Source organism: Streptomyces sp. NPDC058289 (assembly GCF_042880975.1).
Taxonomy (GTDB): Bacteria; Actinomycetota; Actinomycetes; order Streptomycetales; family Streptomycetaceae; genus Streptomyces; species Streptomyces stoeckheimensis.
Genome location: NZ_JBHVYI010000032.1, coordinates 1 through 55,394, shown reverse-complemented (window position 1 = coordinate 55,394; position 55,394 = coordinate 1). Strand labels below are relative to the sequence as shown.

The window sequence follows — 55,394 nt, the reverse complement described above, 5'->3', positions numbered from 1 at the left end:
TGGCCGTCGTTCCAGAACACCGGGCACGAGGACGTGCAGGCGGCGCACAGGATGCACTTGGTGGTGTCGTCGAAGCGCTCGCGGTCCTCGGCGGACTGCAGGCGCTCGCGCGTCGGCTCGTTGCCCTTGGTGACCAGGAACGGCATGACGTCCCGGTACGCCTGGAAGAAGGGCTCCATGTCGACGACGAGGTCCTTCATCACCGTCAGGCCCTTGATGGCCTCGACCGTGATCGGCTTCTCCGGGTTGATGTCCTTGATCAGCGTCTTGCAGGCGAGCCTGTTCTTGCCGTTGATCCGCATCGCGTCGGAGCCGCAGATGCCGTGCGCGCACGAGCGACGGAAGGTCAGCGTGCCGTCGAGGTCCCACTTGATCTTGTGGAGACCGTCGAGCACGCGCTCCTTCGGGTCGATCTCGATCTGGAAGTCCTGCCAGACCGACTCGTCCGAGATCTCCGGGTTGAACCGGCGGATCCGGAACGTGACCGTGATGAACGGCGAGGCGGCGGCCGCCGCCTCCATCTGGTCCGTCTTGCTCAGGGTCGGGGTGCCCATCAGTACTTACGCTCCATCGGCTGGTAGCGGGTGACGACGACGGGCTTGTAGTCCAGCCGGACGGAGTCCTTGCCGTCGTCGCCGACCTCGCGGTACGCCATGGTGTGGCGCATGAAGTTGACGTCGTCGCGGTTCGGGTAGTCCTCGCGGTAGTGGCCGCCGCGGGACTCCTTGCGCGCCAGCGCGGACACGGCCATGACCTCGGCCAGGTCGAGCAGGTTGCCCAGCTCGATGGCTTCCAGCAGGTCCGTGTTGAAGCGCTTGCCCTTGTCCTGGACGGACACGTTCAGGTAGCGCTCGCGCAGCTCCGCGATCTTCTCGACCGCGGTCTTGATCGTCTGCTCGGTGCGGAACACCATCACGCAGGCGTCCATCGTCTCCTGGAGCTCCAGGCGCAGCTCCGCGACCCGCTCGTTGCCCGTGGAGTTGCGCAGCCGCTCGACCTGGTCGATGACCTGCTGCGCCGGGTTCTCGGGCAGCTCGACGTAGTCGTGGGCGTGGGCGTACGCGGCGGCCGCGATGCCCGAGCGCTTGCCGAAGACGTTGATGTCCAGCAGCGAGTTCGTGCCCAGGCGGTTCGCGCCGTGCACGGAGACGCAGGCGACCTCGCCGGCCGCGTACAGGCCCGGGACGACGGTGGTGTTGTCCATGAGGACCTCACCCTCGACGTTCGTCGGGATGCCGCCCATGGCGTAGTGCGCGGTGGGCTGGATCGGGATCGGGTCCGTGTACGGCTCGATGCCCAGGTAGGTGCGCGCGAACTCGGTGATGTCCGGGAGCTTCGCGTCGAGCTGCTCCGGCGGCAGGTGCGTCAGGTCCAGGTACACGTGGTCACCGGCGGGACCGCAGCCGCGGCCCTCACGGATCTCGGTGTAGATGGAGCGCGAGACGACGTCACGGGACGCGAGGTCCTTCATGACCGGCGCGTACTTCTCCATGAAGCGCTCGCCGTCCTTGTTGCGGAGGATGCCGCCCTCACCGCGGGCGCCCTCCGTCAGCAGGATGCCCATGCGCCAGATGCCCGTCGGGTGGAACTGGAAGAACTCCATGTCCTCCAGCGGCAGGCCGCGGCGGTAGCAGGCCGCCTGGCCGTCACCCGTGAGGGTGTGCGCGTTGGAGGTCACCTTGAAGAACTTGCCGGTGCCGCCGGAGGCGTAGATGACGGACTTCGCCTGGAACACGTGGATCTCGCCGGTGGCGAGCTCGTACGCGACCACGCCGGCCGACTTCTTGACGCCGTCCTCCTCGACCAGGAGCTGGTCCAGGACGTAGAACTCGTTGAAGAACTCCACGCCCTCCTTGACGCAGTTCTGGTAGAGCGTCTGGAGGATCATGTGGCCGGTGCGGTCCGCGGCGTAGCAGGACCGGCGGACCGGCGCCTCGCCGTGGTTGCGGGAGTGCCCGCCGAAGCGGCGCTGGTCGATGGTGCCGTCCGGGGTGCGGTTGAACGGCAGGCCCATCTTCTCGAGGTCGAGGACCGCGTCGATGGCCTCCTTCGCCAGGATCTCGGCGGCGTCCTGGTCGACCAGGTAGTCACCGCCCTTGACCGTGTCGAAGGTGTGCCACTCCCAGTTGTCGTCCTCCACGTTGGCGAGCGCGGCGGCCATGCCGCCCTGCGCGGCGCCCGTGTGGGAGCGGGTGGGGTAGAGCTTGGTCAGCACGGCGGTGCGGCTGCGCTTCGTCGACTCGATGGCGGCGCGCATGCCTGCGCCGCCCGCCCCGACGATGACGGTGTCGTACTTGTGGATCTTCATTGGTTTCGCCTCAGCCCCGTTGCCTAGCGGATGTTCGGGTCGAAGGTGAAGATCACCAGCGTGCCCAGAAGAATGGTGAACACCGTGGCGGTGTAGAGCAGGCCCTTGAGCCACAGACGCGTGTTGGCGCGCTCCGCGTAGTCGTTGATGACGGTACGCAGACCGTTCGCGCCGTGCAGCATCGCGAGCCACAGCATCAGCAGGTCCCAGCCCTGCCAGAACGGGGAGGCCCAACGGCCGGCCACGAAGGCGAAGCCGATCTTGGACACCCCGCCGTCCAGCACGAGCTGGATCAGCAGGTGGCCGAGGACCAGGACGACGAGCACGATGCCCGAGAGGCGCATGAAGAGCCACGCGACCATCTCGAAGTTGCCGCGGGTCGAGCGCGGCGTCTTGCCGGTGCGCTTGCGCGGGGCCTCGATGTACGGCGCCGGGTTGTCGACGTCGTAGAGGGACACGCCCTCCACGTCACCGATGCCCTTTTCGATAGAAGTGTCAGAAGACATGCGTGTCACTTCCCGAACAGTTCGAGGTACGCGTGCCCGAGGACGGGGTACAGGGCCCCGACCATCAGCACGACCCAGATGCCCACCACGGTCCAGAGCATCTGCTTCTGGTAGCGGGGACCCTTGGACCAGAAGTCCACGGCGATGACACGGAGACCGTTGAGCGCGTGGAACAGGATTGCGGCGACGAGGCCGTACTCCAGCAGCGCGACGATCGGAGTCTTGTAGGTAGCCACGACATCGTCGTACGCCTCAGGGGAGACGCGGACGAGAGCGGTGTCGAGGACGTGTACGAACAGGAAGAAGAAAATGAGGACGCCGGTGACTCGATGAGCCACCCAGGACCACATTCCTTCCCGGCCGCGGTACAACGTTCCAGCCGGCACGGAAAACCCTCCGGAAGCGGGGCGGGGGCCAGCCGGCTTCTTTGTCGGTCGGGCCCGGCCGGGTACGGTCCTCCGGCCCCGGACATCGTAGCGACGCTTTGTCGGTTCCCTCGCGCGGGGGCCATCGGTGTGATCAAACAGGCACGGACGGACTATCCCACAGGGGCGAATAGCCCGAATTCGGCAGCAGATAGCCCATCGGCCGAGGTCAGCCAGTGTGTCAGGTCGGCGAGTCGGACCTGCGCGACGCGACGGAGCTCGTCCGCGGAGATCGCGCGCTCTTCGTCCACCTCCAGCTCCATCCGCCGCCGGATCGCGGCCAGCAGCTGGTCCGCCTGCTCCTCCGGGGTGGTCCCGTCGAGGCAGATCACGAAGGCGTGGCCGAAGGTCCGCTCGTACTCCCCGTGCGCCGCGTCGAGCGCGAGGACCGCGGCGTACGCGGCCCCGTGCTCCAGCTCCGGCGGGAACTCGCAGGCCAGTGCCTCCGAGAGGTCCGGCTGGGAGAGGTCGTACGAGGCCTCGTCCGCGGCGGCGAGTAGCGCGCCGAAGTCGGGGTAAGGGCGGTGGGCGGCCACCCGGTGGGCCCAGCGCCGGCTGCCGCAGCAGTGCAGCAGGGCGGAGTGGGCGGCCTCGGGGGACAGGGCGTTGAACCGCGCGAGCCCCGGGTCGTGAAAAGGGTCGGCGACGTCAAAAGGGCCTGTGTCGCCCAAAGGGTCGGCGTCGTGGAGGGAGGGGGAGCCGTGGGAAGGGGCGGAGCCTCCGCGGGCCTGTGCCGGAAGGTGGCTGGACAGCGGGGGGCTCCTCGTGGCGTGGCGCGGGTGTCCCGCCACGCTATCGACGCGGAGCCGGGTGTGTCGTACCCATTCCGGGTTTTCACTCGGAAGTGAGCCGAAAGGATGACGGGAGCGCCTGTCGGACCAGGTGCGGGGCCGCTCGGGGGCCCCGCGGGGGACCGGGGCATGATGGCCGTGAGGACGGCGGAGAAGGGGAGGGCGACCGGGGCCGCCACCCCCCACAGGAGAGGCCCCGGCCGCCATCCGTCGCGGACTCGTGCGACAAGCCCGCACCCCTGTCAGCGTCTTCGGTGCGTTTTGTGTCACACCTCGCTCCGCGCAGGGATGGTTGCGCGTTGTACAACTCGTGGACGAAGGTGCTTGAAAGCCGTAACGTGCTGATTTGCGCCACACAAACGGGACTGTGAACGGGTTGGGGATTTTGCTGGGGGACGACGCGGAGCTGACCACCGCGGTGCTCGCGGCACAAGACGGCGACGAGCTCGCGTTCCGTTCTGTGTACCGCGCCGTGCACCCGCGCCTGCTCGGATACGTCCGCACGCTCGTCGGGGACGGCGACGCCGAAGACGTCACATCCGAGGCATGGCTGCAGATCGCCCGCGACCTCGACTCCTTCACCGGCGACGCCGACCGCTTCCGCGGCTGGGCCGCCCGCATCGCCCGCAACCGGGCCCTCGACCACATCCGGATGCGCGGGCGCCGGCCCGCCGTCGGCGGGGACGAGACCGAGCTGACGGGCCACGCCGCCGACTCCGACACCGCCGGCGAGGCCATGGAGTCCCTCTCCACCTGCCGCACGATGGAACTCATAGCCCAGCTCCCGCAGGACCAGGCCGAGGCCGTCGTCCTGCGGGTGGTCGTCGGGCTGGACGCCAAGAGCGCGGCCGAGACCCTGGGCAAGCGCCCCGGCGCGGTGCGCACCGCCGCGCACCGGGGTCTGAAGAAGCTGGCCGAGCTGCTCGACGAGGCCGTCGACGGGGCCTTCGACCCCGAGGCCGACCCCGATTCCGGCATCGGAACCGGCATCGGCTCGGCCGTCGGCGCCGGCGCCGGGCGGGGTCACCGCCTCGGCGATAATGACGGGAGTCGCGCACGGGGCGCCGGGGGCGGACGGGACCTCGACGCCGTACCGGCGCAGCGGGCCCGCGCCGCGGGCCTCGTAGAACAAACCGGTGTGACGGATTCACGTTGGCGGACGCAGAAGGACATGTGATGGCCGACGAGCGCGACAGGTGGCTGGACAAAGCCGCGGCGGACAGACTGCTGCGCGGAGAACCGGCCGCACCTGGCGCCGAGCACCACGTCCACGCCCGGGCCGAGCGGCTGCGCGCCGCCCTCGACGCACTCGCCGAGCCGCCACCCGTGGCTTCCGGCGGGCTGCCCGGGGAACTGCGAGGAGAGGCCGCCGCGGTGGCCGCGTTCCGCGCGCGCGGCTCCGTGCTCCAGGCGGAACTGCAGACGAGGGCTCCGGACGCCGCGTTGTTCGGCTCCGCGGACACGGTGGTCGAGCTCGGCTCGCCCGCCGGCCCGGCCGGAACGAGATCCCGGCGCGGGCGCCCCGTCCGCTTCGTCCTCGCCGCCGCGGTGGCGAGCGTCGCCGTGGGCGGCCTGGCCGCCGCCGCGGCCACCGGACTGCTGGACCGGGATGTCCGGCACGCCGCCGGCGGCGTCCCGGCCGCCTCGGTGACGGTCGGATCCTCCTCGGCGGCCTCGGCGGACAGCCGCTACGCGGCGCCCCTCGCGCCGTCCCGCACCACCTCGCCGCGCGGCGGCGAGAGCCAGAGCGGCAGCGCGAGTCCGGGGAACACCCCGGGCACGGAGGGGCGTACGACGACGGGACCCGGCGACGCCGCCGGGACGAGCGCCGGCACGGAACCGCCCGCGAGCGCCCCGACCGGAGGCAAGGACGGCCGGGACCGGTCCCGGCAGGGCGGCGTCGACGGCATGACGACGGACCCGCCCGACGGTTCGGACCGGGACAAGGAGGGCCGCTCCGGAGCGGTGGAGCTGTGCAAGGACTACCGGGCGGGGCGGCTCGACGAGGCCCGCCGCGAGAAGCTCGTGCGCCTGGCCAAGGGGCTGTTGCGGGTCCCGCGCTACTGCCAGGTGGTGCTCGACGTGGCCACCGGCGGAGGCTCGAGCGGAGACGCGCCGGGCTCCCCCACGGGCCCGGAATCCCCGTCGCGCTCGCTGGGGCTGGTCCCGGCCGGGTCGGCTCCGCCGAAGGCCCCGGACGCGGGCCAGCGGCGCTGAGAACCGGGTACCGGACACTGGCCTGAAACGGTTCGCGCCCCGCCTGTAACACTTTTCGAACCGGCGGCGCAGTACATAACGAGCCGACTGGTCATCGGCCGCGCATGAGCCGGGGTTCCCCCCGTACCCCTGGGCTCTGCGCAACCGGCGCGGGCGGGATTCGTTCCCCCGATCCCGCCCGCGCCCTCAACTTCAGACCTCCGACGCCGGGCGGGACGTTTCCCCCCGCCCCGCCCACCCGGCGGCCTGCGGGTCACCAGTAGACGACGACCTTGTCGCCGACCTGCACCGCGTCGAACAGCGTCGCCAGCTTGGCCTTGTCCCGGACGTTCACACAGCCGTGCGAGGCGCCCGCGTAGCCGCGGGCGGCGAAGTCCGCCGAGTAGTGCACGGCCTGGCCCCGGCTGAAGAACATCGAGTACGGCATCGGCGTGTGGTAGATCGTCGACGTCCAGTCCTTGGCCTTCCACTCCACCTTGAACTCGCCCTCGCGGGTCGGGGTGTTCTCCGAGCCGAAGCGCACGTCCAGCGTGGAGACGACCTTCCCGTCGATCATCCAGGCGAGGGTGCGGCTCTCCTTGCTGATGCACATCACCCGGCCCGTCATACAGCGGGCATCGGGAGCGTCCGGCTCGTTGACGGTCGGCGGCCGCAGCTCGTCGGCGGTCGGCTTCTTCGTGGCGTTCTGGATCTTCTTCCAGGTGGGCTCGTCGACGCCGCCGGTGGCGGACAGGCCGTTCTTCGACTGGAAGGACTTGACCGCGGCGGTCGTCTTCGAGCCGTAGAAACCGGTCGGAGCGACCGCCATCAGCTTGAGCTGGCGCAGCCGCGCCTGCAGTTCGCGGACCAGCTCGCTGTCGTCGCCGTTCGCCATGACCTGCTTCACGGTCGGCGAGGGCGAGGCGGAGGCGGACGCGGAAGGCGACGGCGACGTGGACGGGGACGCCGACGGCGAGGCGTCGCCCGGCTTTCCGTCCCCGGACGGCGAGGTTTCGGGAGAGGCGACCGCCGTGGGCGATGCGGGAGCGGAAGAACCGGAGCCCGTGGCATCCGTCTTCTGCGGTCCGCAGGAGGTCGCGGCAAACGCGACGGCGGTGGCCAGGCCCAGTGCGCGGATTATTACTTTCTTGCGGTGCATTGCAGTCCCCCGATTTCTACGTGTGTATCTAGGTGATGCCACGTGGGCGTGGTCAGTTGCAGGGAAGGCCGCGCTGTTGCGCCATTGTGACCAGCGGCCGCCGCGCGGCCGCCGCGGGGACGTTTTATCAGCCCCGGGCACCTCGCAGCCACGAAGGAGCGCATCACATGGAGCGGCACACCGAGAGCGGGGTCCCGATCGCGCCCGTCTACCGCCCGGAGGACCTCGCCGGCTGGGACCCCGGGACCGCACTGGGGGAGCCGGGGGAGTACCCGTACACCCGGGGCGTCCACCCGACCATGTACACCGGACGGCCCTGGACCATGCGCCAGTACGCCGGGTTCGGTACCGCCGCCGAGTCCAATGCCCGCTACCGGCAGCTCATCGCGGGCGGCGCCGCCGGACTGTCCGTGGCCTTCGACCTGCCCACCCAGATGGGGCACGACTCCGACGCCCCGCTCGCGCACGGCGAGGTCGGGAAGGTGGGCGTCGCGATCGACTCGGTCGAGGACATGCGGGTGCTGTTCGACGGGATCCCGCTCGACCGGGTCTCCACGTCGATGACGATCAACGCACCGGCCGCGCTGCTGCTCCTGCTCTACCAACTGGTCGCCGAGGAGCAGGGCATCGAGCCCGGCCTGCTGACCGGCACGGTCCAGAACGACGTGCTGAAGGAGTACATCGCACGGGGGACCTACATCTTCCCGCCCGGCCCCTCCCTGAGGTTGACGGCCGACGTCTTCCGCTACTGCCGGGCCGAGCTCCCCAAGTGGAACACCATCTCCATCTCCGGCTACCACATGGCCGAGGCGGGGGCCTCGCCCGCGCAGGAGATCGCCTTCACGCTGGCCGACGCGATCGCGTACGTACGCACCGCGCTGGCCGCCGGGATGGAGGTCGACGCGTTCGCGCCCCGGCTGTCGTTCTTCTTCGTCGCCCGCACCACCCTCCTGGAGGAGGTCGCGAAGTTCCGTGCGGCCCGGCGGATCTGGGCCCGCGTCATGCGCGAGGAGTTCGGGGCCCGGGACCCGAAGTCGCTGATGCTGCGCTTCCACACCCAGACCGCCGGGGTGCAGCTGACGGCGCAGCAGCCGGAGCTCAACCTGGTGCGCGTCGCCGTGCAGGGCCTGGCCGCCGTGCTGGGCGGCACCCAGTCGCTGCACACCAACTCCTTCGACGAGGCGATCGCACTGCCCACCGAGAAGTCGGCCCGCCTCGCGCTGCGGACCCAGCAGGTGCTGGCGTACGAGACGGACGTGCCGCACACCGTCGACCCCTTCGCGGGGTCCTACGCGGTGGAGCGGATGACGGACGAGGTGGAGGCGGCGGCGCTCGACCTGATGGCACGGGTCGAGGCGATGGGCGGTGCGGTGGCCGCGATCGAGGCGGGCTTCCAGAAGGAGGAGATCGAGCGGAACGCGTACCGGATCGCCCGGGAGACCGAGAGCGGCGAGCGCGTGGTGGTCGGGGTCAACCGCTTCGCGCTGGACGAGGAGGAGCCGTACGAGCCGCTGCGCGTGGATCCGGCGATCGAGGACCGGCAGCGGGCGTCCCTCGCCGCCCTGCGGGCGGGGCGCGACGGGGCGGCCGTGGAGGAGGCGCTGGCGGCGCTCCGGGAGGCCGCGGCGGGCACGGAGAACGTGCTCTACCCGATGCGGGAGGCGCTGCGGGCCAGGGCCACGGTGGGGGAGGTGTGCGGGGCGCTGCGGGAGGTGTGGGGGACGCACGTGCCGGCTGATTCGGGCTGGTGACCAGGGCTGATTCCGGTTTGGTCCCGATCCCTGGAATCCAGTGGCGCGACAGGTGTGTCCTCATGGGACACTCCTGCACATGCTGGGTGTCACAGATCTTCCGACCTACGTCGCCGGCCTGGTGCTGATCATTTTGCTGCCGGGGCCGAACTCGCTCTACGTGCTCTCCGTCGCCGCGCGCGGCGGGGTCCGCCAGGGGTACCGGGCCGCCGTCGGCGTGTTCACCGGAGACGCCCTGCTCATGACCCTGGCCGCGGTCGGCGCAGGGGCGCTGCTGCAGACCAGCACGATCGTGTTCGGCGTCGTCAAAGTGCTCGGCGCCGGGTACCTGAGCTGGCTCGCCCTCGGCATGCTGCGGGGCGCGTGGACCATGTGGCGCGCCCGCCGCGAGGGCGCCGGGGCCGGCGAGGGCGCCCCCGAGGTGCCCGTGGCCGCCGCCGAGGTGAAGGCCGGCGACATGGAACGGCCCTACCGGCGGGCGCTGCTGATCAGCCTGTTCAACCCGAAGGCCATCCTCTTCCTGATGTCCTTCTTCGTGCAGTTCGTGGACACGACCTACGCCTACCCGGCGCTGTCGTTCCTGCTGCTCGGCGCCCTGATGCAGATCGGCAGCTTCCTCTACCTGACCACGCTGATCTTCGGCGGGAACCGCCTGGCGTCCGTCTTCCGACGCCGCAAGCGGCTCGCCGCCGGGGCCAGCTCGGCGGCGGGCGTGCTGTTCCTGGGCTTCGCGGCGAAGCTCGCCGTGAGCTGACCCGACCCGTTTCGACCGTTTCGCCGTACAACCATCGGGCGGTGTGGCCGGTCCCTTGATTGATCAAAGAATCGATCTCGGGGGATCAATGAAGAAGCACATCCGCGCAGTGCTCTGTGCGGTGACGGCTGCGGCAGCCGTGCTGACCGTGCCCGCGGCCGCCCGGGCCGTCGACCCTTTCGCGCAGGGGTCCGGCGCGCGCACGGAGACCACGGCGCGCACGGTGACCACGGCGCAGACGGCGCCCACGGCGTCCACGGCGTCCACGGCGAACGGGAAGGCGTTCCTCTCCTTCGACCACGTGAAGGCCGCGAACGTGGTCTCCCTCGCGTACCCGGACACGGTGGTCTCCGGCTACATCACGGTCCACGACCCCCGCACCGGCTCGACCAAGCCGTTCACGGGAGCGTTCACGGCCAGGACCGGCTCCGTCAGCACGCAGCTCACCACCGATGCGCGGGGGCGCTTCGAGTCCGGGGTCACGGTCTCCGGTGCCGAGAACGGCAACGGAGAGGACTCCTACAAGACGTCCCTCCACCTGGCGGCCGAGTCGGACGGGGTCAGGGGCGAGACGTCCGTACCGGTGCCCGTGGGGGCCGTGACCGCGCGCATCGCGCTGGACTCCCCGACCCTGACCGGCCCCTACGGGACGGACGCCCGGGTCAGCGGAACCGTCACCTGGGAGGCGGCCGACGGAACGTGGAAGCCGGTACCCGCGGGAGCCGCCATCAGCGCGGGCGGCGCGTCCGCCCGCACGGACGACGCCGGCCGGTTCACCGTGGTCCAGCCGTTCCGCGGGGACACCACGTGGAAGACGCAGGACAACACGCCCTGGCTGAGCACCACCAACATGAACGTCACCGTGGACACCACGGCCGGCACCGCCTTCGCCGACTTCACGGCCGAGGCGGACGCGGACAAGAACGTGCAGGTCAAGGCCCGGTTCGACCGCGGTGAGATCCCTGCCGGCGTCAGCTCGCTGACGGTGGACGTGCAGTACTCGCCCGACGGCGCGACCGGCTGGACCACCCGCCAGAGCGTGGACGTCGCCACCGTGCCCGGGAACAACGCCCCGGCCCGGGTGGAGACGACGCTGCACTATCCGGGTCCGGGCTTCGTACGAATGCAGTACGCGGGCACCCCGGCCGTCCACGGCTCCTCGACGCCCGCCGTCCGGGCCGTGCGGACCCCGACGGCCGTTCCGGTCTTCAACGCCGCGCCCGAGCCGGTCGAGGAGGGCGGGCCGATCGCGGTCGCCGGGAAGCTGACCCGCCGGGACCGGGCCTGGGAGCCCTTCGCCGGCCAGACCGTCCACTACTACTTCCGGCCGGCCGGCGAAACGGCCTGGACGCTCATGGGCTCTTCGCAGACCGACGCCGACGGGGCCTTCGCCCGGGAGTTCACGGCCGAGCGGACCGGCTTCTGGACGGCCCGGTACGCACCCGCCGACGCGACCCACTTCCAGGCGGCGAGCCGCGTGGCCGAGGTCGTGGTCACCCCGTAGCGCGCACCGCCGGGGCGGTTCGGTGCGGCGCTAGCCGACCGCCCGGCGCAGCAGCCGGGCCAGCCGGCGTGCGGTGCGGCTGCGGGGCAGGAAGGACAACTGCGCCGGGATGCCGCCCGGCAGGCCCAGGGTGGTCAGCCGGCGGCGGGTGAAGTAGCGCCAGGTGTCCGGGGTCAGGTTCGCGGTCAGCCAGCGCTCGGCCTCCGTGCGGTGCTCCGTCAGGATCCTGGGCTGCATGGTGAAGCCCACCGCCGTGAGCAGGCCCGTCAGTTCGGCCGCGACCCGTTCGGGTCCCGGCGGGGTCCAGGAGCGTACGGCCGCGGGGTCCGCGAGGTCGGGCAGCAGGGCGTCGGCCAGCACGAGCGGGATCCGGTTGCTGTTCGGGTACGGGGACAGGCGCGCGAGGACGGCCCCCGTGCCGGTCCGGGCCACCGGGAGCCCGTACAGGGTGGCGGCGGTCAGCAGTCCCGTGGAGAAGCAGCCGACGACCAGGGCCGGGCGCAGCCGCTCGTAGAGGGTCTCGGCGAGCACCGGGGTGCTCAGCACGGTGAGCCGGACGCCGAGCCGCTCGGCCTCCTCCTCCGCCCGGCGGGAGTAGGCGGCGGGGGCGCTGGGGTGGGGTTTGAAGACCAGCTCGCGGTGTCCCAGCGCGTGCGCGCCCCGGACCATCTCCACGTGCAGTTCCTCCTCCTCGGCGGCCGGCACCAGGTCGAGGGCGGAGAGGTACTGGCCCAGGAGCAGCGCGGGGGCCTCGGAGACGGCGGGGGCCTCGGAGGCGGAGGTACCCGCCACCGCCGGCGTCTCCACCGCCGCGTCGAGCTCGCCGATGACCTTGAGGAAGGCGGCGGCCGGGATCGCCTCGGCCCGTACGCCGAACTCGGTCAGCAGCAGCGGCTCCAGGCCCGGTACGAGGTCCAGGTGCAGCACCCGCCGTACGCGCATACCGAGCGCGGGGTCGAGACGGAAGCGGGTGGGGCCGTAGCTCATCAGCCCGTCGGCGTAGACCTCTATGGCGGCCCCGGGGAAGAGCCGGCACAGGCTCTGGGCGGGCGGCACCTGGAGCGATTCCACGATCAGCTCGACGCGGTCGGTGCCCAGGCCCCAGGAGGAGCGCAACTGGCGTTCCCACAGCGGGACGTCCTCGGCGCGCGGGCTCCAGGTGCTCGGGTGTTGCGGGGCGATGACGGCGTTCCAGTCGAGGACCGCGTCGAAGCGGCTGCTCAGGGCGGCGAAGCCGGGTGCCGCGGTCAGGCCGGGGGTGATCTCGGCGGTGACGGAGTGGTTGCTGGTCAGCAGGATCCGGCGACCGGCGGGCGGGAAGAGCTCCGCGTCGAGGGCGGCTGCGAGGGTGGCCGTGCCGTAGAGGGTGGAGGCCAGGAAGATCTGGGTGACGTTCACGCCGTCACCCCGGCGGACGCGGCGGGAGCCGCGGGCGTCGCGGGGGCGGATCCGGCCGTCGAGCGCCGACGGAGCCGGCGGAGCAGCGCCGCGCGGTCGGCGTCCATCGCGTCCAGGGTCTGGTCCAGGACCTGCTGCGGCATTCTGCCGAGTGCGGCCGCGCTCATCGAGCGGAGTTTTCTGGCCACGGGGGGTTCGAACCTTTCGATGGACCCGACATGGTGCGCGATAATTGCACAATACGTTCGGACGGCCTTCGGGAGGAGGAGATCGGATTCCCGGTCGGCGGCCGTTTCCGACAGAACTTGATCGAATGCTCGAATGAAATCGAGCTGACGCTCGTCGCCGATTTGTGTCAGTGAGGTGGAAACCCCGCGACGGTAGAAGATTCCGGGCAGACCGACCGGGGCGAAGGACTCCGCCTCCCGGTGCAGCCGCCAGATCCACGGCCGGTCCTCCGCCGTCCGCAGACCGTCCGTGAAGTGCAGCAGTCCGCGGTCCAGCAGCCGCCGGTGGTACATCCCCGCCCAGGCGTACGGATAGTCCACCGAGGTCGCGCGGGCGACGGGCAGGATCGCGCTGCGCGGATCGGCCACCACCGACTCCGGCCCGTAGGGGACGCGCTGGACACTGCGCGTCCTACCCGTGCACTGGACATGGTCGGTGCGGACGAAATCGCAGTTCAGGGCCTCGATGGCGGCCAGGGTGCGGGCCAGGTGGCCCGGCGCCAGCCAGTCGTCCCCGTCCAGGAAGGCGATGTACTCCCCGCGGGCCGCGTCCAGACCGGTGTTGCGCGCCGTCGCCAGGCCGCCGTTGCGCTCGTGTCTGAGGTGCACGGCGCCGGGCAGCTCGCGGGCCGCCCGTTCCAGGAGCGCGGGCGTCCCGTCCGTCGAGCGGTCGTCGACGAGCAGGAACTCGAAATCGTCCCGCGCGTTGACTTCGAGGCTTTTCAGGGCATCCGGCGCATACGTCTGCACGTTGAAGAACGGCACGACAACAGAGAGCTTGAGCACTCGCGAGACATTAGAGCGCCGTTCGTCATTGACTGTGGCCCGGGTGCGGATTCCATGTGAACGACGCACGGCGGGAGCGTTAACCCGCACGCTTTCGCATTGAATCGACGGGTTGTTAACCCGCTGTTGTGCGTTCGTTGGGCCGATCACCGAAAAGCCGGAATAACTTCTGCCGGGTGCCAGCAAGCAACCGCGCGGCCCATCGGGCCGCCCTCCGTGTGGCCGTACTCGCCGATTCCGACACTCGATGGAAATGGGGAGCGCTCACCGCGCGCCGCCTTTCCCCGGAGCCGGACTCCGTCCACCTGACCGGATACCTGCTCCGCGGCCGGGCCACGCCCACCGCACGCCAGCTCGGCGAGGTAGGGGCCCGGGCGGACCGGCTCACCGAAGTCACCTGCGCGGGGTTCCTCGCCGAACTGTCGGCGCCGGAGCGTGAGCCGTACGACGTGATCGTCCTCGCCCTCGTCGGCGGCGCCGTCCAGGCGGTCCTGCACGGGGCCCGCGCCCTGTGGCCGGAGCCGGCCGCACGGCCGGCGTTCGTCACCGGGTACGTCGGAGTCGTCTACGAGAAGCTCGCCGACGGCCTGCTGCTGCGCCACGGGGCCGACCTGGTCCTCGCCAACTCCCGCCACGACGCCGGGCGGTTCCGCGCGGTCTACGAGGGAGTCGGCGCCGACGCCGGGGCCGTCGTGGAAACCGCCCTCCCCTTCCTCGCACAGGCCGACGCGCATGCGTACGAGCCGGTGGGAAGCACCGCCCACCGGGTGGTCTTCGCGGTCCAGCCGTCCGTGCCGGACGCCCGTGCGGACCGCGCGTACCTGCTGCGCCGCGCCGCGGAACACGCCCGGCTGCACCCCGGGCGCGAGGTGCTGATCAAACTGCGCAGCCGCCCGGGGGAGCACACCACGCACCTGGAGGAGCTCCCGTACCAGCGCCTCGCGGAGCAGCTCCCCGGCGGCCTCCCCTCCAACTGCCGTCTGGTGTACGGGAACATGGGCGAGGTCCTGGACAGCACGGACCTGCTGGTCACCGTCTCCTCCACGGCGGCCCTGGAATCCCTCCACCGGGGCATCCCGACGGCCGTCCTGACCGACCTCGGCGTCCGCGAGACCCTCGGCAACCACCACTTCCTGGGCTCCGGCTGCCTGGTCTCCTGGACCCAGCTCGACGCGGGACTGCTCCCCGAGGCCGATCCGGAGTGGCTCGCGGCCCAGGGCGTGGGCGGTCGTGCAACCGGACTGCCCGGACCGGCCGCGGCCTCCGCCGACCCCTACGCCGCCGCGCAGGCGCATCTCACGAAGCTGCTGGGCGGGGGCCCGCTCCCGCCCGTGGCGCCCTACTACACCCAGGACACCGCGCCGGGATACCTGCCGGGGATCCTGGCCAGGCACCATCTCGGCTCCGACGGGCACCCGTTGCCCGGCGCGGCCCGGACCGGCGCCGAAGGGTCCCGGCTGCGCCGCCGGCTCCGCGCCCACCTGCGCGAAGCCGCCCGGGGCGCCTACCGCCACGGCGTCCAGCGCGTCGCGCCGGTGATCCGCCGCCTGGGGGAGCTGTGAGCCCCCGCCCGGCCGGAGCGCGTACGGCCGCCACCACCACTGCCACCGTCCCGGCTCCCGCGGGGTCCCTCCGCGAGGCCCGCGCCGTGCCCAGGGTGCTCGCCGTGATCCCCGCGCGCGGGGGGTCCAAGGGAGTGCCCGGGAAGAACCTGGCCGACGTCGGCGGGATGCCGCTCGTGGTCCGGGCCGTCCGGGCCTGCCTGGGGGCCGCGACCGTCACCGACGTCCTGGTGTCCACCGACTCCGAGGCCATCGGTGACGCCGCCCGCGGGGCCGGCGCCGTGGTGCTGCGGCGGCCCGCCGGGATCTCCGGGGACACCGCCACCAGCGAGGCCGCCCTGCTGCACGCGCTCGACGCCTTCGAGGAGCTGCACTCCGTCACCGTCGACGTGGTCCTCCTCGTCCAGTGCACCAGCCCCTTCGTCACCGCCTCCGACGTGGAGTCCGTCGCCGCCGCCGTCGCGTCCGGCGCCGCCGACTCCGCGCTCACCGCAGCTCCCTTCCACGGCTTCCTCTGGCGGGAGGCACCCGACGGCTCCGGGACCGGGGTCAACCACGACACCTCGTACCGCCCCCGCCGCCAGGACCGCCCCCAGGACCTCCTGGAGACCGGCGCCGCCTACGCCATGGACGCCGCCGGCTTCCGGACCGCCCGCCACCGGTTCTTCGGGCGGACCGTCCCCGTCGCCACCGACCCGGCACGGGTGCTGGAGATCGACGACCCCCACGACCTGGCCCGCGCCCGCGCCCTCGTCCCCGTACTCGCACCCCTGGCCGCACCGGCCCCCACGCCCCTCCCGACCGCGGTCACCACTTCGGTCACCGCAGCGGTCACCACCTCAGTCCACACCCCGGCCCACACCCCTGTGCTCGCACCTCCTCGTACACCCCACGCTCCGAAGGACAGCCCTGCCATGACGGTCACCCCCGCCCCCCGCCTCCGTACCTTCGGCTCCCGCACCGCCGGACCGGGCCACCCCGTCTACGTCGTGGGCGAGATCGGCATCAACCACAACGGCGACCTCGGCAACGCCCTCGCCCTCATCGACGCCGCCGCCGAAGCCGGCTGCGACGCCGTGAAGTTCCAGAAGCGCACCCCCGAGATCTGCACCCCCCGCGACCAGTGGGACATCGAGCGCGACACCCCCTGGGGCCGGATGACCTACATCGACTACCGCCACCGCGTGGAGTTCGGCGAGAGCGAGTACCGCGCCATCGACGAGCACTGCGCCAAGCGCGGCATCGACTGGTTCGCCTCCCCGTGGGACACCGAGGCCGTCGCCTTCCTGGAGAAGTTCGACGTCCCCGCCCACAAGGTCGCCTCCGCCTCGCTGACCGACGACGAGCTGCTGCGCGCGCTGCGCGCCACCGGCCGCACCGTCGTCCTCTCCACCGGCATGTCCACCCCGAAGCAGATCCGGCACGCGGTGGAGGTGCTCGGCAGCGACAACATCCTTCTCTGCCACGCCACTTCGACGTACCCGGCCAAGGCCGAGGAGCTCAACCTGCGGGTCATCAACACCCTGCGGGAGGAGTACCCGAACGTCCCGATCGGCTACTCCGGCCACGAGACGGGCCTGCAGACCACCCTGGCCGCCGTGGCCCTCGGCGCCGCCTTCGTGGAACGCCACATCACCCTCGACCGCGCCATGTGGGGCTCCGACCAGGCCGCCTCCGTCGAGCCGGGCGGCCTCACCCGCCTGGTCCGCGACATCCGCACCATCGAGACCGCGCTGGGCGACGGCGTCAAGCGGGTCTACGCCTCCGAGCTCGGCCCGATGAAGAAGCTCCGCCGCGTCCAGGGGGAGCTCGCCGCGGTGTGATCCGCGCCGCGGGCCCGCGCGGACCGTGCGCCGTTCCCTTTCGCTCTCCGACGAGGAGTACGTGGTGACCCCCTCAGCCCCCGACACCGACCGCACCCTGGCTTTCGTGGAGAGCCCGGTCCAGCTCCTCAACGTCCTGGAATGGGCGCACGCCCAAGGTGCGGGCCGGCGCCTCGGAGTCGTCCCGCGCCAGCCGGCCCGCGGCGGCGGGACCGATCCCGGTCCGGCCGGGGCGGCCCTGCCGGCTGCCGCGCCGGGCCTGCGGATCGTGGTGCTCCCGCCCACCGACCCCATGTCCCGGGGACAGCTCCGCCGGATGGCGGGTCTGGCCCGGGACGAGGGGCACGAGGTGCGCTGGCAGGAGGCCCGCGGCGGGCGGTTCGCCCCGCTCAAGGCCTTCGCCGCGCTCGCGCGGGAGGTGCGGGCGGCCGAACGGGTGGTGATAGGGGATCCGTTCTCCCGCTACGTGCAGCTCCTGCTCACGCTCGTCCGGGCCGAGGAGCTCGTCGTGGTCGACGACGGCACCGCGACCATGGAGTTCGTCGCCCAGACGGCCCGCGGCGAGCGCCTCGTGCGCTGGCACCGGGTCGGTGGCGGCGGCCTCCCGGGCCGGCTGCGCGAGCTGGCGTACGCGCCGGTCTCGGCGACGGCCCGGCGGCGGTTCACCCCGGGCCCGGACGGCCGCCGCCGCGTCGAGGTGTTCAGCGCGATGCCGGTCACCGCGCACAGCGGGATGACCGTCCGGCTCAACGACTTCGCGTGGACCCGGGCCCGGTTCGGCCCGCCCCGGCTGACCAAGGGCACCGACCTGGTCGGGACCTCGCTGGTGGAGACCGGCGTGGTCGACCCGGACCGCTATCTGGAGGCGGTGCGCGCCCTGACCCTGGAACACGGCGCGACCCGCTACTTCGCCCACCGCCGGGAATCCCCGGAGAAGCTGCGGGCCCTGAGCGAGGCGACGGGGCTGGAGATCGTACGTCCGGACCTGCCGCTGGAGCTGATCGCCCGGCGGGGCCCGGTCGGCCGGACGATCGTCAGCTTTCCTTCCACGGTCGTCCACACCCTGCCCTACGCACTGATCGGCACCGGCGTGACCGTGGCCGTATGCGATGTCGATCCGAGCTGGCTCACCCCGTCGGCGTCGGAGCGGGCCCGTGGTTTCCTCGCCGGAGTCACCGACACCGCCCGTGATGTGCACAGACTTCCTGCTCAGACGGCTCCGGCGGCCGGATGAGTGCATGAGCGAGCGCGCGAGTTTACCCGCGCCTGCATCCGGTCATGCGTCCAGAGGCCGGGTTTCTTTCCCCTAACGGCATGAACTTTTGGTGATCTCCAGCCAGTTGACCCATGGGTGGGCCTACCCTTGAACGGGTGAACCAGTTGATGTCCCGCGAGTCCCAGACCGCCCAGCCCGCCGCGCCCGACCGGCCCGAGCTGCCCGGCAAGCTTCCGGACCACCTGCGTGCCGAACTGATCGCCTTCCGTCGGGACTTGCACATGCATCCCGAGCTAGGACACCAGGAGTTCCGCACCACGGCGGCGATCAAGGCCCGGCTGGAGAAGGCGGGCCTGCGCCCGCGGGTGCTGAAGTCGGGCACCGGGCTCATCTGTGACGTCGGCACCTGGGACGGCGTACGTCCCATGCTGGCCCTGCGCGCGGACATCGACGCCCTGCCCATCCCGGATGCCAAGACGCACGTCTCGTACCGCTCCACCGTCCCGGACCGCGCCCACGCCTGCGGCCACGACGTGCACACCACCGTGGTGCTCGGCGCCGGCCTCGTCCTCGCCGAGCTCGACCGCCGCGGCGAGCTGCCCCGGCCGGTGCGGCTGCTCTTCCAGCCCGCCGAGGAGGTGCTGCCCGGCGGCGCCACCGAGGCCATCGACTCCGGGGTGCTGGACGGCGTGGGCAAGATCATCGCCCTGCACTGCGACCCCCGGGTCGACGCCGGCCGCATCGGCCTGCGCGCCGGGCCCATCACCTCGGCCTGCGACCGGCTGGAGGTCACCCTCGACGGCCCCGGCGGGCACACCGCCCGTCCGCACCTGACCACCGACCTGGTCACGGCGGCCGCCCGGCTCGCCCTCGACCTGCCGGCCCTGCTGACCAAGCGGATGGACGCCCGCTCGGGCATGTCGGTCACCTGGGGCCGGATCGAGGCCGGGCACGCCTGCAACGTCATCCCGATGCACGCGGAACTGTCCGGAACCGTTCGGTGCCTGGACCTGGCTTCCTGGCACGAGGCCCCCGACCAGATCCACGCGATCATCGACGAGATCGCCTCGATGCACCGGGCCAAGTCGGAGATCACCTACGTGCGCGGGGTGCCTCCGGTCGTCAACGATCCGGTGGTCACCGAACTGCTGCGCGAGGCGATGAGCGCCCGGCGCGGGGTCGACTCGGTCGAGGACACCGAGCAGAGCCTGGGCGGAGAGGACTTCTCCTGGTACCTGGAGCACGTCCCCGGAGCCATGGCGCGCCTGGGCGTCCGTACGCCGGGGGACACGGCGAAGCGGGATCTGCACCGGGGTGATTTCGACGTCGACGAGGCCGCGATCGGGGTCGGCGTGGAGTTCTTCACGGCCGCGGTCCTGCTCGACGGCGCGTCCCTGGAAGGGCGACGCGCCAGGCTCGCAGGCTCGGCCGGGTAGAAGTTCTTACAACATCGGCGGTTGAACCGGCGGACGCGTCCAGCCCTTGGTACACATGGGTTGGATGCGTCGGCAGTTACTGATCGGTCACTGTCTGGTTCACGACGATCCGATAACGACTCATGAACGGGCCTTTAACTGACATCTACGCGCGTTACGATCTCGGCGAAACCAGCGCCGGTCGTGGCGCTTCGGTCAGGTTTTGAAGGAGCCTCCCCTTGCGCCGGATCACCAGGATCGCCACCGTGGGCCTCGCGTCCGCCGCGCTGGCCCTCTCGGCCACCGCCTGCGGTGGTAAGAAGTCCTCGGACTCGTCTTCGTCCGCCTCCTCCTCCGCGGAGAAGTCCGCCGCCATCGCGTACGACATCGGTGGCCGCGGCGACCAGTCGTTCAACGACGCCGCCTACGAGGGTCTGCACAAGGCCGAGACGGACCTCAAGATCAAGGGCGCCCAGGCGGAGCCCACCGACGGCGAGGGCGAGGCCGACAAGGTCCAGCGCCTCACCGAGCTGGCCCGCAAGGGCAACAACCCGGTCATCGGCGTCGGCTTCGCCTACGCGCCGGCCATCAAGAAGGTCGCCGAGAAGTTCCCGGACACCACGTTCGGCATCATCGACGACACCTCGGTGCAGGCGAAGAACATCGCCAACCTCGTCTTCAACGAGGAGCAGGGCTCCTACCTGGCCGGCGTCGCCGCCGCCAAGGCGTCCAAGACCGGCACGGTCGGCTTCATCGGCGGTGTCGAGGTTCCGCTGATCAAGAAGTTCGAGGCCGGCTTCGCGCAGGGCGTCAAGGACACCAACCCGAACGCCAAGGTGCTCGTCCAGTACCTGACGCAGCCGCCGAACTTCGACGGCTTCGCCAAGCCCGACCTGGGCAAGGCCGCGGCCGAGGGCCAGCTCGACAAGGGCGCCGACGTGATCTACTCGGCCGCCGGTCTGGCCGGCTCCGGTGCCATCGAGGCCGCCTCCGCCAAGGGCAAGTGGTCCATCGGCGTCGACTCGGACCAGTACAACCAGGCCGGTCTGGCGAAGTACAAGGACTTCATCCTGACCTCGGTCACCAAGGACGTCTCCGACTCGGTCTACAACCTGATCAAGTCGGTCCAGGACGGCAAGCCGGAGTCCGGTGAGGTCCGCTACGGCCTGGACAAGGACGGCGTCGGCCTGGCCGACTCCAACCCGAAGTACAAGGAGATGACCGACCTCGTCGCCGCGGTCGACAAGGCGAAGGCCGACATCATCGCCAAGAAGATCGAGGTCAAGACCGCGCCGTAAGGCCTGGTCCGACCAGCTGCACACGTGATACCCGGGGTCCGGGAAGCGGTCTCATCGCTCCCGGGCCCCGGCCCGTGTCACGTGGTTTCATGTGATCTTGTGGCCGGTTGGCCGCAAGTTTTCACTTTCGACAGTGCTACGCGCGTAGAAGCATCGTGGACGCGATAGTTTCTCCCCCCGCCCTGTCCCCTCCCTGTCTTCAGCTCCTTCCGCGCCAAGGAGAGTGCGTCATCAACGCGTCCAGCCCGCCCCCCGCCGTAGAACTGCACGGCATCACCAAGCGCTTCCCCGGCGTCGTCGCCAACAAGGACATCGCGATCACCGTCCGCAAGGGCACGGTCCACGCCCTCGTCGGCGAGAACGGCGCCGGCAAGTCGACGCTGATGAAGATCCTCTACGGCATGCAGAAGCCGGACGAGGGCACCATCGCCATCGACGGGGAGCAGGTCTCCTTCAGCAGCCCCGGCGACGCCATCGCCCGCGGCATCGGCATGGTGCACCAGCACTTCATGCTCGCCGACAACCTCACCGTCCTGGAGAACGTGGTCCTCGGCGGCGAGAAGCTCTACGGCATCGGCGCGAAGGCCCGTAAGAAGATCAAGGAGATCTCGGACGCGTACGGCCTCGGCGTGCGCCCCGACGCCCTGGTCGAGGACCTCGGTGTCGCCGACCGTCAGCGCGTGGAGATCCTCAAGGTCCTCTACCGCGGCGCGAAGATCCTCATCCTCGACGAGCCGACCGCCGTGCTCGTGCCGCAGGAGGTCGACGCGCTCTTCGACAACCTGCGCGAGCTCAAGTCCGAGGGCCTGACCGTCATCTTCATCTCGCACAAGCTGGGCGAGGTCCTGAAGGTCGCCGACGACATCACCGTCATCCGGCGCGGCACCACGGTCGGCACCGCCGACCCGCGGACCACCACGACCAAGCAGCTCGCCGAGCTGATGGTCGGCTCCGAGCTGCCCTCCCCGGAGACCCGCGAGTCCACGGTGACCACCACCCCGATGCTCCAGGTCGAGCGGCTGACCGTCGCCGAGGGCGGCGTGCCCGTCGTCACGGAGGACACCGCGCGCACGCCGGGCCTGCCGGACGCCAACCTGCGCGAGAGCGCGGTCGCCGGACGCCTGCTGCTCGACGGGATCAGCTTCACGATCCACAAGGGCGAGATCCTCGGCATCGCGGGCGTCGAGGGCAACGGCCAGACCGAGCTGATCGAGGCCCTCATGGGCATGATGACCCCCGACGCGGGCGTCATCACCCTCGACGGCAAGGACATCACCAAGTCCCCGGTGCGCAAGCGCCGCGAGGGCGGCATCGGCTACATCCCCGAGGACCGGCACCGGCACGGTCTGCTGCTGGAGTCCTCCCTCTGGGAGAACCGCATCCTCGGCCACGTCACCGAAGCCCCCAACTCCAAGCGCGGCATCATCGACCCGAAGGCCGCCCGCAAGGACACCGAGCGGATCGTGCGCGAGTACGACGTCCGCACGCCCGGCATCGAGGTCACGGCGGCCTCGCTCTCCGGCGGCAACCAGCAGAAGCTGATCGTCGGCCGCGAGATGAGCCACAACCCCAAGTTCCTCATCGCCGCCCACCCCACCCGCGGTGTGGACGTCGGCGCGCAGGCGCAGATCTGGGACGCGATCCGCGAGGCCCGCCGCGAAGGCCTGGCGGTCCTGCTGATCTCCGCCGACCTGGACGAGCTCATCGGCCTGTCCGACACCCTGCGCGTCATCTACCGCGGCCGCCTGGTCGCGGACGCCGACCCCGCGACCGTGACCCCCGAAGAACTCGGCACCGCCATGACGGGCGCCGCCTCCGGGCACCTCGAAGCGCCTGTCGAGGCCACCGAGGTCGCGGAAGCCACCGAAGCCACCGACAACCGCTCCGACGCCGGCACGGATGCCCGTACCGACTCCCCGGAGGACGAGGCCCGATGAAGAAACTCGACAAGGACCGGCTGCTCCTCGGCTTCGCCGGGCCCGCGCTCGCGCTGGTCACCGCCTTCCTGCTGACCATGGTCGTCCTGGCGGCGACGGGTGTGGACCCGATCGAACCGCTGCGGCTCATGGTGGAGAACGCGGGCTACGAGGACGTCCAGGTCCTCATCGTCAACCAGGCCGGTACGTACTACCTGGCGGCCCTGGCCGTGGCCATCGGCTTCCGGATGAACCTCTTCAACATCGGCGTCGACGGCCAGTACCGGCTCGCGGCGATGCTGTCGGCGGTCGTCGGCGCCGCGGTCTCGCTGCCCGGCCCGCTGCACATCCTGCTGATCGTGATCGTCGCCATGCTGGTCGGTGCCTTCTGGGCCGGTATCGCGGGCGTCCTGAAGGCCAAGCGCGGAGTCAGCGAGGTCGTCTCCACGATCATGCTGAACGCGATCGCCACCAGCCTGATCGCCTGGCTGATCCTGCCGAAGAACCTCGGCGTCCAGCCCCAGGGCTCGAACGACCTGACCACCGGCGAGATCGCGAAGTCGGGCTGGTTCCCGGCGATCTCCCTCGGTGACGGCCTGGAGATCTACGGCTTCACCTTCCTCGCCTTCGCGCTGGGCATCGTCTACTGGTTCGTGCTGGGCCGCACCCGCTTCGGCTTCGACCTGCGCGCCACCGGCGCCAGCGAGTCCGCCGCGCAGGCCTCCGGTGTGGACGCCAAGAAGATGATCATCACCTCGATGCTCATCTCCGGCGCCGTCGCCGGTCTCGCCGGCATGCCGGTGCTGCTGGGCGAGAGCCACACGTACAGCCTGTCCTTCCCGGTCGGTGTCGGCTTCACCGGCATCACCATCGCGCTGCTCGGCCGCAACCACCCGGTCGGCATCTTCTTCGCCGCGTTCCTGATGGCCTTCATCGACAAGGCCTCGGCCTCGCTCGACACGGCCGGGTACGCGAAGGAGATCGGCACGATCATGAAGGGCCTGATCGTGATCGCGGTCGTCGTCTCCTACGAGCTCGTCCGCCGTTACGGGATCCGACGCCAGCAGCAGAAGGTCGGCGAGGAGCTGGCCGCAGGCCACGCCATCACGACCGAGAAGGAGGTCTCGGCGTGAGCACCAGCACCGTTTCCGCGACCAGCGCCGCGCCCAAGAAGCAGGGCGGACGCACCAAGCTCACCCTCCCGTGGATCATGCTGATCATCGCGGGCGGCCTCGCGCTCGTCTCGCTGGTCCGCGTGATCAGCGGCGCGGACGACCTGACCTCCATCGGCCAGGTCTCCGGAGCGCTCTCCCTCGCCGTGCCGATCGGCCTCGCCGGCCTCGGCGGCCTGTGGGCCGAGCGCGCGGGCGTCGTCAACATCGGCCTCGAAGGCATGATGATCCTCGGCACCTGGTTCGGTGCCTGGGCCGGCTACCAGTGGGGCCCCTGGACCGGCGTCATCGCCGGCCTGATCGGCGGCGCCATCGGCGGCCTGCTGCACGCGATCATCACGGTCACCTTCAACGTGAACCACATCGTCTCCGGTGTGGCCATCAACATCCTGGCGCTGGGCTTCACCCAGTACCTGTCGAACTTCACGTTCGCCGAGGCGCCCGGCGGCTCCTCCAAGCAGTCCCCGCGCGTCGAGCCGATCTACGAGATCACCGTGCCCGGGTTGTCGGACTGGATGGCGACCCTCCAGGGCAAGCACTGGTTCTTCATCTCCGACATCGCGGGCGTCGTCGGCGGCCTGGTCACCGGCCTGTCGCTGCTGACCGTCGTCGCGCTGCTGCTGATCCCCGGCACCTGGTGGGTGCTGTGGCGCACCACCTTCGGCCTGCGGCTGCGCTCCTGCGGCGAGAACCCCGTCGCCGCCGAATCCCTCGGCGTCAACGTCTACAAGTACAAGTACATCGCCGTGATCGTCTCGGGCGCCCTCGCGGGCCTGGGCGGCGCGTTCTTGTCGATCGTGGCCAGCCCGATCTACCAGGAGGGCCAGACCGGCGGCCGCGGCTACATCGGCCTCGCCGCGATGATCTTCGGCAACTGGATGCCGGGCGGCATGGCGCTGGGCGCCGGCCTGTTCGGCTTCACCGACAGCCTCAAGCTGCGCGGCGGCGCCGAGAACGTCCACGCGATGCTGCTGCTCATCGCGATCCTGCTCGTCCTGGTCGTCGCCTGGCAGCTCTACAAGAAGCGCTACGTCCCGGCCGGCGTCTCGGCGGTCTTCGCCGTGCTGCTGTTCCTCTGGTACGCGCTCACGGACCAGGTGCCCAGCCAGTTCGTGGACGCCGCCCCGTACCTGACCACGCTGCTGGTGCTCGCGCTGTCCGCGCAGCGCCTGCGGATGCCGAAGGCGGACGGCATGCCGTACCGCAAGGGCCAGGGCAAGTGACGGCCGCTCCCGACTGGGAGGCCCTGCGCGAGGCCGCCCGGGAGGCCATGTCCCGGGCGTACGCCCCGTACTCGGGCTTCCCGGTCGGCGTCGCGGCGCTGGTCGACGACGGCCGCACCGTCGTCGGCTGCAACGTCGAGAACGCCAGCTACGGGCTCGGCCTGTGCGCCGAATGCGGGCTGGTCTCCTCCCTCCAGGCCACGGGCGGCGGCCGCCTCACGCACTTCACGTGCGTGGACGGCAAGGGCGAGATCCTCGTCCCCTGCGGCCGCTGCCGCCAGCTCCTCTTCGAGTTCGGCGGCGCCGAGCTCCAGGTGGAGACGCCGGAAGGCGTCCTGCCGCTCTCCGCGATGCTGCCGCAGGCCTTCGGGCCGGACCATCTGAGATAGCCGTGCCGACGGCCCTCCGCCCCTGCCGGGCGGGGGGCCGCCGTCCTTTTCCCCTGTGGTACCCCTCTCCTCTCTCTATGCGCGTAGAAGGAAGCACTTCCATGGACGTCATCTCCGTCATCCGCACCAAGCGCGACCGCGGTGAACTGAGCCCCGAGCAGATCGACTGGGTCATCGACGCGTACACGCGCGGCGTGGTCGCCGACGAGCAGATGTCGGCGCTGGCGATGGCCATCCTGCTCAACGGCATGAACCGCACCGAGATCGCCCGCTGGACCGCCGCGATGATCGCCAGCGGCGAGCGGATGAACTTCGACTCCCTCTCCCGCCCGACCGCGGACAAGCACTCCACCGGCGGCGTCGGCGACAAGATCACCCTGCCGCTGGCCCCGCTCGTCGCCGCCTGCGGCGCCGCCGTACCGCAGCTCTCGGGCCGCGGCCTCGGCCACACCGGCGGCACCCTGGACAAGCTGGAATCCATCCCGGGCTGGCGCGCCCTGCTCTCCAACGAGGAGATGCTGCACGTCCTGGACACCACCGGCGCCGTCATCTGCGCGGCCGGCGACGGCCTGGCCCCGGCCGACAAGAAGCTCTACGCGCTGCGCGACGTGACCGGCACCGTCGAGGCCATCCCGCTGATCGCTTCCTCGATCATGTCGAAGAAGATCGCGGAAGGCACCGGCTCCCTCGTCCTGGACGTGAAGGTCGGCAGCGGCGCCTTCATGAAGAACATCGAGGACGCGCGCGAGCTGGCCCGCACCATGGTGGGCCTGGGCACCGACTCGGGCGTCAAGACCGTCGCCCTGCTCACCGACATGTCCACCCCGCTCGGCCTCACCGCAGGCAACGCCCTGGAGATCCGCGAGTCGGTCGAGGTCCTGGCGGGCGGCGGCCCCTCGGACGTGGTCGAGCTGACGCTCGCCCTGGCCCGGGAGATGCTGGACGCCGCGGGCATCAAGGACGCCGACCCGGCGAAGGCCCTGGCCGACGGCTCCGCGATGGACGTGTGGCGCCGGATGATCGCGGCGCAGGGCGGCGACCCGGACGCGGCGCTGCCCGTCGCGCGGGATCAGCACGTGGTCACGGCCCCGTCCTCGGGCGTGCTGACGCGCCTGGACGCGTACGGGGTGGGCGTGGGCGCCTGGCGCCTGGGCGCCGGCCGCGCGCGCAAGGAGGACCCGGTCCAGGCGGGCGCGGGCATCGAGCTGCACGCGAAGCCGGGCGACACGGTCACGGCGGGCCAGCCGCTGATGACCCTGCACACCGACACCCCGGAGAAGTTCGACTACGCCCTGGCGGCGCTGGACGGCTCCTTCGACATCGCCGCGGCGGGCACGGCCTTCTCGGCGACCCCGATCGTGCTGGACCGCATCGCGTAGTCCCGCGCACCTGGCGCCGAGCCCTCTCCCGTCTACACGAGGGGGAGGGCTTCGCCGTTCCCCGGCCGGCGGTGGACGAACCCGTGGGTCTTCGTCGTAGGCGAGCTGCCCAGGAGGCGGGCAGGAGGCGGGCAGGAGGCGGTCATCGGGCCGTTCTCGGAGCCCGCCGATGAGTTCCGGCAGGTGGGGGAGTCACCCACACGTGACCACTCGACGACTCGTACTGCCCGGACCCGCCCCGACCGCCCACGACACCGCGCGGCTCTGCGCCCGGCTGGCTCGGCTCTACGACGACGGGGCGACCGCGGTGGTGTGCGACGCCACCGCGGTGACCGCGCCCCGGCTCGCCGACGTGGAGGCGCTGGCCCGGCTGAGGCTCACGGCCGGCGGCCGGCCCTTGCGGGTCACCGGGGCCGGACCGGCCTTACGCGCCCTACTGCACCTCGTAGGACTCGTCGAGCTGCTCGGGGAGCCCGAAGAGCGGGAACCACCGGGCGGTGTCCAGGAAGGCGTTCAGCCCGGCGATCTTCCCGTCTGACACCTCCAGCACCTGGAGCGCCCACGGAGTCCAGCCCGGCTGTCCGTCCTCCCGCGGCCGGTACTGGCCGAAGGCGGGCATGCCGTTCGCCGTGGTCGGGATCATCCGCGAGCCCTTGCAGCCGATGCCCTGGTTCAGGTGCCAGGCCGCGATGTCCTCGTGGCCCTGGAGCCACAGGTCGAACGGCGGCATCGACAGCACGGCGTCCTCGTGGAGCAGGGCGGTCAGCCGGGAGATGTCGTAGGCCTCGAAGGCGGCGAGGTACTGCTCCAGCAGCTTGACCTGGTCGGTGTCCAGCGGGTCCGCGGACTCGCTCTCCCGGATCCGAGTCGCGGCGAGCGTCGCGCGGGCCCGCTGCAGCGCGCTGTTCACCGACGCGACGGTGGTGTCCAGCAGGGTGGCGACCTCGTCGGCCTTCCAGGCCAGCACCTCGCGCAGGATCAGCACGGCCCGCTGCTTGGCGGGCAGGTGCTGGAGCGCGGCGACGAACGCGAGCCGTACGGACTCCTTCGCCAGCGCCATCTCCGCCGGGTCGGCGGTCTGCGGCAGCACCCGCCCGTCGGGCACCGGCTCCAGCCAGGTCACCTCGGGCCGCTCGCCCAGCACGGCGGACGCCTGGTGCTGCGGAGCGCTCAGGTCCATCGGCCGGGCCCGCTTGTTCCCCGCGTTCAGCAGGTCCAGACAGACGTTGGTGGCGATCCGGTACAGCCACGACCGCAGGGAGGACCGCCCCTCGAACTTCTCGAAGCTCCGCCAGGCACGGATGTACGTGTCCTGCACCGCGTCCTCGGCATCGAAGGGCGAGCCGAGCATGCGGTAGCAGTACCCGGTGAGCTCGACGCGATACCGGTCGAGCGCGGCGTCGAGCTCGGTCCCGTGGGCGGCCGTATCCGTCATGTCCCTTGATCCCCCTGCTAGTTCCCGATACTTCGGAAACTACCGGACCCCTCTGACAACCGCAGCCCGGCACGCGGCCGGTCAGCCGACGGGGCCGTGTTCGGCGCGTGGGAGCGGTGGGCGGTCCGGGAGGGGCCACGACGGTGGCGGGCGGAAGTCGCACCAGGTGCCGTCGAAGGGGTAGGTGGCCGCGTCGATGAGGTGGGTGACGCGGACGCCCTCCGCGCGGATGGCGGCGGCCTCGGCCGGGGTCCAGTACACCGGGTGGCCCGTCTTCGCGGCGAAGGACTCCTCGTCCTTCCACTCCCACGCGCGGTCCGGGGTCACCGTGATGTCGAGTTCCTGGTCGGTCACGTGGACGTCCGCGCCGTCCGGGGAGTGGACGCGGGATTCGAGGTTCACGTACCAGCTGCGGAACTCCTGCTCCCGCGTGAAGCTCCACCACACCGCGTGCCCCGCCCCGGCCGGCTGCAGGATCAGTGCGCCCCCGTGCCGCCACCGGTCGGCCCGCAGCGGGTACGAGCCCTCCGGCGGCAGGTCCCGCAGGTGGGTGCCGGGCGGGATGGTCGCGCGCCAGAGCGGGGTGCCCGGGGCCACCCACAGCAGCAGGCCGTCGTCGCCCGACTCCACCACACGGGCCGGGATGATCATGCTGACCGTGCTGCCGAGTATGAGGTGAATGTTGACTATGGACATGATCGGCGATCATGCCATCCGTCGATTGCGGGCCCCTTGTGCGGCAGCCCTCAGCGCGCCGCCAGCGCCGCGATCCGGGCCGTACGGGCCGCGTGGGACCCGTACAGGGTGATCGTGACGACCCCGGCGACCGCGAGCAGCGCGAGGGTGACCGTGGCTGCCCAGCCCGCCGAGTGGTAGGCCAGGGCGCCCAGCGTGCCGCCGGCGCTGGAGCCGACGTAGTACGCCGACTGGTAGAGCGCCGAGGCCTGTGCGCGGCCCGTCTTCGCCGTGCGGCTCACCGCCGCGGAGGCCACCGCGTGGCCCGCGAAGAAGCCCGCCGTGATGAGGACCAGCCCGAGGAGGATCGCCGTGAGCGACTCCGCGAGGGACAGGAACAGGCCCGCCGCCGTCGTGGTCACCGCCAGGTACAGCGCGCCGCGCCGGCCCAGCCGGGCCACCAGCTGCCCGGCCGCCGCCGAGGAGACCGTACCGACCAGGTAGACCAGGAAGATCGAGCCGATGAGGCCCTGCCCGAGCGAGAACGGCTCGTCCACCAGGCGGTAGCCGATGACCGTGTACACCGCCCCGAACACGGTCATGAACAGCGCCCCGATCCCGTACAGCCGCAGCAGCAGCGGATCGCGCAGGTGCCCGGAGACGGTACGTCCCACCGCGCGCGGGTTCAGCGAGGCCGGCCGGAAGAACCGGGCCCGGGGGAGGAGGGCGAGGAAGGCCGCCGCACAGGCCAGTGACATCAGGCCGACGGTCAGCAGCCCGCCGCGCCAGCCCCACGCCTGGGCCGCCCAGCCCGTGACGAGGCGGCCGCTCATGCCGCCGATGGAGTTGCCCGCCACGAACAGGCCGATCGCGGCCACCAGCGCCTTCGGCTTCACCTCTTCCGCCAGGTACGCCATCGCGGAGGCCGGGATGCCGGCGATCGCCGCGCCCTGGACGGCGCGCAGCGCGATCAGCCACTCCAGGTTCGGCGCGAAGGGCACGAGGAGGCCGACGCCGACCGCGATCACCATCGAGCAGGTCATCATCCGGGTCCGGCCGAAGCGCTCCGAGAGCGCGCTGAGCGGCAGGACGAACAGGGCGAGCGCACCGGTGGCCGCGGAGACCGTCCAGCTGGCCTGACCCGCCGTCACGCCGAAGCCGTCGGAGATCGCGGGCAGCAGCGCCTGGGTGGAGTAGAGGAGGGCGAAGGTGGCCAGACCTGCGGCGAAGAGCGCGAGGCTGAGGCGGCGGTAGCCGGGACGGCCGGGCTCGTGCGCCTCGGGTGCGGAGGCGGGGAACGACGGGGTGGAGGCACCCGGGATGACGGGTGCCCCGGTATGAGCGGGAGGCATGCCTACGACCGTAGGGCCGTCCTTTTCATGCGTCCAATGCACGGATTCGCGATAATCAATCCATCCGTGCATCAGTGCAGGTCAGATGGGTGCCTATCGATGAGTCGTTACGAAGAAGACATGGCCGTGACACATGCGCTGGCCCCGCGCCTCGCCTACTTCGTCGCCGTCGCCCGGCACGAGCACGTCACCCGCGCCGCGCACGAGCTGGGCGTCCCGCAGTCCACCCTGTCGCGTGCCATGGTCCGCCTCGAACAGGACCTGGGCGTCACGCTGTTCGCCCGCAAGGGCCGCACGGTCGCACTCACCACCGCCGGCCGCACCTTCCTCGCCTCGGCGGAACGCTCGCTGGCCGAGATCGCCCGCGCCGCCGGCTCCGTACAGCAGGACGCCGACCCCTCCTTCGGCAAGGTCGCCTTCGGCTTCCTGCACACCCTGGGCCCCGAGACCGTGCCCGGCCTGATCCGGGCCTTCCGGGCCGACCACCCCGGCGTACGGTTCTCCCTGGTCCAGAACTACGGCGAGGCCATGCTGGAGAAGCTGCGCGCGGGCGAGCTCGACCTCTGCCTGACCTCGCCGCTGCCCGACGCCCCGGACCTGGTGGCCCGCCGGCTCGACGAGCAGCGGCTGCGCCTGGTGGTCCCCGACGACCACCGGCTCGCCACGCGCAAGCGCATCCGCCTCGCGGAGGCCGCCGAGGAAACCTTCGTCACCCTGGAGCCCGGCTACGGGCTGCGCCGCATCACCGACGACCTGTGCGCGGAGGCCGGGTTCACGCCCCGGGTCGCCTTCGAGGGGGAGGAGGCCGAGACCCTGCGCGGGCTCGTCGCCGCCGGTCTCGGAGTGGCGCTGCTGCCGCCGCCCGCGGTGGCCCGGCCCGGGGTCGTCGAGCTGACGGTCACCGCCCCGCGGGCCGTCCGCGAGATCGGGGTGGCCTGGCTCGACGGGCACCCGGACACGCCTCCGGTGGCGGAGTTCAAACGGTTCCTGCTGTCCCGTCGGGGGCGGCTGATTCCGGAGCTCCAGCCGGGTGGCGGGTGAGCGGGGCCGAGGCGGTCGCGGAGGCCGCGGAGGCCGTCGCCGCAGCCGTCGCCGAGAGCAGGAACCCGGCCTGGAAACGGGACTTGGCCCCCACCGCCCGCATGATCTCGGCGATGTGGCGCTGACAGGTCCGCTCCGACATGCCCAGCCGCCGGGCGATGACCTTGTCCTCCAGCCCTTCCGCCAGCAGCCGCACGATGGTCTGGCGCAGCTCGTCGGAGATGGAACGGGCCTGGTCCGGCCCGACGGTGGTGCTGAAGGGCTCGGCCTCCGCCCAGGTGCGCTCGAAGGTCTGCACCATGAACTGGACGACGTTGGGCTCGCGCACCACCAGGGCCGCCTTGATGTCGTCCTGCACCTCCATCAGCCCGGTGTGCCGGTCGACGAGGATCATCCGCATCAGCCCGTCGCCGACGGTACGGACCTGCGAGCCGAGCGCGGTCACCCGCTCCACGTAGGCGGCCGTCGGGCGGGAGTAGCGGGCGGTGTGCTGGTAGAGGGTGCGCATCCGCACGCCGCGGGCCAGCATCGCCTCGTCCCGTACCACCGCCCCCTCCAGGGTCGCGGTGCTGCGGCCGCCGCCCGGGTGGCAGGTCAGCACCTCGGACTCGGCCGAGGCGATGAGCTCCCCGATCAGGTCTTGCAGCGCGGCCGGGTCGGTGACCAGCTCCAGGGCGTTCGCCCCGCCCCGGTCGCGCAGGTCGGTGCCCGCGTCGTACGCGGGGACCAGCTCCTCCAGCCGGACGCGCAGCCTGTCCATCTCGTCGTGCGTCTCGCGCACCCGCAGCGCCAGCGGGGCCAGCGTCCGGGCCACCGCGGCCCGCGGGGACACGGCGCTCCAGTACACCTGCGCCGGCCCGTCGGGGCAGCTGTCGTCGGTGGCGGCGACCGGACGGGAACGGGGCTGGATCAGGTGGGCCGCCGCGAGTTCGGCGACGGCGGGGCCGACGGACTCACCGAGCGCCTCGCCGGCCTCCGCCTCGGAGAAGGCGTGCCGCTCGGCCGCGTACCCGTAAAGACGCCGGGCCACGGAGCTCAGTTGGTCCGTTTCATCCGATGGCATATGCATATTCGTCCCGGACTGTGCCGATGTGTAAACCCCTCGTGTTCCCGCAAGGCACCAAGACGATGCCCTCCGATCTTCGTGAGGATAGGCCGAACCGGCACAGTGGTACCACGGCGTTCTCGGGGGAGGGCGCGGGCATCCTGAGTCCGCGCTTCGCCGACCTGGCATCGCGCCCTCGCGCGGGCGTGTGCCTCAAGGTGGTCGCGCGGGCCCGCCCGTGCCATCCGACCGGGAGGGGACGGCGCGGCCGGCACGGACGGCCCCGCGCGACCACCACCACATCCGGGAGCCCCGGCCGCTCCCGCACCGGGGGCCTGTCGCTCCGGCCGCATTCAGTTGCGCAGGGACCGCCCGTAGCCGGAGGCCAGCGGCATCCGCAGGCCCAGCGGCGGGGGAGCCGCCAGCGCGTCGGTGACCGGCCGCGAGTAGGGCCCCGAGAACACGGAACCCAGGACGAAGTCCACGGACAGGGCCACGACTTCGTCCTGGTGCTCGCGCAGTCCGTGGCCGTCGGAGTGCACCTCGAAGCGGCACGTCGTGCGGTTCGCCTTCTTCGCCCGGGTCGCCAGGCGGTAGGACAACTCCGGGTCGCTGCGGGCGTCGTTGGTGCCGTGCACGATCAGGACCCGGCGGCCCGAGAGCTGCTTCACCGGTTCGGGGGTGTCCGTGTCCGACTGGCGGGGGAGCGAAGGGGCGAGTGCCAGAACGGAGTTGACGGCTTCGTGGCCCGCCGCGGCGAGCGCCGCCCGGCCACCCGCGTCATAGCCGGCCAGGCACACCGGCACGTCCCCGTACCGCCGGACCACCTCGTCCGCGGCCCACTCGGCGTCCCCTTCGCGGGTTCCCGCACCGTGGATGACCTGGTGCGTGACCAGCCCGTCCGCCGCGCCCGCACGGGCCAGGGCCCGAGCCAGCGGACGCACCGGACCGGGGGACAATCTGGACGCTCCGGGGAGAAGGAGAACCACACCACTGACCGTTGAGACCGAGCCGGTCGCGCCGGCCGCCCGCCCCAGGCGGGCCCCGCGCGCCGACGGCGCATGCTGTGCCATGACGGAACAGTCTCAGACGCCGAGGTGTACGCCACCCGTCCGCGCGGTCACTGTTACATATCGGCAGTGGCCACCGTCTCACCGCTCTACGCGCGTAGGAGCTAGAGTGCCCAGATGACGAGCGAGACCCCCAACCTGCCCACCCCGGATCAGATCCGCCGCTCCCCGAAGGTGCTCCTGCACGACCACCTCGACGGTGGGCTGCGCCCCGGGACCATCATCGAGCTGGCCCGCGAGGTCGGCTACGAGAACCTTCCCGAGAGCGACGCCGACAAGCTCGGCATCTGGTTCCGGGAAGCCGCCGACTCCGGCTCCCTCCCGCGGTACCTGGAGACGTTCGCCCACACCTGTGCGGTCATGCAGACGAAGGCGGCCCTCTTCCGGGTGGCCGCCGAGTGTGCCGAGGACCTCGCCGAGGACGGCGTCGTCTACGCGGAGATCCGCTACGCGCCCGAGCAGCACCTGGAAGCCGGCCTGACCCTCGAAGAGGTCGTCGAGACGGTCAACGAGGGCTTCCGCGAGGGTGAGCGCCGCGCGAAGGCCAACGGCCACCGGATCCGCGTCGGCGCCCTGCTGACCGCCATGCGGCACGCGGCCCGCGCGCTGGAGATCGCGGAACTGGCCAACCGCTACCGCGACAAGGGCGTCGTCGGATTCGACATCGCCGGTGCCGAGGCCGGGTTCCCTCCCACCCGCCACCTCGACGCCTTCGAGTACCTCAAGCGCGAGAACAACCACTTCACCATCCACGCGGGCGAGGCCTTCGGTCTGCCGTCGATCTGGCAGGCCCTGCAGTGGTGCGGCGCCGACCGGCTCGGCCACGGCGTGAAGATCATCGATGACATCGAGGTCGCCGCCGACGGTTCCGTGACGCTGGGCCGCCTGGCCTCGTACGTCCGGGACAAGCGGATCCCGCTGGAGATGTGCCCGACGTCGAACCTGCAGACGGGCGCGGCGGTCTCCTATGCCGAGCACCCGATCGGCCTGCTGCGGAAACTGCACTTCAGGCTGACGGTCAATACCGACAACCGGCTGATGAGCGGCACCAGCATGAGCCGCGAGTTCGAGCACCTGGTCGACACCTTCGGCTACTCGCTCGACGACATGCAGTGGTTCACGGTCAATGCGATGAAGTCCGCGTTCATTCCTTTCGATGAACGCCTGGCCATGATCAACGACGTGATCAAGCCCGGTTATGCGGAGCTGAAGTCGGAATGGCTGTTCCGTCAAACGGCTTCCACCAGCGGTTCCGTCTCGGCGTAGGCCATGGCGTGACGGACTGAAAGCGCCCGGGAGGGGCAATTCCCGGGCGCTTTCTCGTATTTAATGATGTTTGCGGGAGGGGGTTTGAAGTGACTAGTTTGCGGAGCCGCTCATTTCCCCGTCGCAAGGACGATTCTTCATGAAGCAGTCAACTGCCAAGACCCTCGGTGTTGCCGCTCTCGGTGCCGCCTTTGCCGCCGTCGCCGCCGGTACCGCCTCGGCCGTCCCCGCCGTCGGTCTCGGTGACGCACTGGGTACCGTCACGGGCGCAGTCCAGGGCGCGACCAGCCAGCAGCACGTGGCCGCCGAAGAGGGCCAGCAGGCCCCCGAGGCGAGCGACCCGGCCGCCGTGCTCGGCCCGGTGACCGGCCTCCTCGGCGGTCTGCCGACCAGCGGCCTCGGCGCCTGATCCACTTCGGATCCCCTGCTGGATCCGTACGCGACCCGTACGCGATTCGCACGCACGCCCACGCGGCGCACACCTCTTCGACCAGGTGTGTGCCGCGTCGCGTCATGTGCCAGGATCGCCGCCAACTGCCCGCCAAAACCCTGGGTGTAACGGGATCCCCCTCCTGGAGGAGGGGGCTTTCTGCTGCTCTGGCTGAGGGCCGCCGTTACCAGCACTAGCCAGTGCTTTGTGGAGGTGAACGAAGTTGGCTACGTTTCACGCAGGTGAGAAGACCCACCAGTCGTTGCTTCCTCAGCGGGCTGCTCTGGAATTCGAGTCAGTAGACACCCCCCGGATCGGGGACGAAACGGGACTCGAACACCGCACGCGTGCGGCTGGCATCGATGGCGTCACCCCCAACCCCAAGGTTGGGAAGAAGGCCCGTGAGGGCCACCCCGTCGTGTTCGTCTTGGACGAGCACGGCCTTCCGCTGCAGCCCACCTGGCCCGCGAGAGCCCGCAAGCTTCTCCACCAGGGACGGGCTGTCGTGGCCCGACACACGCCGTTCCTGATCCGGCTCAAGGACCGCACGGCCCGTGAGTCACAGGTGGATGGTGTGGAACTCGGCTCCAATCGAACTCGCCCCGAGGGCTGGCTTGCCCCCTCCCTACGCCACCGAGTGGACACCACCGTGGCGTGGACCACCCGGCTCGCGCACTGGGCACCGGTCCGTTCGGTGCACGTCGAACGGGTCGCGCTTGACACCCACGCCATGTCGCGCGGCGGTCCGCTGGAAGGGGCCGAGTACCAGCACGGCACCCTCCGCGGCACGGAAGTCCGCGAGTACCTCCTCGCCCCATGGGGCCGCGCCTGCGCCTACTGCGGGGCCGAAGTCCCCCTCAACATCGACCACATCCACCCCAAGAGCCGGGGCGGAAGCAGCCGCATCTCCAACGGCCGTACGAAATGGAACCGACAGAAGAATTTCCGTCTCCTCCAACGAGCCGACGGCTACGCCCACACCACCCGACCTGAAGGCCCCCATTCACCCCCCGCGACCCAAGCAGGGGTTCCTAGGAGAAGAGCCCGATGAAGGCACGAACGGCCGCGGCCGTGCTACTCCCCGCCCTGCTGACCGCGATGGTGGGCTGCGGCAGTACGAACACACCCGCCTCCGGCAAGGACCCGGACCCGAAGGGCTCCGCGAGCGCGCCCGGGCAGTCCGCGTCGGCAGGCTCGGCCGGCGCGTCCGGCCCGGAGGGATCCTCCGGATCCGCGGGCACCGGCGGATCCGGTGACACGGGCGGCGCGGGCGGCACGACCGGCCCCGGGCAGGCCTCCAGCAGGCTGGAGCGCTCCGCCCTGAAACAGGGCGACCTGACCGGCTACCAGATCTCCGCGAACGGCAAGAACCCGAACGCCCCCGACGGCCAGCCACAGGCGGACCGCAAGGCCTGCCAGCCGCTCGCCGACATCATGGGCGACAAGCCCGACCCGGCGGCGCGCGAGACCGTCAACCGGGGCATCGGCTCCCAGAAGCAGTTGGGCCTGGCCGTCTCCGCCTCCGTCAGTTCCTATGCGGAGTCCGACGCCAAGGCGCTGATCGCCCGGCTGAAGGACGCCGTGGCCGCCTGCGCCTCCGGCTTCACCGCCACCGTCGAGAAGCAGAGCGGCACGTACCGCGAGGTGAAGGCGGCCGACTACAAGACGGGCGGCGACGAGAGCGTCAGCTGGACCACGACCGCAGCCGCCGAAGGCGTCACCGCCCAGGTCCACCTGGTCGTCGTGCGCCAGGGCGACACCGTCATGCGCCTCATGGCACTCAACGTCACGGGCGGCCGCCAGACCCCCCAGGTCCCGCACGAGGTCGCGGACAAGCAGCTCCAGAAGGTCCGCGCCGCGCGCTGAATTCCGGGTCGGGTCCTGCCGACTACCAGCCGGTGGCGGCGGAAGTCGTGCTCGACTTCTCGTTCGGCAGGAGCACCCACAGCGCCAGGTAAAGGAGGAACTGCGGGCCGGGCAGCAGGCACGAGACGACGAAGATGATCCGCATCGTGTTCGTGGATATTCCGAAGCGACGCGCCAGACCGGCACAGACTCCGCCGATCCATCGTCCGTCACGGGGGCGGGCAAGGGCGCTCATGGTCTCTCCTCGGTCGTTGTGCGGTCCGCGGGACGTTTTCCCGCGATGCCTCAATACTCCCGCTGAACAGAGGACAGAACGTCGGTCCAAGGGCCGAGCCCGACCCTGGTAATTCTCGGGGTCGCCCCCTGAGAACGCCGCAGCCGGGCCCTCAGGGCCGGGAGGACGGCCAGGTGCGCGAGCATCACGCCGAGGGTGTTCAGCAGCACCGAATCCACATCGACCACCTGCCCCGGAACCGCCGTCTGCAGCATCTCGATGCCGACCGAGACCAGCGCGCCCGCGGCGGCCGTCCGGGTCAGCGAGGACCAGGTCGCCAGCGGCGCAAGCTCCACACGGCCGCTGAGCAGCGGCAGCAGCACCCCGAGCGGGGCCAGCAGCGCCAGCCCGCCGCCGATCCGGCGGGCGGCCTCCAGGTTTCCGTAGGAGAGGTCCGCCCTGATCCCCTCCAGGGGGGTCAGATTGGCGGCCGCCGCCCAGGGCACGTCCAGCGGGCGCAGCATCAGCCAGCCGACGAGGAGGAGGTGGGCGCCCAGCAGGACCCCGGCGAGAAGCCGGATCCACAGCTGTACGGCGGCGCTGCCGCTGCCCTTGACACGCTTGCCCTTGAGACGGTGCACGCCAGTGGAGACGCGGGTTCCGGCCTCCGCGGTTCCGGGGAAACCGCCGGTCAGCCGGTGGCGAGGACCACAATCAGGATCAGTGCGCCGATCACGGCGGGCGCGATGATCTCGTACGACCAGGAGACCTTCACCGAGCCCTGGGCGCCGGCCCGCGAAGCACCGCGCTCGTGCAGGTCCCGCAGTTCGTCCATGATCTGGTCGGCGGAGGCGCGGCGGGGTTCCTCGTCCGGGGTCTTGCCCTGCCTGTTGCCCAGGCCGAGCCGGCCCGCCTGCCGGCGGTTGGCCTTGTTGCGCTCCCGCAGGGAGACCGGAATGGACCACAGCTGGTACGTCGCCCCCTCCGCGAGCACCTCGGCGGAGAACCGGGCCCGGACGGTGTCGACGGCGGCCCAGGGGAGCTCGATGATCCGGAAGGGGTTGCGCACGCGCAGCCGGTCGTCGTTGGCGAAGACGGCCGGACGGACCGTGAACGCGACGATGACCGGAGCCAGGCACAGTGCGACGGCGAGGGCGATCCACGGGACGTTCCCCGAGCCCCGCACCACGGCGTCGCCGCAGAGCCACGCGAGCAGGGCGAGCAGCACCACCCCGGTGACGGTGGCCATCGTGGAGCGGTAGACCCGGTCGTCGTACGCCGGCTCTTCGGTGGGCTGATCGCTGCTCATGCGGCAGATTCTGCCTCAAGCCGTCTCACCCCACGAGATCGGCGTACAGGATGATGTTGTCGGGGCGGTGACCGTCGGTGATTTCTCCGCCGCAGGTGATCACGCGCAGCTCGGGGCGCGGGGTGTCCCCGTAGACCTTCGTGGTGGGGAAGTGCTTCTTGTCCACCTGCTCCAGCTCGCGCACCCGGAAGACGGCGTCGGTGCCGTCCGCCCTGGTCACCCTGATCTCGTCGCCGGTGTGGACGCGCGAGACGTTGCGCAGGACGGCCGGCCCGCGCGCGGTGTCGAAGTGGCCGATCAGCACCGCCGGGCCGGTCTCGCCGGGCGTGACGCCCTTGGTGTACCAGCCGATCTTGTCCCCGTCCGCTACGGAGGGCACCTGGACCGAGCCGTCGGAGGCCAGCCCGAGCTCCAGTACCGGCGAGGCGTCCACACCGGCCGAGGCGATCCGTACGCGGACGGGCGCGGAGGCGGGCAGGGCCGCGGCGGGCGATGCCGGAGCCGAGGGCGCGGCCGGGGCGGGCACGGGAGCGGCGGAGGTCTCGGCGACGTGCGGCGGCGGGGTGGCGGCCGGGGTGGCACCGCCGCACCCGGTCAGGGCGACCAGGGCCGCCGGGCCGAGCAGGGCGGCGGCGAGCAGCGGGCGTCGGCGGGACGGGCGGTGATCCATGGGGGCGGCTCCGGGGAACGGCCTGCGGCGGGCCACCGTGGGGTGGCCCGCCGGAAGCGGGAACGAGAGTGGCTCGGGGCAGGGCGGTTCAGCCGCGGGCGCGGGCCTTGCGGGCGCGGACGGCGAAGGCGGTGCCGAGGCCGGCGAGGATCGCGATGAGGGCGGCGCCGGTGGCTGCGGTGGTGGTGTTGTCGGTGTCCGCGGCGGCGGTCTGCGTGGTCTCCGCGATCTCGGTGGATTCGGCGAGTTCGGCGCCTGCGGCGACGGGGCCCTTGGGGACGACGGCGGTCTGCGGCTTGGCGGCGGCGGGCTTGCCGGCGGGCTGCTCGGCGGGCTTCACCGAGGTCTTGGGCGCGGGCTTGGTGGACGGCTTGGCGGAGGGCTTCGCGGACGGCTTGGCGGCGGGCTCGGCCTTCGGCATCAGTTGGAAGGTCGAGGCGCCCTCGCCCAGCACGCGGATGTCGAATCCCTCGCCGTTGTCCGTGAGCTTGTACTGGACGCCGTCGAGGACGGCGAGGGTGTGGGTGCGGTCGAGCTTGGCCAGGACGCGGCCGGCCCAGCCGTCGCCCGGCTTCCAGTCGGGGGAGACGGCGCGGATCCAGACCTCGGGGCCTTCGGACTTGTTGCGCAGCACCGCGATCTTGCCCTTGCCGAGCTGGACGATCTGACCGTCGTAGCGGTCGGTGTCCGAGGAGTTCGCCGACGCCGACACCGCCGACGCCGATACCGCGGTCACGGTCTGCGCGGCCTGGGCGGGCGCGGCGATGGCCGTCGCGGCGGGGGCCAGGAGGGCTCCGGCGAGGGCGGCGGTGACGATCGAGGTACGGAGGGCGGTACGCATAACGACTCCTGGAAGCATTGTCTGGGAAGGGGCGGAGAGTCGCATGCCGCGGTGTCGCTGTCGGGGTTTCGTCCGGTCAGGTCTGCGGGGCTGCTGAAGAGAAATCTACGGATCTTGATCGACCGGAACGTGGTCGTCCTGTCATGGCTGAGTAACAGCGAACAGTCGTCCGACAGGCGTACTCGCCTTCGGTCCGTACGGGGACGCGACGGGGCCGAAACGCCCTCCGGCGGGCCACCACGAAGGCGGCCCGCCGGAGGGCGCGGGCGCTCGCGCCCAGGGTGGTGATCAGCCGCGCGAGCGGGCCCTGCGGGCACGGACCGCGAAGGCCGCACCGAGCAGGAGGCCCGCCGAGAGGACCCCGGCACCGGCGACCGCGATCGGGGCACCGGCACCCTCGGTGGTCTCGGTACCGAGCTCGGCGCCCGCGGCGACCGGTCCCTTCGGGACCACGACCGTCTGGGGCTTCGGCTTCGGCTTCGGCTTCGCCGGGGCCGAGGTGGTGGGCTTCGGCGCGGGCGGCGGGGTGGCCTTGTCCTCGACGAGCTCGTAGTTGCGCAGGCAGCCGGGCTGGAGGGCGGGGAAGGAAGTGGTTGTGGGCTTGACGGTGCCGCCCTGCAACTGCCACCGCAGGACCGGCTCGGCACCGCTCGGGTTGATGATCTGGACGTTCTTGGACCAGGCGGGGTTCTTGCGGTCCAGGACCTTCCAGACGCCCTCCTCCCCGGAGGTGTACAAGTCGACCTTCGGGCCGTCCACCGTCGTCCACAGTTCGGCCCGCGTCCCCGCGCCGAGGGACACCCGCTTGGGGCCGGAGACGCAGATGGCGGTGACCTCCTCCTCGGTCCCGCCCCCGGAGGTGACGTTGAGGACGGGCGCCTGCGTGTTTGCCCCGGCAGCGGCGGACGTTGCGGTGGTCGGTGCGGCGGCGAAGGCGCTGCCGGCGGCCGGTACGAGCATCGCGCCCGCGAGGGCGGCGGTGGCCATCGAGGTGCGGAGGGCGAGGGCGGTACGCATGACGACTCCTTGTGTGTGGTCGGGAGCGGGCGGAGGAGAGTCGCATGCCGCGACGAATCTGTTTCGGTCTCATTCGGCCGGGTCAGGTGTGGCGGGCTGCTGTGGACAAAACTACGAATCGTGTAGGGACGGAGGGTTCGGCTCCTGTCATGGGGCTGTAACCGTCGAACGCGTGTCGGAACGGACGGGTCGATTCCCTCGCGGATGCCCTCGAATCGGCAGAGGGGGGTGACAGGCCGCTACGCGCGTAGATATGCTCATGTGGTGACCATGCCCACCACCCTCACCGCATTCGCTGACGTGACGACGTCCGACAGTGCGCTGCGCCGCTTCCTGCACGGGCTGCCCGGCGTCGACGCTGTCGGCCTGGAGGCCCGCGCGGCCTCCCTCGGCACCCGCTCGATCAAGACGACGGCCAAGGCGTACGCCATCGACCTCGCCATCTCGATGATCGACCTGACGACGCTGGAAGGCGCGGATACCCCGGGCAAGGTCCGGGCGCTCTCCGCCAAGGCAGCCAACCCCGATCCGACCGACCGCACCACGCCCATGACGGCCGCCGTCTGCGTGTACCCCGACATGGTGGCCACCGCCAAGGCCGCCCTGAACGGCGCCGACGTCAAGGTCGCCTCCGTCGCCACCGCCTTCCCGGCCGGCCGCGCGGCCCTGCCCGTCAAGCTCGCCGACACGGCCGACGCCGTGGCCGCAGGCGCCGACGAGATCGACATGGTCATCGACCGTGGCGCCTTCCTCGCAGGCCGCTACCTCGACACCTACGAGCTGATCCGCTCCGTCAAGGAGGCCTGCGTCCGCCCCGACGGCAGCGCGGCCCGCCTCAAGGTGATCTTCGAGACCGGCGAGCTGTCCACGTACGACAACATCCGCCGCGCCTCCTGGATCGGCATGATGGCCGGGGCCGACTTCATCAAGACGTCCACCGGCAAGGTCGGGGTCAATGCGACGCCCGCGAACACGCTCCTCATGCTCGAAGCCGTCCGCGACTTCAAGGCGCAGACTGGAATCCAGATCGGCGTGAAGCCGGCCGGCGGGATCCGGACCACCAAGGACGCGATCAAGTTCCTGGTCCTGGTCAACGAGACCGTGGGCGAGGACTGGCTGTCCAACCACTGGTTCCGCTTCGGAGCCTCCAGCCTGCTCAACGACCTGTTGATGCAGCGCCAGAAGCTGAGCACCGGCCGGTACTCCGGTCCCGACTACGTGACGGTGGACTGATCGCCATGGCATCCGCATTCGAGTACGCACCCGCCCCCGAGTCCCGTTCCGTCGTCGACATCGCGCCCTCCTACGGGCTGTTCATCGACGGCGAGTTCACCGACGCGGCGGACGGCAAGGTCTTCAAGACCGTCTCCCCGGCCTCCGAAGAGGTCCTCGCGGAGATCGCGCAGGCCGGCGCCGCCGATGTGGACCGCGCCGTGAAGGCCGCCCGCAAGGCCTTCGAGAAGTGGTCCGCGCTGCCCGGCTCCGAGCGTGCCAAGTACCTCTTCCGCATCGCCCGGATCATCCAGGAGCGCAGCCGCGAGCTGGCCGTCCTGGAGACCCTCGACAACGGCAAGCCGATCCGGGAGACCCGCGACGCGGACCTGCCGCTCGTCGCCGCGCACTTCTTCTACTACGCGGGCTGGGCCGACAAGCTCGACCACGCGGGCTACGGCGTGGGCCCGCGCCCCCTCGGTGTGGCCGGCCAGGTCATCCCGTGGAACTTCCCGCTGATGATGCTCGCGTGGAAGATCGCCCCGGCGCTCGCCACGGGCAACACCGTCGTGCTCAAGCCGGCCCAGACGACCCCGCTCTCCGCGCTCTTCTTCGCGGACATCTGCCGCCAGGCGGGCCTGCCCAAGGGCGTCGTCAACATCCTCACCGGGTACGGGGACGCGGGCGCGGCCCTCGTCGAGCACCCGGACGTCAACAAGGTCGCCTTCACCGGTTCCACCGCCGTCGGCAAGGCCATCGCGCGCCAGGTCGCCGGCACCTCCAAGAAGGTCACCCTGGAGCTGGGCGGCAAGGGCGCCAACATCGTCTTCGACGACGCCCCCATCGACCAGGCCGTCGAGGGCATCGTCAGCGGCATCTTCTTCAACCAGGGCCAGGTCTGCTGCGCGGGCTCGCGCCTCCTGGTCCAGGAGTCGATCCACGACGAGCTGATCGACTCGCTCAAGCGCCGGCTGACCACGCTGCGCCTGGGCGACCCGCTCGACAAGAACACCGACATCGGCGCGATCAACTCCGCCGAGCAGCTCGCCCGGATCACCGCCCTCGCGGACACCGGCGAGGCGGAGGGCGCCGAGCGCTGGTCGGCGCCGTGCGAACTGCCGAACGCCGGCTACTGGTTCGCCCCGACGCTCTTCACGAACGTCTCCCAGTCGCACACCGTCGCCCGCGACGAGATCTTCGGCCCGGTGCTGTCCGTGCTGACCTTCCGTACGCCCGACGAGGCCGTCGCCAAGGCCAACAACAGCCAGTACGGCCTGTCCGCCGGCATCTGGACGGAGAAGGGCAGCCGCATCCTCGCGGTCGCCAACAAGCTCCGTGCGGGTGTGGTGTGGGCCAACACGTTCAACAAGTTCGACCCGACCTCGCCCTTCGGCGGCTACAAGGAGTCGGGCTTCGGGCGCGAAGGCGGCCGTCACGGCCTGGAGGGCTACCTCGATGTCTGATTCCCCGACGCAGACGCGTCTGAGCGTCTTCAAGACCTACAAGCTGTACGTCGGGGGCAAGTTCCCCCGCTCCGAGAGCGGCCGGGTGTACGAGGTGACTGACTCGAAGGGCAAGTGGCTGGCCAACGCCCCGCTGTCCTCCCGCAAGGACGCCCGGGACGCGGTCGTCGCCGCCCGCAAGGCCTTCGGCGGCTGGTCGGGCGCGACCGCGTACAACCGCGGCCAGATCCTCTACCGCGTCGCCGAGATGCTGGAGGGCCGCCGCGAGCAGTTCGTCCGCGAGGTCGGCGAGGCCGAGGGCCTGTCCAAGACGAAGGCCGCGGCCGTCGTCGACGCAGCCATCGACCGCTGGGTCTGGTACGCGGGCTGGACCGACAAGATCGGCCAGATCGTGGGCGGGGCCAACCCGGTCGCGGGCCCGTACTTCAACCTCTCCACCCCCGAGCCGACCGGTGTGGTCACGGTCGTGGCCCCGCAGGCCTCGTCCTTCCTCGGACTGGTTTCCGTGATCGCCCCGGTGATCGCCACCGGCAACACGGTCGTCGTCATCGCCTCCGAGAAGGCGCCGCTCCCGGCGCTGTCCCTCGGCGAGGTCCTGGCCACCTCCGACCTGCCCGGCGGCGTGGTCAACATCCTGTCCGGCAAGGCCGCCGAGATGGGCCCGCACCTGGCGTCCCACCAGGACGTCAACGCAATCGACCTGGCCGGAGCCGACGAGGCGCTGGCCAAGGAGCTGGAGATCGCGGCCGCGGACAACCTCAAGCGCGTCCTGCGTCCACAGCCTGTGGACGACTGGAGCGCGGACCCGGGCACGGCGCGCATGACGCCGTTCCTGGAGACCAAGACCGTCTGGCACCCGACCGGGTCGCTGGGCGCGGGCGGGTCCTCGTACTAGAGAGGCCCCACCCCCGAAGACGGGCCCCGGCGGCGTCCCCCGCGCTGCCGGGGCCTCTTCATGCCTCCGCTCCATGCCTCCGCGCCCGCACGACCTCCGGGCTCACGTGCCCTACGGGAGCTACTTGCCGCCCGTCAGGGGGCCCAGGAGGGACGAGGCCGCGGCCGTGGGCAGCTCGCCGACCGACGGCCCCTGGGTCAGGATGCCCGTGACCATGCCGGTGCCGACGGAGGGAAAATCCGCGACCTTGGTGGCGACGCCGTTGTCGAGCGGGTCCACGCCGGTGTGGGCCAGGGGATTCACCTTGAGGTTCGAGATCGGGTTGGAGACCCCCGCGAGGGCCGCCGGAACATCGAGCTCGCCCGCCTGGGCGCCGCCGGCGGCCATCGCGAGGGCCGCGCCGGCCATCGAGAGGGTCAGGCCTGCGCTGCGCAGCGCCTTGGGATGGGGGGCTTTGGGGGCTGCGTGACGTGCCATGGTTCCCGCCTGTGGGCTCGTACGGAGTCGTGATCGCGTGCGCACGCAGCGTAGTGGAGGTGTGATCCTGGATACCAACGGACCTTTGGGTAGGTCCCCTGCGCGAGGTAATAGTTCACACTGTTGTTCCGTGAGCTGTTCCTCTCCTTCGCCTACGCGTGTCGTCCTGCTGACCGGACCCTCGGGCTCCGGCAAGTCCTCGCTGGCGGCCCGTTCGGGGCTGCCCGTGCTGCGCCTGGACGACTTCTACAAGGACGGCGACGACCCGACCCTCCCGCGCGTCGAGGGCAGCGCCGACATCGACTGGGACTCCCCGCTGTCCTGGGACGCGGAGGCGGCCGTGGCCGCGATCGCCGAGCTGTGCGCGGCCGGGCGGACCGAGGTCCCCGTCTACGACATCGCCACCTCCTCGCGGACCGGTACGGAGGCGCTGGACATCTCCCGGACCCCGCTGTTCATAGCCGAGGGGATCTTCGCGGCGGACGTCGTCGTGCGGTGCCAGGAGCTGGGGCTGCTGGCGGACGCGATCTGCCTGCGCGGGCGGCCCAGCACCACCTTCCGCCGACGCCTGGCCCGTGACCTGCGAGAGGGCCGCAAGTCCGTGCCGATGCTCCTGCGGCGGGGGTGGCGGCTGATGCGGGCCGAGCGCGGGATCGTTGCCCGTCATACCGCGCTGGGCGCGCATGCCTGTGGTCGTGACGAGGCGCTGGGGCGTCTTGCCGCCGCCGCGGCGGGGCGGCACCGGGCCGTGGCGCCGGCGTAGCCGTCGCTGCCCGGGCCGGGCCGTGCCGGCCGGCCCTGCGGGGCGAAGTCCCCTACCCGCCCTTCCACCGTCCCCGGGCGCTGTGCCCGGACCCGGAAAGACCCTGGGGCTCCGCCCCGGACCCCGGTCCTCAAACGCCGGACGGCTGAGATGGCTGACGCCAAAGGGCGGGACCGTGCGGACCCCCGTCCGCTCGATCCCGCCCTTTGCCCCCGTGGCCCCCGTCCCACCCCCGCAGGACGGGCCCCCTGGCCCTTTGGTCTCGTGGAGGCCGCCCTTACGCGACCAGGTCCTCGAAGGACTCCGACTCGTCGCGGCCGAAGCTCAGCGCCTCGTCCTCGCGCATCCGGCGCAGCGAACGCCAGATGCTCGACTTCACCGTGCCGACGCTGATGCCGAGGATCTCCGCGATCTCCGGGTCCGTGCGGCCCTCGTAGTACCGGAGCACCAGCATCGTGCGCTGCGGCTCCGGGATGCGGGTGAGCGCCTGCCACAGCACGGCGCGCAGCTCCGTACCGCCCATGGCGTCCGTGTCCGAGGCCGTCTCCGGCAGCTCTTCCGTCGGGTACTCGTTGAGCTTGCGCCGGCGCCAGGCGCTGATGTGCAGGTTCGTCATCGTGCGCCGCAGGTATCCGCCGACGGCGGCCTTGTCGCTGATGCGGTCCCAGGCGCGGTACGTGGAGAACAGCGCGGTCTGCAGCAGGTCCTCGGCCTCGTAGCGGTCGCCGGTCAGGTGGAAGGCCGTCGCGTAGAGGGCGGCCCGCCGCTCCTGGACGTACGCGGTGAACTCGGCCTCGTTGGAGGAGTCCGGGACGTCCGTGGAGCCCGGCGTGCGCTGGGCGGGGACGGAGGGGCGCTCGTAGGTCTTCGCGTCGATGGCCACCACGTGCGCCGGCCGCCGGGAAGGGGCCGTGGCCGTACGGATTGCCGTGCGGCGGTTCACATCGTGCAGCCGCGTGACAACCGCGCTGGTGCTGGTGCTGTGCAGCGTGTTCATCTCGCGCCCCCCGTCGTGGAGTCTGTCTGGTCCGTTGCCAAGAAGACTGCCCGCCCGACATAACCGGGGTGTCCTTCGACTGTCACAGGCCTGTCACAGGGTCCGGGCGGAAGCCGCGCCGGGGCCGTGCGGGGGCCGTGTGGGAGCCGCCCCGCGATTGGAGGTGCAGGGCGGTCGAAGTCCCGAGGGGCGATGGGACAGAATGAGCCCGTGCCTTTCCTGTTGCTCATCGAGGACGACGACGCCATCCGCACGGCCCTCGAACTCTCCCTGACTCGCCAGGGCCACCGTGTGGCCACCGCGGCGACGGGCGAGGACGGCCTCAAACTGCTCCGCGAACAGCGGCCGGACCTGATCGTCCTGGACGTCATGCTGCCCGGGATCGACGGCTTCGAGGTGTGCCGGCGCGTCCGGCGCACCGACCAGCTGCCGATCATCCTGCTCACCGCGCGCAACGACGACATCGACGTGGTCGTCGGCCTGGAGTCGGGAGCCGACGACTACGTCGTCAAGCCCGTCCAGGGGAGGGTGCTCGACGCCCGCATCCGGGCCGTGCTGCGCCGTGGCGAGCGCGAGGCCACCGACTCCGCCGTCTTCGGCTCGCTGGTCATCGACCGCAACGCCATGACGGTGACCAAGAACGGCGAGGACCTGCAGCTCACCCCGACCGAGCTGCGGCTGCTCCTGGAGCTCAGCCGTCGCCCCGGCCAGGCGCTCTCCCGCCAGCAGCTGCTGCGGCTGGTGTGGGAGCACGACTACCTCGGCGACTCGCGCCTCGTCGACGCCTGCGTGCAGCGGCTGCGCGCCAAGGTCGAGGAAGTGCCCTCGTCGCCCACCCTGATCCGTACCGTGCGGGGCGTCGGCTACCGACTGGACTCCCCGCAGTGATCAGAGCCCTGTTCGCGGGCCGGCGCTGGACCAGCCTGCGGCTGCGGCTCCTCGTCGTGTTCGCACTGGTCGCGCTGACGGCCGCCGTGTCCGCGTCCGGGATCGCGTACTGGCTCAACCGCGAAGCCGTCCTGACCCGGACCCAGGACGCCGCCCTCGGCGACTTCCGGCAGGAGATGCAGAACCGGGCCGCGGCGCTGCCCGCCGACCCGACGCAGGAGGAGCTGCAGCACACCGCTGAGATGATGGCGGGCAGCAGCCCCGGCTACAGCGTGCTGCTGGTGGACGAGAAGGACGGCCGCAAGGTGGCCGGGTCGGCCGGTCCCGACGCCTTCTCGCTGGCCGACGTACCGAAGTCGCTCCAGCACGCCGTGGACGACCGGCAGAAGACCACCTCGGCCAACGATGCCGCGTACCACGTGTACTGGCAGCGGACGAAGCCGAACGGGAACCCCTACCTGGTCGGCGGCACCCGGATCGTGGGCGGCGGGCCGACCGGCTACATGTACAAGTCCCTCGCCCAGGAGCGCGACGACCTCAACGCCCTGGCCTGGTCCCTGACCATCGCCACCGGGCTCGCGCTGCTCGGGTCCGCGCTGCTCGCGCAGGCCGCGGCCCGTACGGTGCTGCGGCCCGTGCAGCGGCTCGGCGACGCGGCGCGCCGGCTCGGCGAAGGGGAGCTGGACCACCGGCTGGAGGTGTCGGGGACGGACGAACTCGCCGATCTGGCCCACACCTTCAACAAGACGGCGGAGGCGCTGGAGAAGAAGGTCGCCGACATGAGCGCGCGGGAGGAGTCCAGCCGGCGTTTCGTCGCGGACATGTCCCACGAACTGCGCACGCCGCTGACGGCGTTGACGGCGGTGGCCGAGGTGCTGGAGGACGAGGTCGACGGCCTCGATCCGATGATCGCACCGGCGGTGGGTCTGGTCGTGAGCGAGACCAGGCGGCTGAACGACCTCGTGGAGAACCTCATGGAGGTAACCCGCTTCGACGCGGGCACGGCGCGGCTGGTGCTGGACGACGTGGACGTCGCCGACCAGGTGACGGCGTGCATCGACACGCGGGCGTGGCTCGACGCGGTCGAACTCGACGCGGAGCGCGGGATCGTGGCGCGGCTCGACCCGCGGCGGCTCGACGTGATCCTGGCCAATCTGATCGGCAACGCGCTCAAGCACGGCGGATCGCCGGTCCGGGTCTCCATCCGCGTGGAGGGGGACTGGCTGGTCATGGCCGTACGGGACAACGGGCCGGGCATCCCCGAGGCCGTACTGCCGCACGTCTTCGACCGGTTCTACAAGGCGAGCGCGTCGCGGCCGAAGTCCGACGGCAGCGGGCTCGGCCTGTCCATCGCGATGGAGAACGCGCACATTCACGGCGGCGACATCACCGCGGAGAACGGTGCGGAGGGCGGTGCGCTGTTCACGCTGCGGCTGCCGGTGGACGTGGGGAAGGTGATCGCCGGTGACGACGAGGCGTAGGACGGCGCGCGGGACGGGGCGTGGCGCCACGCTCGGTGCGCTGCTCGGTACGACGGCCGTCGTGGTGGCCCTGGGTTTGTTGTCCCTGGGAGCCCTGACCGGGTGCGGGATCCGTGCGACCACCGTGCCGGTGGACGTGGGCCCGGCCCCCTCGCGGGTCTCGTGCAAAACCCCTACCGGCACGGCCGCCGGAACGGGCGGGGTGCAGGGCATCCGGGCCACGGTGGAACTGGTCTGTGGGGCGCAGCTGGTGGGCGTCCAGCGGGTGGTGCCGGTGCCGGAGAAGCAGCCCGCTGCGCGGGACGCGGCGGTGTTCGTCACCCAGGCCCTGCTGGAGGCGCTCCAGCGGGAGCCGTCGGCGGAGGAGCGGGAGGCCGGCTTCACGACCGAGGTACCGGCGAACCTGACGGCCTCGGCGCCGCGGCCGGGGGATCCGGCGGGCACGGTGCGGCTGAGCCGCAAGCCCGAGGACCTGCCGCCGGTGGCGCTGTCGCAACTGGTGTGCACGCTCGCGGAGAGCGACGCGGTGTCGGCGGGCCCGGGCCCGGTGGTCCTGGGCGGTCCCGACGCGGATCCGCCGCGGGCCTGGGAGTGCACGGACGCCGTCCGCTCCCGTCCGGAGTCGGTCCCGACCCTGGGCGACGTGGTCCGGCCGACGGCGACGCCGGCGCCCTCGGCTTCCTGACCCGGATACGGCGAAGGCCCCCTGAGCAGGAACTCGGGGGGCCGATGCACTGCCTGCCGGGCCGACGGACGGAGTCCGGCGCAGCGGGCCGAAGCCTGCGAAGCAGTGCGAGGTGCGCGTCGGGAAGGCTAAATGCCGGCCGCGGCCGCGAGGTCCTTCTTGATCGCGTCGAGGACTTCCTGGCCGCGGGCGCGGGCCGGGAGCAGGTCCGAGGCTTCCGCCACCGGGACCACGACCTCCAGGTAGCACTTCAGCTTGGGCTCCGTACCGGACGGGCGGACGATCACCCGGGCCTTGTAGTCGCCCTCCAGGTAGTAGCGCAGCCCGTCCGTGGGCGGGAGCGTCGCCGTGCCCCGGTTCAGGTCCTCCGCCGAGGTGACCCGCAGGCCCGCCAGCGAGGCCGGGGGCTCCGCGCGCAGCGCCGCCATCGCCGAGGCGATGACCGACAGGTCCTCCACGCGGACCGACAGCTGGTCGGTGGCGTGCAGACCGTGCTCCATGGCCAAGTCGTCCAGCAGGTCGGTCAGGGTCCGGCCCTGCTCCTTGAGCTCCGAGGCCAGCTCCGCGACGAGCAGGGCGGCCGTGACGCCGTCCTTGTCGCGGACGCCCTCGGGGTCCACGCAGTAGCCGAGCGCCTCCTCGTACCCGTAGCGCAGGCCCTCGACGCGGGAGATCCACTTGAAGCCGGTCAGGGTTTCTTCGTAGCCGACGCCCGCGGCCTCCGCGATCCGTCCGAGGAGGGAGGAGGAGACGATGGACTCGGCGAAGACGCCCTGGGCGCCCTTGTGCACCAGGTGGGCGGCGAGCAGCGCGCCGACCTCGTCGCCGCGCAGCATCCGCCAGCCGGAGGCCGAGGCCCCGTCCGGGACGGCCACGGCGCAGCGGTCGGCGTCCGGGTCGTTGGCGATGACGATGTCCGGGTTCACCCGGGCGGCCGTGGCGAAGGACAGGTCCATCGCGCCCGGCTCCTCCGGGTTGGGGAAGGCCACCGTCGGGAAGGCCGGGTCCGGCTCCGCCTGCTCGGCCACCAGGACCGGGGCCGGGAAGCCCGCGCGGGCGAAGGCGGCCAGGACCACGTCCTTGCCGACGCCGTGCATGGCCGTGTAGACGGTCCGCACGCCCCGGGGGGAACCGGGGGTCAGGACGGCGTCCGTACGTGCCAGGTAGGCCTCCAGGACCTCGTCGCCGAGGTCCTGCCAGCCCTCCTCGGCCCGCGGTACGTCGGCCAGCGCGGCGATCGCGTCGATCTGCGCGGCGATCTCCGCGTCGGCCGGGGAGACGATCTGCGAACCGTCGCCGAGGTAGACCTTGTAGCCGTTGTCCCGGGGCGGGTTGTGGCTCGCGGTCACCTCGACGCCGGCGACGGCGCCCAGGTGCCTTATGGCGTACGCGAGGACGGGCGTCGGCAGCGGACGGGGCAGGACGGCCGCGCGCAGCCCGGCACCGGTCATCACCGCGGCGGTGTCGCGGGCGAAGTCGGCCGACTTGTAGCGGGCGTCGTAACCGACGACGACCAGGCCGCCGGCGTGGCCCCGGGCCTTGAGGTAGGCCGCGAGGCCCGCCGCGGCCCGGATCACCACGTTGCGGTTCATCCGCATCGGGCCCGCGCCCAGCTCGCCGCGGAGTCCGGCGGTGCCGAACTGCAGCATGCCGGAGAAGCGGTCCGCGAGCTCGGTCGTGTCACCGGCCTCGATGAGCTTCGCGAGCTCGTCGGCCGTCTCCGGGTCCGGGTCCTCGGCCATCCAGGCCCGGGCCCGCGCGATCAGATCGTCCTGCACGTCCTGCACGTCCTGCACTGCTTCCGCCTTACCTCTCGTACGGTCGGTCGTCCGGTCGTCCGGACGTTCGGTGCGTTGTTCAGATCCGGGCGAGGACCTGGGTCAGCAGCTTGCCCATGCGCGAGGCCGAGTCGCGGCCGGCCTGGAGCACCTCTTCGTGGTTGAGCGGCTCGCCGGAGAGGCCCGCCGCCAGGTTGGTGACCAGCGAGATGCCGAGCACCTCGGCGCCGGCCTCGCGGGCGGCGATGGCCTCCAGCACGGTGGACATGCCGACCAGGTCGGCGCCCATGACGCGGATCATGTTGATCTCGGCCGGGGTCTCGTAGTGCGGGCCGGGGAACTGCACGTAGACGCCCTCTTCGAGGGTCTCGTCGATCTCCTTGCACATGGCGCGCAGGCGCGGCGAGTACAGGTCGGTCAGGTCCACGAAGTTCGCGCCGACGATCGGCGAGGTGGCCGTGAGGTTGAGGTGGTCGCTGATCAGGACCGGCTGGCCGGGCTTCATGCCCTCGCGCAGGCCACCGCAGCCGTTGGTCAGGACGATGGTCTTGCAGCCGGCGGCGACGGCCGTGCGCACGCCGTGGGCGACGGCGGCGACGCCGCGGCCCTCGTAGTAGTGGGTCCGGCCGAGGAAGAGCAGCGCGCGCTTGTCGCCGATCTTGTACGAGCGGATCTTGCCGCCGTGGCCCTCGACGGCGGGCGGCGGGAAGCCGGGCAGCTCGGTCACGGAGAACTCGGCCTCGGGCGCGCCCAGCGCCTCGGCGGCGGGGGCCCAGCCGGAGCCCATCACGAGGGCGACATCGTGGGTCTCGGCGCCGGTCAGCTCGCGCAGGCGGGCGGCGGCGGCGTCGGCGGCGGCGAAGGGGTCGGTAACAGATGCGTTCACGCGGAAGAGCGTAGCCGCTCTCGGCCTACGCGCGTAGATGGCACCGCTCACGGTATTCGGATCGTTGCTTTGTCGTTTCCGCCGAAACGTCCCTCGATGGGGGAGCGGGGGCGGGTGATGCGGCGCGGTGCCGTTGCCGGGGGCGCCGCCCCCGGGCCCCTGCGCCTGAAGCGCCGGCGAGGCTGGATTCGGCCGATCCCGGCCTGCGAGGCGCGGCGGTGGCCCCGCGAAGGACTGCGGCTAGCAGGGTCGCTTGCGGAGTTCCATCACGTAGTCGTGCGGGGCGCCCGCGGATTCGGCCGCGTCGGCGAGTTCGCCCAGGTAGCGGGCCGAGGGCAGGCCGCCCTCGTAGCCGTTGAGGACGTACACCCAGGCCGCTTCCTCGCCTTCCAGCGTGTGCACGCGCACCCGCATGCGGCGGTAGATGTCGAGCCCGACGCCCTCCCACCGGTCCATGGAGTCCTCGTCGAGCGGGGCCACGTCGTACAGCGCGACGAAGACCTGGTGGCGCGGCGCTTCGACGATCGTCGCCAGCGCGCCCTCCCAGCCCATCTGCTCGCCGCCGAAGGTCAGCCGCCAGTCGTTGATCCAGCCCGTGCCGCGCAGCGGCGAATGCGGAGCGCGGCGCGTCATCAGCCGCGGGTCGAGGTTGCCGGCGTACGCGGCGTAGAGCGACATGAGGTCGAGGGTACGGGAGGGGCGGCCCCGGCTGCGCTCCCGGCCGTGTACGGGGCCTGCGTCCCGGATGGTGGGACCGGGCGTGAAGCACCTTGATGCGTGCGGGACAATGACGTACGGAATGCATCCCCCGGGGAGACCCCCCGGAAGCCCCGGCCGGGGCGGCAGCCGGCCGGGTAGACGTGAGGCGGAGTTTTCGTGACCCGGATCGTGATCATCGGCGGCGGACCCGGCGGGTATGAGGCGGCCCTCGTGGGGGCCCAGCTCGGCGCGGAGGTGACCGTCGTGGACTGCGACGGTCTGGGCGGCGCGTCGGTGCTCACCGACTGCGTGCCCTCCAAGACTCTCATCGCGACCGCCGAGGTCATGACGACCTTCGACTCGTCGTACGAGGAGCTCGGCATCGTCGTCGCGGACGACACCCCGCACATCGAGCAGGCCGCGCGCGTCGTCGGCGTGGACCTCGGCAAGGTGAACCGGCGCGTCAAGCGCCTGGCCCTCGCCCAGTCCCACGACATCACCGCCTCCGTCACCCGGGCCGGCGCCCGGGTCGTACGGGGCCGCGCCAAGCTCGGCGGCCCGCAGGGCATCGACGGCACGCGGGACGTCATCGTCACCGCGGCCGACGGCTCCGAGACGATCCTCACCGCCGACGCCGTGCTCATCGCGACCGGCGGACACCCCCGCGAGATCCCCGACGCGATGCCCGACGGCGAGCGGATCCTGAACTGGACCCAGGTCTACGACCTCGAAGAGCTCCCGGAGGAGCTCATCGTGGTCGGCTCCGGCGTGACCGGCGCCGAGTTCGCCGGCGCGTACCAGGCCCTCGGCTCCCGGGTGACCCTCGTGTCCTCCCGCGACCGCGTGCTCCCCGGCGAGGACCCGGACGCCGCCGCCGTGCTGGAGGACGTCTTCCGGCGCCGCGGCATGAACGTCATCGGCCGCTCGCGCGCCGAGTCCGCCAAGCGGGTGGGCGACCGGGTCGAGGTCACCCTCTCCGACGGCCGGGTCATCTCCGGCACGCACTGCCTGATGGCGGTCGGCGCGATCCCGAACACGAGCAACATGAACCTGGAGGAGTCCGGGGTCAAGCTCAAGGAGTCCGGGCACATCTGGACCGACAAGGTCTCCCGCACCTCCTCGCCCGGCGTGTACGCGGCCGGCGACGTGACCGGCATCTTCGCGCTCGCGTCGGTGGCCGCCATGCAGGGGCGCATCGCGATGTACCACTTCCTCGGCGACGCGGTGGCCCCGCTGAACCTGAAGACGGTCTCCTCGAACGTCTTCACCGACCCCGAGATCGCCACCGTCGGCTACACCCAGGCCGACGTGGACTCCGGCAAGATCGACGCCCGGTGCGTGAAGCTCCCGCTGCTGCGCAACCCGCGCGCCAAGATGCAGGGCATCCGGGACGGCTTCGTGAAGCTGTTCTGCCGGCCGGGCACCGGGATCGTCGTGGGCGGCGTCGTCGTCTCCCCGCGCGCGAGCGAGCTCATCCACCCGATCTCGATCGCCGTCGACAACAACCTGACGGTCGAGCAGATCGCAAACGCGTTCACCGTGTACCCCTCGTTGTCCGGTTCGATCGCCGAAGTTGCCCGCCAGCTGCACACGCGGAAGGCCTCCGGCGAGGCGTAGGTCCCGATAACGACCCTTGTGAGCAAGGGCTTTGGAGTGGGTGGTGGGGCCCCCCCCGGCGCTGGGGGCGGGGGGGGGCCCCCCGGGTACACAAAATGAACAACCTGTATGTACAACAACGGAA

53 protein-coding genes and 1 pseudogene (1 of these 54 running past the window's edge) are annotated in these 55,394 nt (G+C 71.4%); 30 read left to right on the top strand and 24 right to left on the bottom strand.

Going from position 1 to position 55,394, the window contains the following annotated elements; all coding sequences use genetic code 11:
* The 5 genes from ACFVX6_RS18560 to ACFVX6_RS18540 all read right to left on the bottom strand — a co-directional run.
* Nucleotides 1-554: the 5' portion of a succinate dehydrogenase iron-sulfur subunit gene (locus ACFVX6_RS18560; RefSeq protein WP_389692690.1), read on the bottom strand. 214 nt of this gene lie to the left of the window's left edge; only the first 554 of its 768 coding nucleotides appear in the window; its start codon is at nucleotides 552-554; its stop codon lies off the left edge, out of view.
* Entirely contained in the window at nucleotides 554-2,308 is a 1,755-nt protein-coding gene (sdhA, locus tag ACFVX6_RS18555; RefSeq protein WP_385374610.1) for a succinate dehydrogenase flavoprotein subunit, read from the bottom strand. Before sdhA ends, ACFVX6_RS18560 begins: the two co-directional genes overlap by 1 nt.
* A gap of 23 nt (nucleotides 2,309-2,331) precedes the next feature.
* The gene (locus tag ACFVX6_RS18550) at nucleotides 2,332-2,814 is read right to left on the bottom strand and encodes a succinate dehydrogenase hydrophobic membrane anchor subunit (protein ID WP_389692688.1); all 483 of its coding nucleotides are present in this window, start codon (nucleotides 2,812-2,814) and stop codon (nucleotides 2,332-2,334) included.
* 5 nt (nucleotides 2,815-2,819) lie between these two features.
* Nucleotides 2,820-3,200 (bottom strand): succinate dehydrogenase, cytochrome b556 subunit, encoded by a 381-nt coding sequence (sdhC, locus tag ACFVX6_RS18545; RefSeq protein WP_266880720.1) that lies wholly within the window; start codon nucleotides 3,198-3,200, stop codon nucleotides 2,820-2,822.
* A gap of 152 nt (nucleotides 3,201-3,352) precedes the next feature.
* On the bottom strand, nucleotides 3,353-3,910 hold the full coding sequence (locus ACFVX6_RS18540; RefSeq protein WP_389692686.1) for a 2-oxo-4-hydroxy-4-carboxy-5-ureidoimidazoline decarboxylase: 558 nt from the start codon (nucleotides 3,908-3,910) through the stop codon (nucleotides 3,353-3,355).
* 505 nt (nucleotides 3,911-4,415) lie between these two features.
* Between ACFVX6_RS18540 and ACFVX6_RS18535 the strand changes: the two genes are divergently transcribed.
* A complete protein-coding gene (locus ACFVX6_RS18535) occupies nucleotides 4,416-5,207 on the top strand; it encodes an RNA polymerase sigma factor (RefSeq protein WP_389692750.1) in 792 nt (263 codons plus the stop codon).
* The gene (locus ACFVX6_RS18530) at nucleotides 5,207-6,247 is read left to right on the top strand and encodes a hypothetical protein (RefSeq protein WP_389692684.1); all 1,041 of its coding nucleotides are present in this window, start codon (nucleotides 5,207-5,209) and stop codon (nucleotides 6,245-6,247) included. Before ACFVX6_RS18535 ends, ACFVX6_RS18530 begins: the two co-directional genes overlap by 1 nt.
* A 253-nt stretch (nucleotides 6,248-6,500) precedes the next feature.
* Here ACFVX6_RS18530 and ACFVX6_RS18525 read toward each other — a convergent pair whose 3' ends face one another.
* A complete protein-coding gene (locus tag ACFVX6_RS18525; RefSeq protein ID WP_389692682.1) occupies nucleotides 6,501-7,385 on the bottom strand; it encodes a L,D-transpeptidase family protein in 885 nt (294 codons plus the stop codon).
* Between the two features lie 167 nt (nucleotides 7,386-7,552).
* Here ACFVX6_RS18525 and ACFVX6_RS18520 point away from each other — a divergent pair, with 167 nt between their 5' ends.
* The 3 genes from ACFVX6_RS18520 (at nucleotide 7,553) to ACFVX6_RS18510 (ending at nucleotide 11,394) form a co-directional block, all read left to right on the top strand.
* Complete coding sequence (locus ACFVX6_RS18520; protein ID WP_389692680.1) at nucleotides 7,553-9,136, top strand: methylmalonyl-CoA mutase; 1,584 nt, start codon at nucleotides 7,553-7,555, stop codon at nucleotides 9,134-9,136.
* Between the two features lie 79 nt (nucleotides 9,137-9,215).
* Nucleotides 9,216-9,890, top strand: coding sequence for a leucine efflux protein LeuE (leuE, locus tag ACFVX6_RS18515; protein ID WP_389692678.1), 675 nt, complete (start codon nucleotides 9,216-9,218; stop codon nucleotides 9,888-9,890).
* 88 nt (nucleotides 9,891-9,978) lie between these two features.
* The gene (locus tag ACFVX6_RS18510) at nucleotides 9,979-11,394 is read left to right on the top strand and encodes a hypothetical protein (protein WP_389692676.1); all 1,416 of its coding nucleotides are present in this window, start codon (nucleotides 9,979-9,981) and stop codon (nucleotides 11,392-11,394) included.
* A 30-nt stretch (nucleotides 11,395-11,424) separates the two neighbouring features.
* Here the strand turns inward: ACFVX6_RS18510 and ACFVX6_RS18505 are convergent, their stop codons facing one another.
* A complete protein-coding gene (locus tag ACFVX6_RS18505) occupies nucleotides 11,425-12,792 on the bottom strand; it encodes a polysialyltransferase family glycosyltransferase (RefSeq protein ID WP_389692675.1) in 1,368 nt (455 codons plus the stop codon).
* Nucleotides 12,789-13,805, bottom strand: a complete 1,017-nt coding sequence (locus ACFVX6_RS18500; RefSeq protein WP_389692673.1) for a glycosyltransferase family 2 protein — start codon at nucleotides 13,803-13,805, stop codon at nucleotides 12,789-12,791. The genes ACFVX6_RS18505 and ACFVX6_RS18500 overlap by 4 nt, the downstream gene beginning before the upstream one ends.
* 176 nt (nucleotides 13,806-13,981) lie before the next feature.
* On the opposite strand from ACFVX6_RS18500, the gene ACFVX6_RS18495 reads away from it, so the two are divergent.
* The 12 genes and pseudogenes from ACFVX6_RS18495 to ACFVX6_RS18440 all read left to right on the top strand — a co-directional run bounded on the left by ACFVX6_RS18495 (nucleotide 13,982) and on the right by ACFVX6_RS18440 (nucleotide 27,736).
* A complete protein-coding gene (locus tag ACFVX6_RS18495; protein WP_389692671.1) occupies nucleotides 13,982-15,367 on the top strand; it encodes a DUF6716 putative glycosyltransferase in 1,386 nt (461 codons plus the stop codon).
* Nucleotides 15,364-15,825: pseudogene (locus tag ACFVX6_RS18490) on the top strand (cytidylyltransferase domain-containing protein); the annotation flags it as partial. The gene ACFVX6_RS18495 and the pseudogene ACFVX6_RS18490, both read left to right, overlap by 4 nt.
* 456 nt (nucleotides 15,826-16,281) lie before the next feature.
* Complete coding sequence (locus tag ACFVX6_RS18485) at nucleotides 16,282-17,190, top strand: N-acetylneuraminate synthase family protein (protein ID WP_389692748.1); 909 nt, start codon at nucleotides 16,282-16,284, stop codon at nucleotides 17,188-17,190.
* A gap of 64 nt (nucleotides 17,191-17,254) precedes the next feature.
* The gene (locus ACFVX6_RS18480; RefSeq protein ID WP_389692669.1) at nucleotides 17,255-18,424 is read left to right on the top strand and encodes a hypothetical protein; all 1,170 of its coding nucleotides are present in this window, start codon (nucleotides 17,255-17,257) and stop codon (nucleotides 18,422-18,424) included.
* A 149-nt stretch (nucleotides 18,425-18,573) separates the two neighbouring features.
* Complete coding sequence (locus ACFVX6_RS18475; RefSeq protein WP_389692746.1) at nucleotides 18,574-19,842, top strand: amidohydrolase; 1,269 nt, start codon at nucleotides 18,574-18,576, stop codon at nucleotides 19,840-19,842.
* A 218-nt stretch (nucleotides 19,843-20,060) separates the two neighbouring features.
* On the top strand, nucleotides 20,061-21,119 hold the full coding sequence (locus tag ACFVX6_RS18470) for a BMP family protein (protein ID WP_274549181.1): 1,059 nt from the start codon (nucleotides 20,061-20,063) through the stop codon (nucleotides 21,117-21,119).
* 263 nt (nucleotides 21,120-21,382) lie between these two features.
* The gene (locus ACFVX6_RS18465; RefSeq protein WP_389692744.1) at nucleotides 21,383-23,056 is read left to right on the top strand and encodes an ABC transporter ATP-binding protein; all 1,674 of its coding nucleotides are present in this window, start codon (nucleotides 21,383-21,385) and stop codon (nucleotides 23,054-23,056) included.
* Complete coding sequence (locus tag ACFVX6_RS18460; RefSeq protein ID WP_389692667.1) at nucleotides 23,053-24,168, top strand: ABC transporter permease; 1,116 nt, start codon at nucleotides 23,053-23,055, stop codon at nucleotides 24,166-24,168. The genes ACFVX6_RS18465 and ACFVX6_RS18460 overlap by 4 nt, the downstream gene beginning before the upstream one ends.
* On the top strand, nucleotides 24,165-25,430 hold the full coding sequence (locus tag ACFVX6_RS18455; protein WP_389692665.1) for an ABC transporter permease: 1,266 nt from the start codon (nucleotides 24,165-24,167) through the stop codon (nucleotides 25,428-25,430). The genes ACFVX6_RS18460 and ACFVX6_RS18455 overlap by 4 nt, the downstream gene beginning before the upstream one ends.
* A complete protein-coding gene (locus ACFVX6_RS18450) occupies nucleotides 25,427-25,819 on the top strand; it encodes a cytidine deaminase (protein WP_243333749.1) in 393 nt (130 codons plus the stop codon). Before ACFVX6_RS18455 ends, ACFVX6_RS18450 begins: the two co-directional genes overlap by 4 nt.
* A gap of 101 nt (nucleotides 25,820-25,920) precedes the next feature.
* Complete coding sequence (locus ACFVX6_RS18445; protein ID WP_389692662.1) at nucleotides 25,921-27,198, top strand: thymidine phosphorylase; 1,278 nt, start codon at nucleotides 25,921-25,923, stop codon at nucleotides 27,196-27,198.
* A 202-nt stretch (nucleotides 27,199-27,400) separates the two neighbouring features.
* A complete protein-coding gene (locus ACFVX6_RS18440) occupies nucleotides 27,401-27,736 on the top strand; it encodes an STAS domain-containing protein (RefSeq protein ID WP_389692660.1) in 336 nt (111 codons plus the stop codon).
* Here the strand turns inward: ACFVX6_RS18440 and ACFVX6_RS18435 are convergent.
* From ACFVX6_RS18435 to ACFVX6_RS18425, 3 genes are all read right to left on the bottom strand, one after another.
* Nucleotides 27,632-28,633 carry a sigma-70 family RNA polymerase sigma factor gene (locus ACFVX6_RS18435; RefSeq protein ID WP_389692659.1) on the bottom strand — a complete coding sequence of 334 codons (1,002 nt, stop codon included), beginning with the start codon at nucleotides 28,631-28,633 and terminating at the stop codon, nucleotides 27,632-27,634. The two genes, ACFVX6_RS18440 and ACFVX6_RS18435, sit on opposite strands and share 105 nt — an antisense overlap.
* An 81-nt stretch (nucleotides 28,634-28,714) precedes the next feature.
* Nucleotides 28,715-29,329 (bottom strand): DUF402 domain-containing protein, encoded by a 615-nt coding sequence (locus ACFVX6_RS18430; RefSeq protein ID WP_389692657.1) that lies wholly within the window; start codon nucleotides 29,327-29,329, stop codon nucleotides 28,715-28,717.
* Between the two features lie 50 nt (nucleotides 29,330-29,379).
* Nucleotides 29,380-30,660: an MFS transporter gene (locus ACFVX6_RS18425; protein ID WP_389692655.1), complete on the bottom strand. Its 1,281-nt coding sequence runs from the start codon at nucleotides 30,658-30,660 to the stop codon at nucleotides 29,380-29,382.
* A 99-nt stretch (nucleotides 30,661-30,759) separates the two neighbouring features.
* Between ACFVX6_RS18425 and ACFVX6_RS18420 the strand changes: the two genes are divergently transcribed.
* Nucleotides 30,760-31,701, top strand: a complete 942-nt coding sequence (locus ACFVX6_RS18420) for a LysR family transcriptional regulator (protein WP_389692653.1) — start codon at nucleotides 30,760-30,762, stop codon at nucleotides 31,699-31,701.
* Here the strand turns inward: ACFVX6_RS18420 and ACFVX6_RS18415 are convergent.
* Both ACFVX6_RS18415 and ACFVX6_RS18410 read right to left on the bottom strand, forming a co-directional pair.
* Nucleotides 31,637-32,731: a LuxR C-terminal-related transcriptional regulator gene (locus ACFVX6_RS18415; protein ID WP_389692651.1), complete on the bottom strand. Its 1,095-nt coding sequence runs from the start codon at nucleotides 32,729-32,731 to the stop codon at nucleotides 31,637-31,639. The two genes, ACFVX6_RS18420 and ACFVX6_RS18415, sit on opposite strands and share 65 nt — an antisense overlap.
* Before the next feature lie 368 nt (nucleotides 32,732-33,099).
* Nucleotides 33,100-33,819 carry an alpha/beta hydrolase gene (locus tag ACFVX6_RS18410; RefSeq protein ID WP_389692649.1) on the bottom strand — a complete coding sequence of 240 codons (720 nt, stop codon included), beginning with the start codon at nucleotides 33,817-33,819 and terminating at the stop codon, nucleotides 33,100-33,102.
* A 114-nt stretch (nucleotides 33,820-33,933) separates the two neighbouring features.
* Between ACFVX6_RS18410 and ACFVX6_RS18405 the strand changes: the two genes are divergently transcribed.
* The 4 genes from ACFVX6_RS18405 (at nucleotide 33,934) to ACFVX6_RS18390 (ending at nucleotide 37,378) form a co-directional block, all read left to right on the top strand.
* Nucleotides 33,934-35,082, top strand: coding sequence for an adenosine deaminase (locus ACFVX6_RS18405; protein ID WP_250746172.1), 1,149 nt, complete (start codon nucleotides 33,934-33,936; stop codon nucleotides 35,080-35,082).
* Between the two features lie 139 nt (nucleotides 35,083-35,221).
* Nucleotides 35,222-35,491, top strand: a complete 270-nt coding sequence (locus ACFVX6_RS18400; protein WP_389692647.1) for a hypothetical protein — start codon at nucleotides 35,222-35,224, stop codon at nucleotides 35,489-35,491.
* Between the two features lie 439 nt (nucleotides 35,492-35,930).
* On the top strand, nucleotides 35,931-36,563 hold the full coding sequence (locus tag ACFVX6_RS18395) for an RRXRR domain-containing protein (RefSeq protein ID WP_389692645.1): 633 nt from the start codon (nucleotides 35,931-35,933) through the stop codon (nucleotides 36,561-36,563).
* Entirely contained in the window at nucleotides 36,560-37,378 is an 819-nt protein-coding gene (locus tag ACFVX6_RS18390) for a sensor domain-containing protein (protein WP_389692643.1), read from the top strand. Before ACFVX6_RS18395 ends, ACFVX6_RS18390 begins: the two co-directional genes overlap by 4 nt.
* A gap of 22 nt (nucleotides 37,379-37,400) precedes the next feature.
* Here the strand turns inward: ACFVX6_RS18390 and ACFVX6_RS18385 are convergent, their stop codons facing one another.
* The 6 genes from ACFVX6_RS18385 to ACFVX6_RS18360 all read right to left on the bottom strand — a co-directional run bounded on the left by ACFVX6_RS18385 (nucleotide 37,401) and on the right by ACFVX6_RS18360 (nucleotide 41,429).
* The gene (locus ACFVX6_RS18385; RefSeq protein WP_389692641.1) at nucleotides 37,401-37,613 is read right to left on the bottom strand and encodes a PspC domain-containing protein; all 213 of its coding nucleotides are present in this window, start codon (nucleotides 37,611-37,613) and stop codon (nucleotides 37,401-37,403) included.
* Between the two features lie 50 nt (nucleotides 37,614-37,663).
* Nucleotides 37,664-38,233: a VanZ family protein gene (locus tag ACFVX6_RS18380; RefSeq protein ID WP_389692639.1), complete on the bottom strand. Its 570-nt coding sequence runs from the start codon at nucleotides 38,231-38,233 to the stop codon at nucleotides 37,664-37,666.
* Between the two features lie 50 nt (nucleotides 38,234-38,283).
* Nucleotides 38,284-38,901 carry a PH domain-containing protein gene (locus tag ACFVX6_RS18375; protein ID WP_389692637.1) on the bottom strand — a complete coding sequence of 206 codons (618 nt, stop codon included), beginning with the start codon at nucleotides 38,899-38,901 and terminating at the stop codon, nucleotides 38,284-38,286.
* 25 nt (nucleotides 38,902-38,926) lie between these two features.
* On the bottom strand, nucleotides 38,927-39,571 hold the full coding sequence (locus ACFVX6_RS18370) for a class F sortase (RefSeq protein ID WP_389692635.1): 645 nt from the start codon (nucleotides 39,569-39,571) through the stop codon (nucleotides 38,927-38,929).
* Between the two features lie 88 nt (nucleotides 39,572-39,659).
* Nucleotides 39,660-40,412, bottom strand: a complete 753-nt coding sequence (locus ACFVX6_RS18365) for a hypothetical protein (RefSeq protein ID WP_389692633.1) — start codon at nucleotides 40,410-40,412, stop codon at nucleotides 39,660-39,662.
* Nucleotides 40,413-40,700: 288 nt separating this feature from the next.
* Nucleotides 40,701-41,429 carry a hypothetical protein gene (locus ACFVX6_RS18360; RefSeq protein ID WP_389692631.1) on the bottom strand — a complete coding sequence of 243 codons (729 nt, stop codon included), beginning with the start codon at nucleotides 41,427-41,429 and terminating at the stop codon, nucleotides 40,701-40,703.
* A 270-nt stretch (nucleotides 41,430-41,699) separates the two neighbouring features.
* On the opposite strand from ACFVX6_RS18360, the gene deoC reads away from it, so the two are divergent.
* From deoC to ACFVX6_RS18345, 3 genes are read left to right on the top strand one after another with little or no spacing between them, the layout of a single operon-like run.
* Nucleotides 41,700-42,662: a deoxyribose-phosphate aldolase gene (deoC, locus tag ACFVX6_RS18355; RefSeq protein WP_250746380.1), complete on the top strand. Its 963-nt coding sequence runs from the start codon at nucleotides 41,700-41,702 to the stop codon at nucleotides 42,660-42,662.
* 5 nt (nucleotides 42,663-42,667) lie between these two features.
* Nucleotides 42,668-44,104, top strand: coding sequence for an aldehyde dehydrogenase family protein (locus tag ACFVX6_RS18350; RefSeq protein WP_389692629.1), 1,437 nt, complete (start codon nucleotides 42,668-42,670; stop codon nucleotides 44,102-44,104).
* A complete protein-coding gene (locus ACFVX6_RS18345) occupies nucleotides 44,097-44,999 on the top strand; it encodes an aldehyde dehydrogenase family protein (protein WP_389692627.1) in 903 nt (300 codons plus the stop codon). The genes ACFVX6_RS18350 and ACFVX6_RS18345 overlap by 8 nt, the downstream gene beginning before the upstream one ends.
* Nucleotides 45,000-45,119: 120 nt before the next feature.
* Here the strand turns inward: ACFVX6_RS18345 and ACFVX6_RS18340 are convergent, their stop codons facing one another.
* The gene (locus ACFVX6_RS18340; RefSeq protein WP_274549201.1) at nucleotides 45,120-45,476 is read right to left on the bottom strand and encodes a hypothetical protein; all 357 of its coding nucleotides are present in this window, start codon (nucleotides 45,474-45,476) and stop codon (nucleotides 45,120-45,122) included.
* Nucleotides 45,477-45,540: 64 nt separating this feature from the next.
* On the opposite strand from ACFVX6_RS18340, the gene ACFVX6_RS18335 reads away from it, so the two are divergent.
* Complete coding sequence (locus ACFVX6_RS18335) at nucleotides 45,541-46,239, top strand: uridine kinase (protein ID WP_389692742.1); 699 nt, start codon at nucleotides 45,541-45,543, stop codon at nucleotides 46,237-46,239.
* A gap of 277 nt (nucleotides 46,240-46,516) precedes the next feature.
* On the opposite strand, the gene ACFVX6_RS18330 is transcribed toward ACFVX6_RS18335, so the two are convergent.
* Complete coding sequence (locus tag ACFVX6_RS18330; protein ID WP_389692625.1) at nucleotides 46,517-47,236, bottom strand: SigE family RNA polymerase sigma factor; 720 nt, start codon at nucleotides 47,234-47,236, stop codon at nucleotides 46,517-46,519.
* Nucleotides 47,237-47,446: 210 nt separating this feature from the next.
* Here ACFVX6_RS18330 and afsQ1 point away from each other — a divergent pair, with 210 nt between their 5' ends.
* From afsQ1 to ACFVX6_RS18315, 3 genes are read left to right on the top strand one after another with little or no spacing between them, the layout of a single operon-like run.
* Entirely contained in the window at nucleotides 47,447-48,124 is a 678-nt protein-coding gene (gene afsQ1 / locus ACFVX6_RS18325) for a two-component system response regulator AfsQ1 (RefSeq protein ID WP_250746240.1), read from the top strand.
* Entirely contained in the window at nucleotides 48,022-49,605 is a 1,584-nt protein-coding gene (locus tag ACFVX6_RS18320) for an ATP-binding protein (protein ID WP_389692740.1), read from the top strand. The genes afsQ1 and ACFVX6_RS18320 overlap by 103 nt, the downstream gene beginning before the upstream one ends.
* A complete protein-coding gene (locus tag ACFVX6_RS18315; protein ID WP_389692623.1) occupies nucleotides 49,589-50,290 on the top strand; it encodes a hypothetical protein in 702 nt (233 codons plus the stop codon). Before ACFVX6_RS18320 ends, ACFVX6_RS18315 begins: the two co-directional genes overlap by 17 nt.
* A 128-nt stretch (nucleotides 50,291-50,418) precedes the next feature.
* Here ACFVX6_RS18315 and ACFVX6_RS18310 read toward each other — a convergent pair whose 3' ends face one another.
* The 3 genes from ACFVX6_RS18310 to ACFVX6_RS18300 all read right to left on the bottom strand — a co-directional run bounded on the left by ACFVX6_RS18310 (nucleotide 50,419) and on the right by ACFVX6_RS18300 (nucleotide 53,632).
* Complete coding sequence (locus ACFVX6_RS18310) at nucleotides 50,419-52,068, bottom strand: phospho-sugar mutase (RefSeq protein ID WP_389692738.1); 1,650 nt, start codon at nucleotides 52,066-52,068, stop codon at nucleotides 50,419-50,421.
* A gap of 79 nt (nucleotides 52,069-52,147) precedes the next feature.
* Entirely contained in the window at nucleotides 52,148-52,954 is an 807-nt protein-coding gene (locus ACFVX6_RS18305) for a purine-nucleoside phosphorylase (RefSeq protein WP_389692621.1), read from the bottom strand.
* 240 nt (nucleotides 52,955-53,194) lie between these two features.
* Nucleotides 53,195-53,632 (bottom strand): gamma-glutamylcyclotransferase, encoded by a 438-nt coding sequence (locus ACFVX6_RS18300; RefSeq protein WP_389692619.1) that lies wholly within the window; start codon nucleotides 53,630-53,632, stop codon nucleotides 53,195-53,197.
* A 198-nt stretch (nucleotides 53,633-53,830) separates the two neighbouring features.
* On the opposite strand from ACFVX6_RS18300, the gene ACFVX6_RS18295 reads away from it, so the two are divergent.
* Nucleotides 53,831-55,270, top strand: coding sequence for an NAD(P)H-quinone dehydrogenase (locus ACFVX6_RS18295; RefSeq protein WP_389692617.1), 1,440 nt, complete (start codon nucleotides 53,831-53,833; stop codon nucleotides 55,268-55,270).
* Nucleotides 55,271-55,394 lie beyond the last annotated feature (124 nt).

What these genes read in the sequence shown, in the direction of transcription:
- sdhA (WP_385374610.1), bottom strand. Translation starts at nt 2,308, where the DNA reads ATGAAGATCCACAAGTACGACACCGTCATCGTCGGGGCGGGCGGCGCA.
- ACFVX6_RS18550 (WP_389692688.1), bottom strand. Translation starts at nt 2,814, where the DNA reads ATGTCTTCTGACACTTCTATCGAAAAGGGCATCGGTGACGTGGAGGGC.
- ACFVX6_RS18530 (WP_389692684.1), top strand. Translation starts at nt 5,207, where the DNA reads ATGGCCGACGAGCGCGACAGGTGGCTGGACAAAGCCGCGGCGGACAGA.
- ACFVX6_RS18525 (WP_389692682.1), bottom strand. Translation starts at nt 7,385, where the DNA reads ATGCACCGCAAGAAAGTAATAATCCGCGCACTGGGCCTGGCCACCGCC.
- ACFVX6_RS18520 (WP_389692680.1), top strand. Translation starts at nt 7,553, where the DNA reads ATGGAGCGGCACACCGAGAGCGGGGTCCCGATCGCGCCCGTCTACCGC.
- leuE (WP_389692678.1), top strand. Translation starts at nt 9,216, where the DNA reads ATGCTGGGTGTCACAGATCTTCCGACCTACGTCGCCGGCCTGGTGCTG.
- ACFVX6_RS18510 (WP_389692676.1), top strand. Translation starts at nt 9,979, where the DNA reads ATGAAGAAGCACATCCGCGCAGTGCTCTGTGCGGTGACGGCTGCGGCA.
- ACFVX6_RS18485 (WP_389692748.1), top strand. Translation starts at nt 16,282, where the DNA reads ATGACGGTCACCCCCGCCCCCCGCCTCCGTACCTTCGGCTCCCGCACC.
- ACFVX6_RS18475 (WP_389692746.1), top strand. Translation starts at nt 18,574, where the DNA reads ATGTCCCGCGAGTCCCAGACCGCCCAGCCCGCCGCGCCCGACCGGCCC.
- ACFVX6_RS18460 (WP_389692667.1), top strand. Translation starts at nt 23,053, where the DNA reads ATGAAGAAACTCGACAAGGACCGGCTGCTCCTCGGCTTCGCCGGGCCC.
- ACFVX6_RS18445 (WP_389692662.1), top strand. Translation starts at nt 25,921, where the DNA reads ATGGACGTCATCTCCGTCATCCGCACCAAGCGCGACCGCGGTGAACTG.
- ACFVX6_RS18435 (WP_389692659.1), bottom strand. Translation starts at nt 28,633, where the DNA reads ATGACGGATACGGCCGCCCACGGGACCGAGCTCGACGCCGCGCTCGAC.
- ACFVX6_RS18430 (WP_389692657.1), bottom strand. Translation starts at nt 29,329, where the DNA reads ATGTCCATAGTCAACATTCACCTCATACTCGGCAGCACGGTCAGCATG.
- ACFVX6_RS18425 (WP_389692655.1), bottom strand. Translation starts at nt 30,660, where the DNA reads ATGCCTCCCGCTCATACCGGGGCACCCGTCATCCCGGGTGCCTCCACC.
- ACFVX6_RS18420 (WP_389692653.1), top strand. Translation starts at nt 30,760, where the DNA reads ATGAGTCGTTACGAAGAAGACATGGCCGTGACACATGCGCTGGCCCCG.
- ACFVX6_RS18410 (WP_389692649.1), bottom strand. Translation starts at nt 33,819, where the DNA reads ATGGCACAGCATGCGCCGTCGGCGCGCGGGGCCCGCCTGGGGCGGGCG.
- ACFVX6_RS18405 (WP_250746172.1), top strand. Translation starts at nt 33,934, where the DNA reads ATGACGAGCGAGACCCCCAACCTGCCCACCCCGGATCAGATCCGCCGC.
- ACFVX6_RS18400 (WP_389692647.1), top strand. Translation starts at nt 35,222, where the DNA reads ATGAAGCAGTCAACTGCCAAGACCCTCGGTGTTGCCGCTCTCGGTGCC.
- ACFVX6_RS18390 (WP_389692643.1), top strand. Translation starts at nt 36,560, where the DNA reads ATGAAGGCACGAACGGCCGCGGCCGTGCTACTCCCCGCCCTGCTGACC.
- ACFVX6_RS18385 (WP_389692641.1), bottom strand. Translation starts at nt 37,613, where the DNA reads ATGAGCGCCCTTGCCCGCCCCCGTGACGGACGATGGATCGGCGGAGTC.
- ACFVX6_RS18375 (WP_389692637.1), bottom strand. Translation starts at nt 38,901, where the DNA reads ATGAGCAGCGATCAGCCCACCGAAGAGCCGGCGTACGACGACCGGGTC.
- ACFVX6_RS18370 (WP_389692635.1), bottom strand. Translation starts at nt 39,571, where the DNA reads ATGGATCACCGCCCGTCCCGCCGACGCCCGCTGCTCGCCGCCGCCCTG.
- ACFVX6_RS18365 (WP_389692633.1), bottom strand. Translation starts at nt 40,412, where the DNA reads ATGCGTACCGCCCTCCGTACCTCGATCGTCACCGCCGCCCTCGCCGGA.
- ACFVX6_RS18360 (WP_389692631.1), bottom strand. Translation starts at nt 41,429, where the DNA reads ATGCGTACCGCCCTCGCCCTCCGCACCTCGATGGCCACCGCCGCCCTC.
- deoC (WP_250746380.1), top strand. Translation starts at nt 41,700, where the DNA reads ATGCCCACCACCCTCACCGCATTCGCTGACGTGACGACGTCCGACAGT.
- ACFVX6_RS18350 (WP_389692629.1), top strand. Translation starts at nt 42,668, where the DNA reads ATGGCATCCGCATTCGAGTACGCACCCGCCCCCGAGTCCCGTTCCGTC.
- ACFVX6_RS18345 (WP_389692627.1), top strand. Translation starts at nt 44,097, where the DNA reads ATGTCTGATTCCCCGACGCAGACGCGTCTGAGCGTCTTCAAGACCTAC.
- ACFVX6_RS18340 (WP_274549201.1), bottom strand. Translation starts at nt 45,476, where the DNA reads ATGGCACGTCACGCAGCCCCCAAAGCCCCCCATCCCAAGGCGCTGCGC.
- ACFVX6_RS18330 (WP_389692625.1), bottom strand. Translation starts at nt 47,236, where the DNA reads ATGAACACGCTGCACAGCACCAGCACCAGCGCGGTTGTCACGCGGCTG.
- ACFVX6_RS18300 (WP_389692619.1), bottom strand. Translation starts at nt 53,632, where the DNA reads ATGTCGCTCTACGCCGCGTACGCCGGCAACCTCGACCCGCGGCTGATG.